The following is a 57,399-nucleotide window of genomic DNA, read 5'->3' as shown; positions in this document are numbered from 1 at the left end:
TGGTCCGCCCGCACGATCTGGGCTCAGCGGAACGGCTCGAGCAGATCGTGGCAGCGGCCCTGGGGGCCGGCTAGCGGGATTTCGCGTCGACCACCGTGAGAGCGGTGGTCGACGTGTCGTCGGCACCGCCCGCCCGGTCTGCGGTGTCCACTGCGGCTGCATCACCGGCCCGCACCGGGCCGTCTGCCTGAACCGCGGCAATTGACTGCGTCGAGGTGTCTTCCCCGGAGGTTCCGCCCGCGGCCGGCTCGTCGTCGGGAATGGCCGTCACTGAGACGCTGGAGACCTTGTGGCCCGCCGTTCCGGCCGCGCCCGTGCCGTCTGCGGTGCCGGCGTTGTCCACGGCACCCTCGTTTTCGGCGGCAGCATCGTTTTGCGCGGCACCGCCGTTCTCCAACGCACTGGCGTTCTCCAACGCGCTGCCGGCCGCGCCGTCAGTGTCAGGGGAATCGACGGGGATCGGCGTCACCTGGACGGCAGGCATCGCACTGCTCGGGGGAACAGCGGCAATCCCGGAGACCGAATCCGGGGCCAGCAGGGTGACCTTGCTGACGGCGGGGACCGGGCCATCGTCCTGCCCCACTGCCTGGCCAACGTCCGGGGCGGGCGCCGGCTGGAGGAGCGGTTCAACGCTGATCGGCTGCCCGCCGTGTTCCGCGACGTCCTCGGCGAGCACGGTCAGCATGGACTCGGCCTCGTCGATCATGTCCTGGTTCCCGGCGGCAATGCCCTTGACGAGGTATTGCGCCAAGGCGAATTCCGCGGAGAGCGCTGCACGGCGCAGCAGGTGGGCATCGGGCACGTCGCGACGGGAGGAGGTGTAGTGCTCCAGCACGGCGTCCACGAAGTCCTGGTCGTTGGATGCAACGAGCCACGCCATGTCGTCGGCCGGGTCGCCGATGCGCAGATCAGTCCAGCCGGTCACGGCGGTGACCCGGTCGCCGTCGACCATCAGGTTGTCCTCGTGGAGGTCGCCGTGGACCACGCACGGGTTGAAGCGCCACAGGGACACGTCTTCGAGGGCGTGCTCCCAGCGGCGGAGCAGCAGCGGCGGAATCTTGCCGGTGGTCGCGGCCTGGTCCAGTTCGTTGAGGCGGCGCTGGCGGAACTCGTTGGGCGTATAGCTGGGCAGATCGGCGTTGCTGACCAGCGAGTGCGGCAAGTCATGGATGGCGGCCAGGGCCGCGCCGATTTCGCGGGCAACGGCGGGAGACGCGTTGCCGAGGTCCTCAACGGACCGCGTGGAGCCGGCCAGATGCGAGTAAACGAAAGTGCTCAGCGGTCCCTGCCGCACGGTGCCGGCAATGGTGGGCATCAGGAACGGGAGTTCGGCCCGGATGCCGGGGACGAACGCGCGCAGCACGAGAAATTCCGTTTCCAGCCGGGCGCTTGCCTCGGCGTGGCGCGGCGAGCGAACGCGCCAGCGCTTGCCCTCGGAATCCAGGAGGAGAGCCGAATCGAAGTCTGCCGGATCGTCGGGCGCAGAGCTAACGGCGGTTGGCGTCAGTCCGGGGACTGCCGCGGTTGCCACAGCTGCCAGTTCGATTGGTTTTCTTCTCACTCTTCCACGGTAGATTGAGCGGCGCCCAAGACGGCGATGCACCACGGCGAGTCTGAAAGATCAGGAATAAATTGCGCCTTGGGATTCCGTTGCCGCCCGGCTCCGGGGCGGCCGCCCGGCGGGCACGTGCGGATGCCCACATACGCCGCGGAAAAATGTCATTTGCCAGCGGGAGTCAGTACGGTGGGTACATGAGTCTTGCGGAGCCACCGGCGCCTAATAACCAAGCCCAGTCGGGCACATTAGTCTCCCCGCACGCCGGCCTCGCCGCCAACCACCTCCTGGACACCGTCCTTCCGGTGCGCCCGGCGCTGATTGACCGCGGTTCCGCGGCCCGGCTGAAGCCCGGAATGCTTGAGGAGCTCATGAACTCCGGCGGCGCACGGGCGATGGTCCTGTCCGGCCGGCAGGCACTCATCAACGGCAACAGCCTGGTGCTGCTGGACGCGGCCGAACTCGCCCTGCACCTGCAGGACACTGCCTACGCCCCGGAGCAGCTGATCTACCTCGGGTCGGCCCTGCCCGGCTCGGATCTCCCGGCAGGCACCGAACTAATCCTGTTTCTCCTGCCGCAGCAGTTCGAAGTCCAGGCTGAGGAATTCGAAGCCCACATTGCCGGCATCCCCGAGGGCGCGCAGTGGGCAGGGTTCCGTGACGTCGCAGCGGCGCTGAACCCGACGGACACCGCCATCTTCGTCGAAGCCAGCGCCATCGCCAACTGGCACGGCACTCACACCCACTGCCCCCGCTGCGGGACCGCAACCGTTCCGGAAGCCGGAGGCTGGGTACGCCGTTGCCCCTCGGACGGCTCCGAGCATTACCCGCGAACCGATCCCGCCATCATTGTCACGGTCGTCGGCGCAGACGGCCGGCTTCTGCTCGGCGGAGGTGGCCCGCTCGATGCCCGCAACTATTCCACCCTCGCCGGCTTCGTCGAGCCTGGGGAGTCGCTGGAACAAGCCGTCGTCCGGGAGATCGGCGAGGAAGTCGGCGTGCGGGTCACGGCCTGCCAGTACCTCGGTTCCCAGTCGTGGCCCTTCCCCGCCTCGCTGATGCTCGGTTTCACGGCCACCACCGAGGACACCGAAGCCGCGCCCGACGGCGTCGAGGTCACCCGGGCACGCTGGTTCAGCCGGAGCGAACTGCAGGAAGCGGTGCTCAGCGGCGATATTGTCATCTCCAGCAGGCTGTCCATCGCCCGGTCCCTGATCGAGCACTGGTACGGCGGTGTCATCCAGGACCGCGTGGACACCGCATGAGGCCCTCGCGACAACACTCATCGGCACCCATGCGCCGCAGGTCTTCCCCTGCGGCGCATCCACAGGACACCCTCGAACGGCTGAGCAACAAAAGTGAACACTGATATCTTCCAGTCCAGCGACTTCCCGTCCGGCCCGTCCGGCGACGGCGTGCCGGAAGCCGAATCCCTGGCGCCGGACAACCGCTCCCTCGAAGAGCGCATCCTTGGCGGCCTCGACGCCGAACAGCGTGAAGTCGCCAGCACCCTGCAGGGGCCCATGTGCGTCCTCGCGGGGGCCGGTACCGGCAAGACCCGCGCCATCACGCACCGGATCGCCTACGGTGTGCACTCCGGCGTGTACAGCCCGCAGCGGCTCCTGGCTGTCACCTTCACTGCCCGGGCGGCGGCCGAGATGCGCAGCCGCCTCCGCGACCTCGGCGTCGGGAACGTCCAGGCCCGCACCTTCCACGCGGCTGCGCTGCGCCAGCTCCAGTTCTTCTGGCCGCAGGCCGTCGGCGGAGTCCTGCCCAACCTGCTGGACCACAAGGCCCAGATGATCGCCGAGGCCGCCCGGCGGCTGCGCCTCAGCACCGACCGCGCCTCGATCCGGGATCTGGCTTCTGAAATCGAATGGGCCAAAGTTTCCATGCTGACGCCCGCCAACTACCTGGAAAAAGCCCAGGGCCGCGGCACCCCGGGCGGTTTTGACCTGACGGCCGTCGCCCGTGTCTTCCAGTCCTACGAGGACGTCAAGACAGACCGGAACGTCATCGACTTCGAGGACGTGCTGCTGATCACCGTGGGCATCCTGCAGGAGGACCCCAAGGTCGCCGCCACCGTCCGCGAGCAGTACCGGCACTTCGTCGTCGACGAGTACCAGGACGTTTCGCCGCTGCAGCAGCGGCTGCTGGAACTGTGGCTGGGCGGCCGTGACGAGCTGTGCGTCGTCGGCGACGCCAGTCAGACCATCTACTCGTTCACCGGCGCCTCGCCGAAGCACCTGCTGGGCTTCAAGGCGCAGTATCCCGAGGCCTCCGTGGTCAAGCTGATCCGCGACTACCGCTCCACCCCGCAGGTGGTGAAACTGGCCAACGAGCTGCTGGGCGGCAGGCGCAGCGGCGGCCCGGCGGCGGACGCAGCCTGGGCAACGCCCCTGCAACTCGTGGCGCAGCGCCCCGCAGGGCCGGCCCCGCAATTCACGGAATGCTCCGACGACGAGGCGGAGGCCGCCACCGTGGCGGTCAAGGTCCGCGGGCTCCTCGATGCCGGCACGCCCGCCAGCCAGATCGCCGTGCTGTTCCGCACCAACGGCCAGTCCGAGGCCTACGAACAGGCCCTGGCCTCGGCGGGGATCGGCTACCAGCTGCGCGGCGGCGAACGGTTTTTCGCGCGCAAGGAAGTCCGCGACGCCATCCTGCAGCTGCGGGCAGCCACCCGGGCCGTCGCGGAGACGGCCAGCCCCGAACCGCTGGGCCAGCTCGTCCGCGACATCGTCGCCTCGCTGGGCTACACGGACGCCGCCCCGCACAGCGGCGGAGCGCTCCGGGAACGCTGGGAGTCCCTCGCGGCACTCGTGGCGCTGGCCGACGAGCTCGTGGTCAGCCGCGGTGCCCAGTTCACCCTCTCCGACTTCGTCAATGAACTCCAGGAACGCTCCCTCGCCCAGCACGCACCGACGGTCCAGGGCGTCACCCTCGCGTCGCTGCACGCCGCCAAGGGACTCGAATGGGACGCCGTGTTCCTTGTCGGGCTCAGCGAGGGCCTCATGCCGATCTCCTTCGCCGACACCCCCGAGTCCGTGGACGAGGAACGCCGCCTGCTGTACGTCGGGATCACCCGGGCACGGGAACACCTGTTCCTGTCCTGGTCCACGGCGCGTACCCCGGGCGGGCGCGCCAACCGGAAGCCGTCGCGCTTCCTGGACGGTCTGCGTCCAGACTCCGTGGCCAGCTCCTCGGCCCGCGGCAAGGGACCTGCACCACGCCGCAAGGCCGCCGTGCCGGCCACCTGCCGGGTCTGCGGGACCATGCTCTCCTCCGGCGCCGAACGCAAGGTGGGCCGCTGCAACCAGTGCCCGCCCAGCTATGAGGAGCAGACGTTCGATGCGCTCCGGCAATGGCGCAAGGACACAGCGCTCGACGCCGATGTCCCCGCCTTCGTGGTCTTCACCGACGCCACCTTGACCGCCATTGCCGAGGCCCGGCCCGAATCCCTCGAACAACTCGCCAAGCTGCCCGGGGTGGGACCGTCCAAGCTGGAGAAATACGGCGAGGCAGTACTGGCAGTGCTGGTCGAAAGCACCACCGTCTGATGGCGGGCCGCAGCATCACACGTTCCCGCAACGAGGCTGGCGGCCCGGCGGCACCCCCCGGCACGCCGCTGACCACCGCAGACGGCGCGCCTGTGGAAGTGCGGCGCTCGGCACGCCGCCGGCGGACTGTGGCCGCTTTCTGGGAGAACGGCACGGCGGTGGTGGCCATACCGGCCTCCTTCAGCCGCGCCCAGGAACGCGAATGGGTGGACAGAATGCTGGAGAAGCTGCGGCTGCAGGGGGAGCGGGGGACCCGCGGCGCGGGACGGCGGCGTCCGCGGAGCGACGCCGCCCTGGCGGCGCACGCCAGCGAACTCTCTGCCAGGTACTTCGGCGGCCGGGCGGTGCCGTCCTCGGTCCGCTGGGTGGGCAACCAGAACTCCCGCTGGGGGTCCGCGACGCCGTCGGACGGGACCATCCGGCTCTCTGACAAGCTTCAGCCCATGCCGCAGTGGGTCATCGACTACGTGCTTCTCCATGAACTGGCGCACCTGCTGGTGGCCGGCCACAACGCCGCGTTCTGGCGGCTGCTCGAGGCCTACCCTGATACCGACCGGGCCAAGGCATTCCTCGAGGGAGTCTCGTTCGCCACGTCCCGCGGCCTCGCGCCGGCCGGCGACAGCGAAGACGACGGCGACGACGACGTGGACGTGGACGTCGAAAGCCCCGGCTGGAACTGAAGTTCCGGCCGGGGCTTTTCCCGTTCAGCCGCTACGGCTTAGGGCCTTCGCCCTCTCCGGGAACATCATCGGTTCCCGGTTCACCCTTTTGCCCGGTTTGTCCGGGTTGTTCGGTTTGGTCGGCTACGCCTGGTTCGCCTGGTTCGTCGGCTTCGCTGGGTTCGCCGGTGCCGTCCGTGGGCTCACCGGATTCCTCGGGCTCGTCGAATCCGCCGTTCAGCAGTTTCTGCAGCGCGTCGTCCACCTCGGAGTCGCTGGCTTCGGCAAGCTTCCTGCGCTCGCTGAAACCCTTCGGGTCCTCCAGGTCTTCGGCGGTGGGCAACAGATCCGGGTGGTGCCAGATTGCGTCGCGGCCGTCAACACCGCGTTCGTCCTTCAGCGAGGCCCACAGCGCGGCGGCCTCCCGAAGCCGGCGCGGCCGCAGTTCCAGTCCCACGAGGGAGGAGAACGCGTGCTCGGCCGGTCCTCCGGTGGCGCGGCGGCGCCGCACCGTCTCGCGCAGCGCCGCAGCCGAGGGCAGCATTTTTTCGGTGGCGGCCCAGCTCAGTTCATCAACCCAGCCCTCCACCAGGGCAAGGGCGGTCTCCAGCTTCTCGAGGGCCTGCTCCTGCGCCGGGGTCCGCTGCGGCATGAAGACACCCTGCGACAGGGCATCCTGGATGCCTTCCGGGTTGCCCGGATCCAGTTCGCGGGCGAGTTCCTCGATTTTCGACGTGTCGATGTGGATGCCGCGGGCATACGCCTCGATCGCGCCAAGGAGGTGCCCCCGCAGCCAGGGAACCTGGACGAACAGCCGGGCGTGGGCTGCTTCGCGGACGGCCAGGAACAGCCGGATGTCGTTCTCCGGCAGGCTGAGGCCCTCGCCGAACTTGGCCACGTTGGAGGGCAGCAACGCCATTTCGAGGTCGGCGAGCGGAACGCCGATATCCGTGGAGCTGACCACCTCGGCCGAGAGAGCGCCGATGGCCTGGCCCAACTGCATGCCGAAGATCGCCCCGCCCATGTTCTGCAGCATGGAGGAGGCGCCGCCCATCATGGACTTCATCTCTTCCGGCATCTGCTCGGTCATGGCGGTGGAGAGTGCATTCGCGATGCTGTTGGCTACCGGCTCGGTCAGGCGCTTCCAGGTTCCGAGCGTTTCTTCAACCCACTCGGCCCGGGACCAGGCCCGGCCGATCAGCCCGGTGGCCGGCAACCCGGTGACCTGGTCAAGCCACATCTCGGCGAGCCTCAGGGCCTCATCGACTTCCCGCGTCTGCTGCGCCGTGACGGAGGGGTCGGATCCGCTGGCGGCCACGCGCCGGGCGTTCTCGTGAGCAAGCTGCCAGTTGACGGGGCCTTCCGAGGGGGCGCTCATCATGGCCTGGACCTGGGAGAACATCTGGGCGAGGAGGTTCGGATCGTCCGGAAGCCCCGCGGCCTTCGCCAGTTCCGCAGGGTCGATGTTCCCCATGCCCTGGCCGCCCATCAGGTTCTTCAGCATTTCTGCCAGCGGATCCTGGGGCTCCTCGTCGCCATTGGACGGATTAAGTGGGTTGGAGGTCATGATCCCGCCGATCGTCGGTGTGGCTGCTTCTCACGTTCACGGTACCCCGCTGCCAGCGGGCTGTCTGCTGAAACCCCGCCACGTTCGCTGTAGGCAAAGAGCCGGCCAAGCAGCCGAGCGCGTAGTGTTAGAGACTGGAATATTTGCAGGCGGCAGCCGCGGCGCAGGTTGCGGTCGCGGTGCGCTGACCAGGGGTCCGACGGGTCCCCGGGCGCCGGCACGGAGAGGTCCTTCTTTGACGATTACGCAGGGCGAGCAGCCCGCCAGCGAGCCGGCGGCCGGCCAGTCCCGGGGCAGACGGTCCCTCCTCCCCGGACCACGTTCCGCGGGGAAGCCGGACAAGCGCGCATCAGCCATGCTCGTGTCGGGACTGCTCACCCTGGCGCTGGGTATCACCGCGTTGAGCCTGCCCGTCCCTTACGTCGTGGAATCACCCGGCCCGACGTTCAACACGTTGGGCAGTGACAACGGAAAACCGGTCATCAGCGTTACCGGCCATGAGTCGTTCCCGGCGGAAGGCAACCTGGACCTCACTACCGTCTACGTTGACGGGGGCCCCAACGGGCCGGTGACTGTCGTGGAAGCGCTGTCGGCCTGGCTCAACGGCGCCAAGGCCGTCTACCCCGAGGAACTCGTCTTCCCCACCGGCGTCACGAAAGAACAGTCCCAGCAGGAGAGCGCTGTGGCGATGACTACCTCGCAGGAGAACGCAGTGGCCGCCGCCCTCAAGGAATTGGGCACGCCGTTCGAGCAGAAAATGCTGGTCGCGGGTATCCCCGAGGGCTCCGCCTCCGCCGGCAAACTCCAGGAAAACGACGTGCTGGTGTCCGTCAACGGCAAGCCGGCGACCGCGCTGAGCGTCGTCCAGGCCGAACTGGCCGCCGGAAACGGCGCCCCGGTGGACGTCGTGGTCGACCGTGACGGCAACAATGTGACGGCCAATATCACGCCGTCCAAGACCCCGGCCGGGCGGTTCATCCTCGGCGTCATGCTGCAGTACCAGTTCAAGTTCCCCTTCGACGTCAAGATCTCCCTCGAAAAGGTGGGAGGTCCCAGCGCCGGGATGATGTTTGCCCTTGGCATCGTGGACACCGTCACCCCCGGCGACATGACCGGAGGCAAGCATGTCGCGGGAACCGGAACCATCACCCCCGACGGAGCCGTTGGCCCGATCGGTGGCATCAGCCAGAAGATGCACGGCGCGCGGTCCGGCGGCGCCACCCTGTTCCTGGCCCCGGCCGCAAACTGCGACGACGTCGTCGGCCATATCCCGGACGGACTGCAGGTGGTTCGGGTCGAAACCCTGGCCGAAGCGCGGAAAGCTGTCGAACTGGCCGCGTCAGGGGCCGACACATCTGGTCTTCCGGTTTGCTCCACCAACTAGACTGGCCGCGGAACTAAGATCCGCTGCCACTCGTGGCACATATGACGGCTCCGCCGCCCCCTCCGGGCGGTGCCGGCGGCAGGCACGGCGCGGCAACTTGGGTTGCCGCATCGAAGCACCGCACTGATAACTAAAAACCAGTAACTGACGACCAGCTATGAGGTACCGAGTTTGTCCCGTCCCGCCAGCACTGTCCCGCCCGGAAGACCCCAGCAACGACGAGGCGCACTGACGCCGACGTTGATCGTGGTGGCCTTGATCGTGGTCGGCTTCATCTTCTTCGCCAATGTCTGGACGGACGTCCTCTGGTACCAGCAGTTGGGCTTCTTCGAAGTCTTCCTGACCGAGAACCTGGCACGCATCGTCATCTTCCTGACCGGCTTCGCCATCATGTTCGCCGCCGTGTTCTTCGCCATCCGGATCGCCTACCATGCGCGTCCGGTCTACGCGCCGGACTCGGACATCCGGGACAACCTGAACCGCTACCAGGTCCAGCTTGAACCGGTCCGCCGCGTCGTTATGATCGGCCTGCCCATCCTCTTCGGGCTGTTCGCCGGCAGCGCCGCCGCCAGCCAATGGCAGCGGGTGCTTCTGTTCCTGAACCAGGAACCCTTCAACCAGAACGATCCGCAGTTCGGGCTCGACATCAGCTTCTACCTGATGACCCTTCCGTTCCTGGGCTTCGTCACCGGCTTCCTGATCAGCGTCACCATCGTCGCCGGTGTTGCCGGCATCCTGACGCACTACCTCTACGGCAGCATCCGGATCATGGAACGCGGCATCTTCACCAGCCGTGCGGCGCAGATCCATCTCGCCGTCACCGGTGCGGCCTTCCTGCTCCTGCTGGGCGCCAACTTCTGGCTGGACCGCTACGCCTCCGTCCAGAACAGCGGAGGCCGCTGGGCCGGTGCGCTGTACACAGACGTCAACGCCGTCATCCCCACGAAGTCCATCCTGGCCGTGGCTGCGGTCCTCGTCGCCGTGTTGTTCGTCATCGCCGCCGTGATCGGCAAGTGGCGGCTGCCCGTCATCGGCACCGCCATGCTGGTGATCACGTCCATCCTGGCCGGCGGCGTCTACCCCTGGGTGATCCAGCAGTTCCAGGTACGCCCTTCGGAGCAGACGCTCGAGAAGCAGTACATCGAGCGGAACATCAACATGACCCGCTCGGCCTACGGCCTGGATAAGATCCAGGAGTCGGTGTACAACGCCACCACCAACGCCACCACGGGCGCCCTGGCCCCCGACGCGCAGACCACGGCCAACATCCGGCTGCTGGATCCCAACCTGATCTCGGACGCGTTCTCCCAGCTCGAGCAGTACCGCCCCTATTACCAGTTCCCCAGCGCACTGAACGTGGACCGCTACGAGATTGACGGGAAGATCCAAGACACCGTCATCGCGGTCCGCGAACTCAACCCGGACGGGCTGAGCGCCAACCAGCAGTCCTGGCTTAACCGCCATGTTGTCTACACCCACGGCTACGGCGTCGTCGCCGCCAAGGGTAACAAGTTCACCGTCGACGGCAAGCCGGAATTCCTGCAGGCCGGAATCCCGTCCACCGGCGTTCTCGGCAATGACTCGACCTACCAGCCGCGGGTCTACTTCGGCGAAAACTCGCCCGACTACTCCATCGTCGGAGCCCCCGACGGCGCCCCGAACCGCGAGCAGGACCGGCCCGCCGCCAAGGAAGGCGGCGGCGAAACGCAGTACACGTTCACCGGCGACGGCGGCCCGAACGTGGGCAGCTTCTTCAACAAGGTCCTCTACTCAATCAAGTTCCAGTCCTCGGACCTGCTGCTCTCTGACGGTGTGAACGCCGAGTCGCAGATCCTGTACGACCGCAACCCCCGGGAACGCGTCGAAAAGGTGGCCCCGTACCTCACCGTGGACGGCAACGCCTACCCCGCCGTCGTCGACGGCAGGGTGAAGTGGATCGTGGACGGCTACACCACCAGCCAGCACTACCCGTACTCCCAGCAGGAGCAGCTCTCCGAGGCTACCGCCGATTCGCAGACGACGGCGGGGCGGACAGCCTCCCTGCCGAACACCTCCGTCAACTACATCCGCAACTCGGTCAAGGCCACTGTGGACGCCTACGACGGAAAAGTGACCCTCTACGCCTGGGACGATCAGGACCCGGTACTGAAGGCGTGGCAGAACATCTTCCCGAGCTCGCTCAAGCCGTTCTCGGAAATGTCCGGGGCGCTCATGAGCCACGTCCGCTACCCGGAGGACCTGTTCAAGGTCCAGCGGGAACTCCTGGGCCGCTACCACGTCACCCAGGCGGACAACTTCTACACGAACAACGACGCCTGGAGCGTGCCGAACGATCCGACCGTCCAGAGCGACGTCAAGCAGCCCCCGTACTACATGTCCCTGAAGATGCCTGATCAGGACAAGCCGGCGTTCCAGCTGACCTCATCCTTCATCCCGCAGGTGGTCAACGGAAACGCACGCAACGTGCTCTACGGCTTCCTGGCCGCGGACTCCGATGCCGGCAAGGAGAAGGGCGTGAAGGCTGAGAGCTACGGCCAGCTCAGGCTTCTGCAGATCCCGCCGGAAACCAATGTGCCCGGCCCCGGCCAGGCGCAGAACAAGTTCAACTCCGACCCCACGGTCTCGCAGGCGCTGAACCTGCTGCGCCAGGGTGCCTCGGCCGTGCTCAACGGCAACCTGCTGACACTGCCGGTCGGTGGCGGCATGGCCTACGTCCAGCCGGTCTACCTGCGGTCCACGGGTGAAACCTCGTACCCCACGCTGCAGCGCGTCCTCGTGGCCTTTGGTGACAAGATCGGGTTCGCGCCGACCCTGGATGAGGCCCTGAACCAGTTGTTCGGCGGTGCATCGGGAGCCAGTGCCGGTGACTCTGCCAACAATGGGCGGACGCCCGCCACGCCCACGCCGGGTGGCACCCCGTCCACTCCGGGCAGTACGGACGCCAAGGCAGAGCTGAAGGCGGCCCTGGAGGAGGCGAACGCCGCCATCAAGGCCGGCCAGGAGGCCCTCGCGAGGGGCGACTTCGCCGCCTACGGCGAGGAGCAGCGGAAGCTCTCGGCGGCCCTGCAGCGTGCCATCGACGCCGAAGCCAAGATCGCGGCGGCGGCACCGGCTCCGGCCCCGGCGGCCACCACCCCGGCGCCCACGCCGGCCCCGACACCGAGCAGCTGACACACGGCTGACGGGGAACATTGTTGAAGGCCGGGTTCGCGCTCCACTGGAGCGGGAACCCGGCCTTCACCTTTACCGCCGGGAACGGACCGCAGTCCGGCGAAGCCGGCAGCGCCGGGAGACGCACATCACGCCACCTCGATTTGGCCTCAAGTTCACCGGCAGGTAGAGTTGATCTTGCGACGCGGGGTGGAGCAGTTCGGTAGCTCGCTGGGCTCATAACCCAGAGGTCACAGGTTCAAATCCTGTCCCCGCAACTGAAAAGAAGGTCCGGACCACTGGAAACACTGGTCCGGACCTTCTGCTTTAAGCCGGGAACGCGTGTCGTGAGCCGCCGGCAGATTGGGAGTTCGGCAAGTGGCTCGGGCGGTCCCAAAAGTAGGGTAGTGTTGATCAAGCGACGCGGGGTGGAGCAGTTCGGTAGCTCGCTGGGCTCATAACCCAGAGGTCACAGGTTCAAATCCTGTCCCCGCAACTGAAGAAGAAGAGAAAGGCCCGGATCTGTTGATCCGGGCCTTTTTTGTTGCCACAGATTCGTGTCCGCAGCCGCAGCCTTCATCCTTCGGCGCGCGGGCGCCTCAGCCGTCCTTGAGACGCTGGTAGGTCTCCAGCGCCCGGGCCCGGGACTCAGGCAGCCCGACCACAGGGTCCGGGTAGCCGGCAGCCGAACCATCGGCCTTCCACGGTTCGTGGATCGTCTTGTCATCCAGCCCGGACAGCTCCGGGAGGTACTCGCGCAGGTAGCGGGCACCGGCGTCGAACTTCTTGCTTTGGGTCACAGGGTTGAAGATGCGGAAGTAGGGCGAGGCGTCGGCGCCGGATCCGGCCACCCACTGCCAGTTCGCCGGGTTGCTCGCGGCGTCGGCGTCCACCAGGGTGTCCCAGAACCACGCCTCGCCGAGCCGCCAGTCGGCCAGGAGGTTCTTGACCAGGAAACTCGCGGCGGCCATCCGCACCCGGTTGTGCATCCAGCCGGTCTGCCAGAGCTGTCGCATGCCGGCGTCGACCAGGGGATAGCCGGTGCGGCCCTGCTGCCAGGCACCGAGTTCGGCGTCCGACGGCGTCTGCCAGGCGAAGCGGTCAAACTCGGGCCGGTAGTTGCGGGTGGCCAGCTCCGGGTTCTCGTACAGCAGCTGCCAGCAGAACTCCCGCCAGCCGAGTTCAGACCGGAAGATCCCGACGTCGGACGGCGCCGCGGGCCCGAAGCGTTCGCGCAGTGCGTGCCAGATCCGGAAGGGGCTGATTTCGCCGAACCGCAGATGGGCGGAGAGCCGGCTGGTCCCTTCGACGCCCGGCGTGTCCCGGCCGGTGCCGTACTCCTCTGCCGGGCCGTCGAGGAAATCCTCAAGCCGTTCGTGGGCACCGGCTTCTCCGGGCTGCCACGTGGCCGCGAGGCCGGCGCTCCAGTCCGGAGTATGGGGGAGCAGCCCCCAGCTGTCGAGTTGGGCGCCGGACGGGAGATTTCCGTCCGCGTCCGCAGCCGGGGCAGGGAGGCGCTCCGGGACGTCCAGGGGGAGCCGGGGCTCCGGCGCCTCCAGGCAGGCCCGCCAGAAAGGCGTGAAGACCTTGTACGGGCCGCCCGCCCCGGTCCGCACCGTCCACGGTTCAAACATCAGGTTCGCCTGGAAGCTGGAAGCAGTGAGGCCCTGTTCGGCGGCCCAGGCCTTGACGCCGGCGTCCACCTCGCGTTCGGGGCCCCCGTAGCGGCGGTTCCACAGCAGGGTCGAGGCCCCGGTTTCCTCCGCAAGGTCCCGGATGATGCCCGCGGCCGGACCGCGGCGCAGCAGCAGGCGGGAGCCCTTGGCCTCCAAACCGGCGGCGAGGTCCGCCAGGGAGTGGTGCAGCCACCATTTCGTGGCGCCGCCGAGGGGACGCACACCGGGGGAGGTTTCGTCGAGGACATACACCACGGTCAGCGGCTGTCCCAGTGAGGCCGCTTCACTCAGGGCCGGGTTGTCATCCAGCCGGAGATCGTCGCGGAGCCAGACAAGGGTCGAGGACAGGTTTCCCGAAGACATGGATCAACGGTACACGCGCGGCCGGTGTGGACGGGACGGCGCTGCCGTGGCACAGCAAGGCACAGCCGGGCACCGCACGGCGAAGGCATGGCAGGAGACAACAGAGGCCGGGCCCCGTGGCGTCTGTCGACCGTCCGGGGCCCGGCCTCTGCAGATCCGGTGCCAAGCGTCCGGCGGAAGCCCGCCGGGGGAGTGTTTAGAGCTTGTCGAAGTCGGCTTCGTCAACCGTCGAGCCGGCCTTGTTGCCCTCGCCGGCGCCGATGGCAGCGGGCGAGCCGCCGGACTTCAGCGCGGCGAGCCGAGCCTCGATCTCGGTCTGCTCACCGAGGTCCTCCAGCGAGTTGAACTGGGCGTCCAGGCTGGACGCGGCAAGTTCCTGCTGGCCGCGGACTTTCGCCTCCTCGCGGCGGATCTTCTCTTCGAAACGGCCCACCTCGGACGTGGGGTCCATGAAGTCGATGCTCTTGAGGGCGTCGTGCACTTGGGACTGGGCAGCCGCGGTCTTGGACCGCGCCACCAGTTCGTTGCGCTTGCTGGTGAGCTCGTTGAGCTTGCCCTTCATCTGGTCCAGGCCGTGCTTGAGCTTGTCCACGACCTCGGACTGGGAGGCGATGCTCGGCTCGGCGGACTTCGCCTCGTTCTCCGCGGACATCTGGCGCTGAAGGGCCACCTTGGCCAGGTTGTCGAACTTCTCGGCGTCGGTGATGTCGCCCTTGGCGCGGTACTCGTCGGCCTTGCGGGACGCTGCGAGGGCCTTGTTGCCCCAGTCCTTCGCGTTCCGGATGTCCTCGTTGTAATCATCCTGGAGCATGCGCAGGTTGCCGATGGTCTGGGCCACCGCAGCCTCGGCCTCGGCGATGTTGTTGGTGTAGTCCCGGACCATCTGGTCCAGCATCTTCTGCGGGTCCTCGGCCTGGTCCAGCAGGGAGTTGATGTTGGCCTTCGCCAGCTGCGCCATGCGGCCGAAAATGGACTGCTTCATGGTGATACCTTTCGTCCTGCTCAGTGGTTCCCACTGAATTCGGTGGTGAACTATGTACGTACTGCTTCTATCCGCCGTTCGGAGCGTTCCCCCTGGCGCCTAGCCTGTAACTGCCTCGTGTGCGGCCCGTGGCGGCTAGAAGCTGCCTGCGTCTCCTCCGCCGAAGTCTCCTCCGCCGCCAAAGTCTCCGCCGCCCCAGCCCCCGCCGGAATCGCCGCCGCCGCCCCAGCCGCCGCCACCACCGCCGCCGTGCAGGATGGAGTTGATCAGGATGCCGCCCAGAATGGCGCCACCCAGGCCGCCGCCGCCCCCGCCGCCGAACATCCCGCCCCGGCCGTAGCCCTGATTGGCGTAGCCGCCGAAGTGGTCGACGTCGGACTGGGCCAGCTGCGCTGCCTGTGCCGCGAGTGCGTGCGCCTGCTGGGCGTACTGCAGGGCGGTGACGGGGTCGTTGCGCGAGATGGACAGCGCGTAGTCGAGGTTCCGCTGGGCCTCAGCCAGGCGGGTCCGGGCTTCGGTGCCCACACCACCGCGGCGGGCGGTGATGTAGTCCGAGGTCGCGCTGATCTGCGCCTGCGCGGACATGATGCTCTGCTGCAGCGAGGCCTGCGCACGGCGGGCCTGCTCCTGCTGGTCGCGGATGCCCGAGAGGGCAGCATCCAGGGACTGGTGTGCCGTCTCGACCCGTTCCAGGGTGGCGATCGGATCGATCTTTCCGCCGTGGATGTCAGCCTTGACCCGTGCCAGCGAGGCTTCCACCGCGGCGACCGGGCCGGCAAGTTCAGGGTGCGCTCCGGACTGGAGCAGGGCTTTGGCCTGGGCCAGGTCCTGGGAGGTGTCGACGACGGCGGACTCAAGGCCGCTGCGCGCCTCGTCGAGGCTTCCCGCGACCTTGGTGATGGCCCCGATCAGCACGTTCGTCTGGTGCAAGCTTTCTTCCGCAGCCCGGACGGCGACGGCGGCGAGGCTGCCTTCACCGGCGCTGAGCTTCTCCTGTGCCGTGACGGAGGCGTTCTGCACGAAGGCCAGCCGTTCCTTGGCCTGGTTGATGTTGTCGCCCACCTGCACCAAGGCGCTTTCGGCATACTTGGCCCGCAGCTCGGCGAGCGACTGCTCGGCGCTGGCGATCTTGGCTTCCGCCTCGCTCGCGCCGGCGCTGACCGCGGCAAGAGCCTGCGGAGCATTCTTTTCGAGCTCGCGGAGTGAATCGAAGTCCGCCTTCTGCTCCTGGAGGGAGGCAAGGGCTGCCTCGGAACGGCGGATGATCTCCCCGAGCCAGGTCCGCTGCTGCTCCTCGGTATCGGGGATGTGGTCATCGAGCTGCTGCTGCAGTTTGAAGGACTCGGACATGTGGCCCTTGGCGTCCTCCAAAGCCTTCGTGAAGTTTCCGACCGCGGCGTCGCCGTACTGTGCCTGCGCGAAGCCAAGTTCCTGCTCGCTGGACTTGATGGCGTCGTCGGCCTCGATCAGCAGCGACCCGCTCTTGCGGCGCAATTCTTCGACGGTGAGCCCGGCGAGCGGATCCAACTCGGCGCCCTGCGCTCCGGAGCCTGCACCGGCGCCCGCGGCAGCCTTCTTCCTGCGGTTGCGGAGGTAGAGGTAGGCGCCCGCCCCGCCCGCTGCAACAACGCCCACGCCGACGAGCACGGCGCTGCCGGCGCCGTCACCCGAGGAAACCGAGCCGCTCCCGCCACCGGCTGCGTCGCCGACGGCAGTCGCAGTGTCGATGGCCGCCTGGGCAAAGTCCCGCTTCCCGCCTGCGAGGTTAGGCACGATGGCGTTCTGGGTAATGTTGGTCTTCTTGGGATAAATGGCGCTGGCCTTGTTTGGCGAGAAGTAGTAGTTGCCGTCGGACATCGTGAGGATCACATCGGCCTTGCCCATGCCTTTGTTGGTGGCTACGGCCTGGGCCCAGGCTTCCGCGTCCGCAGGGTTCTCAAATGTCTTTGCCGTGATCACGTAGAGGTTGTATTTGTGCTCCTTGAGGAGCTTCTGGATGGCTTCCTGGACTTCGCCCTTGCGGCTTCCTAGAAAGTTGCCGCTGTCAACGATGTTTTGACCGGACGGTATGGTCACCGGATCTTCGGCGAGGGCCGGAGCGGCGGGAAGCGCCAGCAGTCCGACGACGCCAAGAACGGCGAGGAGACGTTTATAGGTAGACCGCATGTGCAACCCTTCAGCACTTCTGCGACCAGTTCGGGCCGAACCGGTCGTCACAGAATGCAGCAGCGCCCCCACGCAGATGTAAAGCCGCAGGTCGCTGTGGCGATTCCATTTGATTCTATGGTGCACCCAATAGGCCGTCCACCGGCGGGAATATGCCACCAGCGAAAAGCGCTGAACCGGTCGCTGAACCCGTCACGGCGCCGTCGGGCAGGCCCCCGAAAAGGGGCCCCTTTCCGATGCTCAGCAACCTCCCAGCAAACGTGTGCCCTAGTCTCAGTGAAATCGTCCATAGTTAATGGAGACGATGATGAAAGGAAGTCTTATGACTGAGAACCCAGCGCAGGGCGCTTCACCAGAGGACCGGGAGCCGGCCACGCCGAACGAGGGCCCTTCAGGGCACCCGCAGGCTGCCCCCGCGCCGGACTCAGCGCACGAGAATCCGACCCTCCGGCTGGACCGGGCCGCGGACAACCCCCCGCAGCCGGTCTACCCGCAGCACCAGCCGTCCTACGGCCGACCCCCGGCACCGGAAACCCAGCAGTTCGGAGCGCCGCAGGCACACGGCCAGCAGGGACCCACGGGCCAGCAGAACCCGCAGCACACGGCCGGTTACGGCCAGGCAGCCGGCAACTCCGCCTTTGGCCAGTCCCAGCAGCAGCACAACCAGGGTTCTTTCGGCCCGCCGCAGCACGGCGGCTATGGCGGCAACCAGCCCGGTTCCCCCTACGCCTCCAACCCCGCCCACGCCCCGAAGCGCAAGGCCGCCTTCGGTGTTCCCACCCTTGTGGCCAGCATCCTTGCCGCTGGCCTCGTCGGCGGCGGAGTCGTCGCGGGGACCACGCAACTGCTGGGGGGCCGGGCCCTCCCGTCTGTGGCATCCAGCAACAGCAGCCAGGCCGGCCCCGTCATCGTAAACAACAGGGAAGACGTCAACGCCATCACCGCGGCCGCAGTCAAGGCCACGCCCAGCGTTGTGACCATCAAGGCAACCAACGGCAGCCAGGGCGGCACCGGCTCCGGCATCATCCTCGACGCCGAAGGCCACGTCCTCACCAACACCCATGTCGTCACCCTCGATGGCACAGCGGCCAACGCCGCGATCGAAGTCCGCATGAGTGACGGCAAGGTCTACAGTGCCAAGATCGTCGGCACGGATCCGCTCTCCGACCTCGCTGTAGTGAAGATCCAGAACGGCTCCGGACTGGTTCCGGCGGTCCTGGGCGATTCCGGCAAACTGAACGTCGGCGACACCGCCGTCGCGATCGGCTCGCCCCTCGGCCTCACCGGGACCGTCACCGACGGCATCGTGTCGACCCTGAACCGCACCATCAGCGTTGCCTCCTCGGCCGCTCCCAAGGAGGGTGCCGACAACTCACAAGGTGGCGACCAGGGCTTCCAGTTCGCGCCGCCGGACGGCGGACAGGGCCAGGCCACCGCCGACCAGGGCAGCATCTCCATCAACGTGATCCAGACGGACGCCGCCATCAACCCCGGCAACTCCGGCGGGGCCCTCGTCAACACCAAGGGTGAGATCATCGGCGTCAACGTCGCCATCGCCTCGGCCGGCGGTGACTCCGCCAGCAGCGGCAACATCGGCGTCGGCTTCAGCATCCCGATCAACCACGCCAAACGCGTCGCCCAGGAGATCATCAGCACCGGCAAGGCCACCCACGGCCAGTTCGGTGTGAGCGTGAAGCAGAAGACCGCTAGTTCCTCGGCTTCCGGTTTCTCCGTCGGGGCGGAAGTCGCCACGGTCGAGTCCGGCTCCGCCGCCGACAAGGCCGGCGTCAAGGTAGGCGATGTCGTGACGAAGTTCCAGGACCTCACCATCAGCGATCCGAACCAGCTGACGGCCGCCGTGCGCGAGCAGCCCGCCGGAGCCTCGGTGAAGGTCACTGTCCTTCGCGACGGCAAGGAACAGCAGCTCAATGTGACCCTTGGCACGGCCGCCGAGCAGTAGCAGCGGCGCACAGGGTTCATGCGAAGGCCGGGCGGCTCCACCAGGGGCGGTCCGGCCTTCGCCGTGCAATGTCGGGGCGGCCCTGACACAGGCCTTAACCCAAGCCGCGTCGGCAGCTCCCGATATGGTTAGCTAGGAGCAGCCCGGCGCCCCGGGCGTTCCGTGGCCACGCCCCCGCCCGGCTGGCTGCCCACCCGCATGGAAGGCTGCTGTAAACACAGTGGAAGAGACATTGAAGATCATCGTGCTGGTCAAGCACGTCCCGGACGCGCAGTTTGACCGGCACCTCACCGGCCCGGGCAACACGACGGACCGCTCCGAGAGCATCCTCTCCGAACTGGACGAGTACGCCCTCGAGGCCGCACTCCAGCTGATCGAAGCCCGCGGCGGCGAGGCTGCCGGCAACAAGGTCATCGCGCTGAGCATGGGCCCCGCCGGCGCCGTCAACGCCGTGAAGAAGTCCCTGCAGATCGGCGCCAGCGAAGGCGTCCACCTCACCGATGAAGCACTGGCCGGATCAGACGCCGCCGCCACGTCCCTGGCGCTGGCCGCTGCCATCCGCCACCTCGGCGCGGACACCCCGGCAGACCTCGTCCTCACCGGCATGGCCTCCACCGACGGCGAGACCTCCCTGGTGCCCGCCCAGCTCGCCGAGCGGCTGGACCTGCCGCAGGTCACGTTCGCGTCTTCACTGGAGCTCGACGGCGCCCGGCTCACCGCCCGCCGCGACGGCGACACCCACGCCGACACCTTGGAGGCGACGCTGCCCGCGCTCGTCTCGGTCACAGACCAGATCAACGACCCCCGGTACCCGAACTTCAAGGGCATCATGGCGGCCAAGAAGAAGACCATCACCACGCTGACCCTGGCCGACATCGGCGTGGATCCGGCGCAGGTCGGACGGTCAGGCTCCTGGACCGCCGTCGACTCCGCAGACGTGCGCCCGGCGCGCACCGCCGGCACCATCATCACCGACGAGGGCGACGCCGGCATCAAGCTGGTTGAGTTCCTGGCCGCCCAGAAGCTGCTCTAAGGGGATTCTCAGACAATGGCAAAAGTACTGGTATTCATTGACAACCCCGGCCAGGTCCTGAAGAAGGCCAGCCTGGAGCTGCTCACCATGGCCCGTTCCCTGGGCGAGCCTGCGGTCGCGTTCAACGGCGAACTGCACGACGACGTCGCGGCTGCCCTGGCCGCCTACGGCGCCCAAACGCTGTACCGGCCCTCCGCAACGGACCTCGACGACTACCTCGTGGGCCCCAAGGCGTCCTATCTCGCCGCCGCTGTGCAGACCGCAGGAGCCACCGTCGTCCTGACCGAGAACTCGGCGGAGGCCAAGGAAATCGCGGCGAGACTGGGCATCAAGCTCGGTGCCGGCGTCATCACCGACGTCGTTGCCGTGGACACGGACGGAACGGCGCACAAGTCCGTGCTGGCCGGTTCCTACACAACCACGGCGAAAGCCACGACTCCGGTAGCGGTTCTGACCGTCAAATCCAACAGCATCACGCCGGAACCCGCCGTCACCGGCACGGCGCCGGAATCCGTCACCGTCCAGGTGCCGGAGACTGCCACCGCGGCGTCAGCCAGGGTCACGGCCCGTACGGAGAAGGCCGCCAGCGGCCGCCCGGACCTCACCGAGGCGCGGATCGTTGTCGCCGGCGGACGCGGAGTCGACGGCAACTTCGGTCCGCTGGAAGACCTCGCCGACGCCCTCGGAGCAGCGATCGGCGCTTCCCGCGCCGCAACTGACGCCGGCTGGATCGGGCACGACGCGCAGATCGGGCAGACCGGGAAGACCGTGTCGCCCCAGCTGTACATTTCCGCAGGCATCTCGGGGGCCATCCAGCAGAAGGCCGGCATGCAGACCGCCAAAGTGATCGTGGCCGTGAACAAGGACGCCGAGTCGCCCGTTTTCGAGATCGCCGATTTCGGCATCGTGGGGGACCTCTTCCAGGTCCTGCCGCAAGCCACAGCTGAAATCAAGAAGCGCCGGGGCTGATTCCTTGAACACCACTGCCACGCAGGCGCAAAGCCCGTTCGATCCTGAGAAACACGGGATCGGGCGGGTGCTTTGTTTCACTGCCCACCCGGACGACATCGACTTCGGCGCCGCCGGCACGATCGCCGCCTGGACCGCCGCCGGGGTCGAGGTCAGCTACTGCATCATGACCGACGGCGACGCCGGGGGCTTCGACCCTGCGCAGCGGGACGAGATCGTCCGGCTGCGGAACGAGGAGCAGCGCCGTGCCGCGGCCCTCGTCGGTGTGACCGACATTCATTACCTGCACGAGCGTGACGGGTACCTCGAACCGTCGCACGGGGTGATCCGCGAAGTCGTGCGGCTGATCCGGCGGCTTCGGCCCGACGTCGTGCTCTCGATGCACCCCGAACGGAACTGGAACCGGATCCAAAAGAGCCATCCCGACCATCTCGCCGTGGGGGAGGCCGTGACCCGGGCCGTGTATCCGGCCCTGGAGAACCCCTTTGCGTACCCGGAGCTGGCCGAGGCGGGGCTGGAGGCGTACAGGCTGCCGTGGCTGTGGCTCTTCGCGGGACCGGAGGAACGCGAAAACCACTTCGTCGACGTCACGGACCACGTCGAGGGCAAACTCGCCGCAATCCACATCCACACCAGCCAACACCCCGACATCGACGCCATGGACCGCACCGTCCGCGGATTGATGGTCCGGACCGCGGAGCGCGGCGGGCTCCCGGCGGGCCGCAGCGCCGAGGCGTTCCACGTCGTACCGGTCAACGGTCCGGGGACCATCGCAGGCTTCTAGTGTTGCCCCCTGCGGGTCCTCTCCCATAAGCTGGAGTCTGTTTAAATCATATTTATTGAGGAAGGCAGACTTTAATGGCGAAGACTGCGCAGCACCCCGTACTCGTCATCATGGGCGTCTCGGGATCGGGAAAGTCAACCGTGGCCGGCCTGCTGGCCGGCCGGCTGGGCTGGGACTTCGCGGAAGGCGACGATCTGCACCCCGAATCGAACGTGGCGAAGATGCACGCCGGCCAGCCCCTGACAGACGAGGACCGCTGGCCCTGGCTGGACAGCATCGCCGGGTGGATCCGGCAACACACCGGGACCGGCACCCCCGGCATCGTCACCTGCTCGGCGCTCAAGAAGCGCTACCGGGATGTCCTGCGCGGCGAAGGCGTAGTGTTCGTCTTCCTCGACGGCAGCAAGGACCGGATCTCCGACCGGCTGGCGACCCGGCACGGGCACTTCATGCCCGCGGCACTGCTGGAATCGCAGTTCGAGGCACTCGAAGCCCCCACACCTGAGGAAAACTCCATCACCCTGAGCGCCAGCTCGGCACCGTCGGAGGAAGCCCAGGAGATCATCGACCGGCTTCACCTCACCACAGTTGGGGCGTAAGCCGCGTCAAACGGCAAAAGCCGCGCAGGCCCTGAATCCTTGGAGGGTTCAGGGCCTGCGCGGCTTGGTGGTCAGGGGCTTTGCTTGTGCGGATTCCGGACGCTACGCGCCCAGGGTGGCGGCCGCCACGGTGGGCATTGTCGGCGACGCCGAACCGCCGGTCGGTTCCACCGTGATGCCGAGGGCTGCCGCGGAGCTGATGCCCTTGACGACGGCCGGTTTGGACAGCGCTTCCGCGTCCATGAGTCCCTGGGACACTGGGGCGGAGCCGTCCTTGGGGATCAGCCACATCTGGTAGACCTTGCCGGGCGGAGGTGCCGGAACGTCGTTCATCTTGACGACGATGGCGTCCTTCGACGGCGAGACGGACACGGTGGCCGTGCCGCCGCCGGTGACGTTGACGGTCGCCTGCCGCACGTCGCCTGCCTGCAGCACCTGGTTCAGCGGATCGTTCTGGTTCGCCACGTAGGCGCCGACTCCGACTCCGCCCAGGGCGATGAAGGCTGCGGCAGCGATGCCGACGAGCCAGTTGCGCATTCCCTGCGGCCGGCGTCGTTCGTCCCGGCGCTTGCGGGCGGCGCCGAGTTCGTCGGTGACGGAGAGTTCCGTCGTCTCCCGGACGGGCCGGGCAACGACGGGCGGAACCGCCGTCGGCGCCTGACCCGTGTGCGCGCCGGCCGCGGAGGCCTGGTCCTGGGCAGGCAGGGAAGCCATGATCCGGTCCAGCAGGCCGGCGGGCGGCTCTGCTTCGGCGGTGAAGGTGGTGGCAAGCGTCTCGCGGGCCTGGCGGACGCGCTCGTCGAAGGCGGCGCGTTCTGCGGCCGGAGCCGAGGCGAGGTACCCCTCGATGGCGGCACGCTCGGCGTCGTCCACTGCGTTCAGGGCGTACAGCTCGGCGAGGTCAGCCGCGCGGCCCGAGGCGAGGTCGGTGGCGATATCGGCTGCGAAGCCGGCAGGGACGTGGCCTTTGTCATGTGCGTTCATGTCGGTCATCTCAACTCACCCCCAGACAGGTCTTCAGTCGGATTAGTCCGTCGCGGATGCGGGACTTGATGGTGGGCACCGCAGCATTGAGCTTCTCTGCGACTTCCCGGTAGGTGAGGCCGCCGTAGTAGGCGAGCCGCACGGACTCCTGTTGTGTGTCGGTCAGCGTCTCCAGGCAACGCACCACAGCCTCGGCTTCAAGCCGGCTGCCGACTTCGTCGGAGACGGAATCGTGGTCGATGTCCTGGCTGCTGGCGCCGTATTTCGCTTCCCGGTCGGTGGACGACTGGGAGGAACGGACCTTGTCCACGGCCCTGCGGTGCGAAATGGTCATCAGCCAGGCGAGCGGGCTCCCCGCCTCCGGGTTGAACTTGGCGGCGTTCTGCCAGACCTGGAGGAAGACTTCCTGGGTGGTGTCCTCGCTGAGTTCCACGTCGATCAGAACCCGCCGGGCCATGCCGAATACGCGCCGGGACGTGAGTTCGTAGAACTCCGCGAAGGCTGCTTGGTCACCGCGGGCAATCAATTCCAGCAAGGCACCGAGTCTCCGGTTTACTTCGGCTGGAGTGCCCGGGGTAGCGGTGGCCTCGGGGTTCGGGGCGTTGGGAGTGTCCATCACCTTCAAGCATAAGGTGCCCGCCGCCGATCGCGGGTCAGGATGGGCTTCCCGGGGGGCGAGGCCGCCGGCAAGCCGCCGGTCGGTAAACCTGTGCACGTGCGTTGTTGTCACCTGCCGCTCCTCGCTCCTTTCCCCGCTCCGGTTCCCGTTGGCCCAACTGGGCTTCACAGGTGATTCGACGCTGTGGCGGACCTGGATGGGCGGGGCGTAGGGAAAGTTGTGGGGGCTAGAGCTTGGCGCCGTCGAATCCGTTCTGGCGCCAGGCCTCGTAGACCGCGATCGAGGCTGCGTTGGCAAGGTTCAGCGAACGCAAGGAGGGCAGCATCGGCAGCCGGACGCGGGAGGTGACATGGGGGTCGTGTTTGAGGTCCTCGGGCAGGCCCACGGATTCCCGGCCGAACATGAGCACGTCACCGGGACGGTAACTGATGTCCGTGTAGGACGCTTCGCCGTCGGAGGTGAAGGCGTAGACGCGCTCCGGTGCGAGGGCTGCCCAGGCCGCGTCGATGTCCCGGTGGACGGTCACGACGGCGAGGTCGTGGTAGTCGAGGCCGGCCCGCCGCAGTTTCGCGTCGGAGAAATCGAAGCCCAGGGGCTCGACCAGGTGCAGTTCGGCGCCGGTGATGGCGGCCAGCCGGATCGCGTTGCCCGTATTGCCGGGGATTTCTGGGGTGTGGAAGAGGATGCGGAACACTGTCCCATCCTAGCGAGACTGTTAGTGCATCCCGCGCAGCAGCCGTGCCAGCACCGGAACGATCACCGTGTTGGGGGCCGGTCCGGAACTCAGGAACTGCTTGAGGCCGCGTGCCAGCCCGGCGGCGTTGACCACCTGGACGGTCTCGTGGGCGCCTGAGCGGCGGTGCCGGTCGATCACCGGTTCGTGCAGGTTTCCGTTGGTGCTGTGGACCACGGTCCAGCCGGTGACGTTGAGTTCCGGAAAGATGTCCTGCATCCGGCGCACCACGTGGGCCAGCTGGGGCGGGGCGATGGACCGGCCGCCGTGGGTCAGGGCGCTGCCGTTCCAGGCGTAGGCGCCGGGCGGGAGCAGCATGGAGCCGATGACCGCCATGCGGTAGCCGGAAAGCACCACGTGGTCGATGTGGCTGTTGTCGGCCGGCGACTGCAGCCCGTTGATGAGCCGGGCGGCCGGGATGGCGGGGAGGACCTGCCGGCTGATGAGCTGCACCGTCCGCATTTCCCGCTGGATCCGTGCCTCCGCACCGAAGATGCCGCGTTTGCGGGGCAGCCCGTGGACCTGCTGTGCGGCCAGGTCCTGCGGGATCAGCGGCACCTCACCGGTCCCGGCGTACTGCTCGAAGGGCGGGAGGTAGACCGGCGGGTCGGCGGCTGTGTTCCGGGGCGTGTTGGGGCGGCGGACGTTGGCCGACGCTCGGCTGCCGGCTGCCGGGGCGTCAAAGTGGGCGCCCTCGTCGGCCGGCGGGGACGCGAAGGCGCCGCGGCCGCTGCCGTAGGACCGGTCGTAGTCGGCGCGGCTCTTGGCATCGATCAATGTCTCGTAAGCGAGGGTGACACGCCGGAACGCAGCCGGGTCGCCGCCGTGATCCGGGTGCGCGGTCCGAGCAGCCTTGCGGTAGGCCACCTTGATCTCCTTATCCGTCGCCGTCACGGGGATCCGAAGGACCTGGTAATGCGAGCTGTTGCCCTGCGTCAAGCAAAAATCCTTTGCCTCGATGGTGCCAGCCCGGCCTGGACGTCCGGCCCGGCCAGTTTAACCGGCTAGGGGAAGAACGCGCGTACCGGCACGGAAGGTTCCCCGGCGGCTGGCATAATTCAGCGCATGTTTATCGCCGTTGCCGTCAACCCTCGGGCGTCCTTTGGCCGGGGCCTGCATGCCGGCAACGAGGCGGCCGCCTTCTTCGAGGCGGCCGGGGCCGACGTCGCGCTCCTGTGCGAGGACAGCTATGCCGCGCTCGCCGCGTCGGTGGACAAGGCGCTGGCCTCAGGGGCGGATGCCCTCGTTGTGGTGGGCGGTGACGGAATGGTCCATCTCGGCGTGAATGCGCTCGCCGGGTCGGGCATGCCCTTTGGGACGGTCCCGCTGGGGATTGTCCCGACCGGCACCGGGAACGACATGGCGCGGACGCTCGGCGTGCCGGCCCACGACATTCCCGCAGCCTGCGCGACGGTGCTGGCAGCCCTGGAATCCGGCGGGCGGCTGATCGACGCCGGCCGAGCCTCCTCCGAAGGGACGTCCCGCTGGTTCGCCGGTGTGGTGTCCGCCGGGTTCGACGCGGCCGTCAACGAACGGGCCAACGCCTGGCGCTGGCCCCGCGGCCAGGCACGCTACCACCTGGCGATGCTCCGTGAACTCGCCTCGTTCCGGGCCATCGACTACACCGTGACAGCCGACGGCGAGACCTGGCGGCAGGGTGCGATGCTGATTTCCGTCGCCAACGGCCAGTCGATCGGCGGCGGAATGAAGGTGACGCCTAACGCCGTGCTCGACGACGGCCTCCTGGACCTGTTCATCGTCAGCCCGCTTTCCCGCACAGGCCTGCTGAAGGTCTTTCCCAGGGTCTTTTCCGGTGGCCACCTCGGCCATCCGGCAGTGCACATCCGGCGGGTCCGCAAAGTGGAGCTGTCGGCCGACAACGTGGTGGCCTACGCCGACGGGGAACGGATCGGTCCCTTGCCGCTCACGATCGAGGTGGTCCCTGGGGCGGTACGTGTCCTGGCGTAGCCCGTTTTCCGCGATACGTGAATCGGCGCAGGGGACGGGCGCCGTCGTGGAGAGAGTCTAGAATCGTGCGGAGGCACGGGCGGAAAAACGAACCGGCATGGCGACATTGGGGCGGGAGCATGGGCAGCAAGCTGGAATCCGGGGCTGGCCGGGGGAGTCGCGGGAGCCGCGGGTTCCTGGCGCTCGCCGTGGCGGCGACGCTTGCGGGCTGCAGCGTCGGCGTCCCGGACCCCTCCGCCCCCAAAGCCGCTCCGGCGCCTCCGACGCTCGCCACCCCCACCATCACTCCCGGTCACGACGCAGCCGCCGTCGCAGCGAAGGATATGCCCTTCACCGCCGGGGAGACCCTGGCCGCCGGGGTGCCCATCCAGCTTTCCGACGGGCTGCGCGACGCCCCGGGATGGAAACCGGTCAAGGAGAACGTAGCCGGCGCGAGTGAGTACGTGAAGGAAGACGGCTGTATGGTCGCGGCAAAGGTCCGGACCAGCCAATCAGCCCTTGCCGTCTCCGGGGACGACAGGGCGTCCACGGAGGCCCTCTTCCAGTACCTTGACGCCAGCATTCTTCCCGCCTACCTGGAGCCGGCGGCCCTGCGCTGGGGCGGGGAACCCGGCGGGCCCGCCCCGGCGGTCGAAGTGCTGGTGTTCGAGGGCGGCGAACGGTCCGGCACCAGGGCCACCGCCATCTACGCCCGGCTGTTCAGCAAGTCGGGCTCCTCGGTGTACGTTTCCGTTTCCTGCCCCGACGCCGCGGCCCTGGCTGTGGCACGGTCCGAGACCGAAACGCGGATCGACGTCGTTCCTCCGTCCGCATAGGGCCGTCCGGAACCGTTTACCCCTGCTTTGGCTGCGCGAGCCGGTTCAGGGCCAGCGCCCCGACCAGCAGGCCGAAGTCACGCAGGGCCACGTCGTAGAAGCTGCCAAGGATGATCAGGTTGACGATGATTCCGAGGAGCCAGACCGCCACGAGCAGCGAGCCGAACCGCGGCTTCAGCGCCACCGCCAGGCCGGCGGCGATCTCCACCACGCCCACGACGTACATGATGGTCTGCGCCGGCAGCGGCACAACATCTGTGACCACCGGAGCCAGGTACATGGTCCAGTCGGTGAGCAGGTTCGTGAACTTGTCCAGGCCGAAGACCACCGGTGCGACGGTGAAGACTGTCCGCAGCAGCAGGAAGGCCTGGCGCTCTGGAGCCGCGGCCAGGGGCCGGGCGGGCGACGTAAGGGATGCAGAGGATTTCATCACTACTCCTTCTAAAATTGGATAGTTTGATTTTAGAATGGAACGAGTAGTAAAGCAATGAATCTTGATTTTAGAGCTAGGCTGATTTCATGATCCGAACCCCGTGGAACCGCAGGATTGCGGCCGTCGCCTCCCTAGGGGACGAGAACCGCCGGAAGCTGTTCGACTTCGTCGCCTCGGCCGGGTGCCCCGTCAGCCGCGACGACGCCGCCGGAGCTCTGGGTTTGCCCCGGAGCACGGCGTCCTTCCAGCTGGACCGCCTGGTGCAGGACGGGCTCCTGGCCGTGGAATTCCGGAAGCTTGGCGGCAGGGGCGGGCCCGGGTCCGGCCGCCCGGCAAAGCTCTACCTGGCTGCCGTCCGGGAGGTCGCTGCGTCGGTGCCGGACCGGAACTACGATTTGGCCGCGGAGTTGCTGGTGTCGGCCATCGAGGAGTCAACCGCGCGCCTCGGTTCGGCGCGCGAAGCGCTGGTGCGCACGGCCCATGCGCGGGGGCTTGCGGCAGCCCGTGCCACGGCCGCCCCGGCCGGGCAGCCGGACGCCCAGGCAGGGGCAGGGGGAGCCGACTTTGCCGCGTTCCTTGCCTCGGAGGGCTACCGTCCCGAGGACGACGGCGAGGGCGGCCTGGTGCTGCTCAACTGTCCGTTCCACAGGATCGCCGAGGGGCACACCGATGTGGTCTGCGCCATGAACGGCGCCTTTCTGGGCGGCGCCGCGGAAGGCTGCGGCATCGACCCGGACCGGGTGCAGGCCCTCGCCATCGACGAGCTCCGCGCGCAGGGAGCCGCGCTGCCGGCGCAGTGCTGCGCCCGGATCAGGCCTTAGGGGCGAGGTCCTTCGACGCGGGGCCGGACGTGAGGTGCTGCGCGGCGGCCGCCGGGGGTTTGGCCTGCCCCTTCATTCCGGTCAGCAGCACCCCGGCGATCACCAGCACGCCCCCCGCGATCTGGACCAGCGTGAGCGGTGTCCCCAGCGCCACGGTGATGACCGCCGTGAAGACGACAATGAGGTTGAGATAATTCCCGGCGGTGCCGGACGGGGTGGTCTTCAGGGCAAGGTTCCACAGCAGGTAGGCGCCCAGGGACGGGAAGACCACGATGTAGGCCAGCGACCAGGCCTCGGCCGCAGTCTCCGGGAGCCTCACGTTCATGGCGAGGGCAAAAGGTGCCAGCGACACGGCCGCAATCACCACCTGAACAGCCGTGGCCGCGATGGCGGGGACCTCCAGCCTGCGGGCGATGATCGTGTAGCAGCCCCAGACGAAGATCGCGCCGATCATCAGGAGTTCACCGATATTCAGGGACAGGCTGATCAAACGCTGCAGCTCGCCGCGGGTCAGAACCAGCAGAACGCCGAGAAGGCCGAGGCAGATGCCGAACCAGCCCAGGCGTGTGGTCCTTTCCCCGGTCAGGACCATCGCCAGTACAACGATCAGGGCCGGGTTGGCCGCCGTGATCAGCGAAGCGTTCATCGCGGACGTGTGGCCGAGGGCTCCGTACAGCAGGAGCGTGTAGCCGCTCATGCCCAGCACGCTCAGCAGCAGCAGCACGGGCCAGCGGCGCAACACCGCGCGCCAGTCCGGCTTCTCCACGAAGTGGGCCAACAGCAGCAGAGGCACGGCGGCCAGCGCCCAGCGCCAGAACGTCAGATCAAGGGGCGTCATTGAGGCGACGGCGGCCTGGGCGACGATGAAATTCCCGGACCAGAAGAGGGTGGCCAGGACGAGGTACAGGGACGCTTTCACCGCTCGAATGTACACCAGTGCGGCGCCCGGCCCGCAGGTAGAATTGCCCTGTGTCCGTATACCTCGATCATGCCGCAACCACTACCCTGGCCCCGGAGGCCCTGGCCGCGCTGACGCGTGAGCTGGCCCGGACCGGCAACCCTTCCTCGCTGCATGGATCGGGCCGGCGCGCCCGCCGCGCCGTCGAGGACGCCCGCGAAGTGCTGGCGGCAGCTGCCGGAGCGCACCCCTCCGAAGTCATCTTCACCTCGGGCGGAACCGAGGCCGACAACCTTGCCGTGAAGGGCCTGTACTGGGCCCGGCACGCCGAGAACCCTGCCCGGACGCGGATCCTGTGCTCCGCCGTCGAACACCATGCCGTGCTGGATACCGTCGAATGGCTCGAGCGGCACGAGGGCGCCGAAGTGTCGTGGCTGCCGGTGGACGCCGACGGCGTCGTCGACCTTGACGTGCTCGCCGCGGAACTCTCCCGGGACCCGGCCTCGATCGCCCTGGTCACGGTGATGTGGGCCAACAACGAGGTCGGTAGCATCCAGCCCGTCGCGGAGATCGTCGAACTGGCGCACCGCGCCGGAGTGCCGGTCCACTCCGATGCCGTCCAGGCCTTCGGCTCGGTACCCGTGGATTTCCGGGCCGTCGGGCTGGACGCCATGTCCATCTCCGGGCACAAGATCGGTGGCCCGGTCGGCGTCGGGGCGCTGATGCTCGGCCGCGCCGTGAAGCTCACCCCGGTCCAGCACGGCGGGGGACAGGAGCGCGACGTCCGCTCCGGAACCCTGGACACCGCGTCCATTGCCGCCTTTGCCGCGGCGGCCGAGGCGGTCACAACCAAACTTCCGGAGGAGCGGGAACGCATTGCCGCGCTCCGGGACCGGCTGATCGACGGCGTCCTGGCAGCTGTGCCGGACGCCGTGCTGCGCGGGGCCCCAGGTCCCGGACGGCTGCCGGGCAACGCGCACTTCACGTTCCCCGGCTGCGAAGGGGACTCCCTGCTGTTCCTGCTCGATCTGGCAGGGGTCGAATCCTCCACCGGGTCGGCCTGCACAGCGGGCGTACCCCGGCCGTCCCACGTGCTGCTGGCCATGGGACTGGACGAGGACACAGCCCGAGGGGCCCAGAGGTTCAGCCTGGGGCACTCTTCCACCGCAGCCGACGTCGATGCGCTGCTGGCCGCCCTGCCCGGCGCCTACACCCGCGCACGCCAGGCCGGCATGGCCGGCCACGAGTCCAGCATCCAGACCGCCGGAACCGTCGCCCGCCACGCTGCCGCGAAAGGCTAGTACAGCTGAGACTCCGGCAGCAGGCTGTCGAGCGGGACGCCCGGATCGGTGAGGTCAGCCGGGCTCACCGCGGTTCGTGCCGCGATCAGCTGCTTGATCATCTTTTGCGGCTTGCCCGAGCGCGGCCAGTTCACACTCATTCCCGCGACCACCCGGCCGTCGCGCTGCCAGAACGCGAGGAACTCCTTGCCCTCGATGGAGCCGCGGATCGCCGGCGGCCCCGCGACGAGCGCCGGGAAGCCGGAGTACTCCATGCTGACATCGAACTGGTCGGTGTAGAAGTACGGGACCGTGTCCAGGACAGCGTCCTGGCCGAGCATCGCCCTGGCCGCCACTTTGCCGCCGTTGAGGGCATTGGACCAGTGCTCGCTGCGGTGGTGCTCACCGGTGAAGGGATGCAGGGCGTTGGCGACGTCCCCGGCGGCAAAGATTCCGGGCGCTGAGGTGCGCAGCGAGGCATCCGTGAGGATGCCGTTCTGCAGGGCGATCCCCGCCGCTTCGGCCAGCGAGACTTCGGGGGCCACCCCCACGGCGATGATCACCAGATCCGCGGGCAGGATCTCCCCGGCATCCGTTACCACGCCGGTGACCCGGCCCGACTGCTCCCTGATTTCCGCAGCAGAGGCGGGGAGCCGGAACCGGACGCCGTTCGCCTCGTGCAGCGAACGGAAAAACCCGCCCAGCTCCGGCCCGATCGCCGCGCCCAGGGGCACCTCTTCGAGCCCCAGCAGGGTGACCGAATTTCCATACGCGCACGCCGCCGCGGCGAGCTCCATCCCGATCCAGCCCGAACCGATCATCACGACATTCCGTCCGCCGTCGGCCAGTCCGGCGCGCAGGCGGCGGCAGTCGTCAACGGTGCGGAACGTGCTGACCCCCTCCGCGCCGCTTCCGGGCAGCGGAAGGCGCCGGGGGCGGGCGCCGGTGGCCAGCAGCAGGGAGGCGTAGCCCAGGCTCTGGCCGTCCCGGAGGGTCACGCTGCGGGCGGCCGGATCAATCCGCGTGACGGCCGCGCCCAACCGCAGTTCAACGCCGTTCTGCGCGTACCAGCCGGCCGGGACCACGGGCAGGGCGTCGTCTTCGGCCTTGCCCAGTAGGAATTCCTTGGACAGCGGCGGGCGCAGGTAGGGATGGTGCCCCTCCTCCGCCAGCAGGATCACGGGCCCGCCGTAGCCTTCCGCGCGGAGGGTCTTGGCGGCGGTGGCGCCGGCCAGTCCGCCGCCCACGATCACAAAGTTGTCGGAGGCCATGACGTGCTCGATTCCTGCGGCCGCCGGCGCAACCGGGGCCGCATGTCGCAGGAACTGCATCTAAAACCGTTATTTTTGACTTTAGAATCGCCACCGGCGGACGTCAAGGTCTTTTGGGTCAGGATTCGGCGTGGCGATAGAATAGGGCGGCGGGCATTGTGCTACTTCTGCCTCCAGCAGCCGCCAATGCCGGCAACAACCCCCGAACCCCAAAGAAAGTCAGTATGCGAGTTCTTGCAGCCATGAGCGGCGGCGTCGATTCCGCCGTCGCAGCAGCCCGCGCCGTCGAGGCGGGACACGACGTCGTCGGCGTCCACCTTGCGCTGTCCAGGATGCCGGGTACCCTGCGCACCGGCAGCCGCGGCTGCTGCACCATCGAGGACTCCCGCGACGCCTGGCGGGCGTGCGACGTGCTCGGGATCCCGTACTACGTGTGGGACTTCTCGGAGCGTTTCAAGGAAGACGTGGTCCAGGACTTCATCGACGAATACGCCGCCGGACGCACACCGAACCCCTGCATGCGCTGCAACGAGCGGATCAAGTTCGCCGCGCTGCTGGAGAAGGCGATCGCCCTGGGATTCGACGCCGTCTGCACCGGCCACTACGCCAAGGTGATCAACGACGCCGACGGCAACCCCGAGCTGCACCGCGCCGCGGACTGGGCCAAAGACCAGAGCTACGTCCTGGGCGTGCTCACGCACGAACAGCTGAAGCACTCCATGTTCCCGCTCGCTGACACGCCGTCCAAGGCCGAGGTCCGCGCCGAGGCGGAGCGCCGCGGCCTGTCCGTGGCCAACAAGCCGGACAGCCATGACATCTGCTTCATCCCCGACGGCGACACCGCCGGCTGGCTGGCAGAGAAGATCGAGATGACCACCGGCGACATCGTCGACGAATCCGGCGCGAAGGTCGGCGAGCACCCCGGTGCGAATGCGTTCACGGTCGGCCAGCGCCGCGGACTGAAGCTGGGCACCCCGGCCACCGACGGCAAGCCGCGCTTCGTGCTGGAGATCCGGCCGAAGGAAAACAAAGTGGTGGTGGGGCCCGAGGCGCTTCTCGCCATCGACGAGATCCGCGGCATCAAGGTCTCCTGGGCCGGCCTGCCGATCGCGGAGATCGCCACTGGCGAGGAGTTCGACTGCTACGCCCAGGTCCGCGCCCACGGCGACCCCGTGCCCGCCACCGCGCGCATGGAACGCGCGACCGACGCCGGCGACCTGGTCGTCACCCTGACGGAGCCCCTGCGCGGTGTGGCCCCCGGCCAGACCGTGGTGCTGTACCAGGGCAGCCGCGTGCTGGGCCAGGCCACCATCGACGCGGCGCGTTCGCTGCAGCGGGCCGCACTCTAGGCAGCCCGATATCCGGCGGCCGTACACGGCCGGCGACCTAGCCGCACACCGCTGGTGTGCGGCTTTTTCGTTGGCTTCGCGGTTCCGGGGCTGCGCCGCGGGGCGCGCACGGCGGCATCGCGCCCTGCCGAAATTCACGAGTGATTCCTGAAGATAATGACGAGTTCTGCCCGTTCGTGTAAATTTTGTGTCTCATCTCACAAGATGTAACGATTCACCTACTGGTCGTCTGGTTGAATCGAGGGATCAGGACAGCGTGCCGCCCTCCGAGTCGTCTCCGTACTTCGGGGCTGCGCACCAGTACTCATCGAACAGAAAGTTCACAGATGGCAATGAACAAAAAGGCCCTCCAGAGCGCCATCGCGCTCGTCGGGGTATCAGCCTTTGCGCTGACCGCGTGCACCGGCCCGTCCGGTGGCGGTGGCGGGTCAACGGCTGCGGCCGCCGGCCCGATCGCTTACGGCACCACCGACAAGGTCACGGCCCTGGATCCCGCGGGCGCGTACGACAACGGTTCCTTCATGGTGATGAACCAGATCTACTCCTTCCTGCTCAACTCGAAGCCGGGCAGCGCCGAGCCCGTGCCGGACCTGGCCGAGTCCAGCTCCTTCACGACGCCCACCGAATACACGGTCAAGCTCAAGCCCGGACTGAAGTGGGCCAACGGCCACACCCTGGACTCGAAGGACGTCAAGTTCTCCTTCGACCGCCAGACCAAGATCAACGATCCCGCCGGCCCCGCAAGCCTGCTGGTGAACGTGGACAGCATTACGACTCCGGATGCGAACACCGTTGTGTTCAAGCTGAAGCTGGCCAATGACCAGACCTTCGCCCAGATCCTCAGCAGCCCTGCCGCGCCGATCGTGGACGACGAAGTCTTCCCGGCCGACAAACTGCTCGACGACGACGCGATCGCCAAGGCGAAGGCCTTCTACGGCCAGTACACGATCGAAACGTACAAGAAGAACGAGCTGATCAGCTTCAAGGCGTGGCCCGACTACAAGGGCGTGCTGGGCAAGCCGGCCAACGATGGCGCCACGATCAAGTACTACGCGGATCCCACGAACATGAAGCTGGACATCCAGCAGGGCAACATCGACGTGGCCAACCGCAGCTTGAGCGCCACCGACATCGATGACCTGAAGAAGGACTCCAAGGTCAAGGTGAACGTCGGCCCCGGCGGCGAAATCCGCTACATCACGTTCAACTTTGACACCATGCCGTTCGGCGCGAAGGCTGCGGACGCGGATCCGGCCAAGGCTCTGGCTGTCCGCCAGGCCATCGCCAACCTCGTGGACCGCCAGGCGATCGCGGACCAGGTCTACAAGGGCACCTACCTGCCGCTGTACTCCAACGTCCCCAGCGGCTTCCTCGGCGCCAACGAATCGTTCAAGGACGCTTACGGCGACGCCGGCAAGCCCAGCCTCGACAAGGCCAAGAAGGTCCTGGCCGACGCGGGCGTGACCAGCGCCGTGTCGCTGAACCTGCAGTACAACCCGGACCACTACGGCAAGTCCTCGGGCGACGAGTACGCCATGGTGAAGGACCAGCTGGAGAAGTCCGGTCTGTTCAAGGTCAACCTGCAGTCCACGGAATGGGTAACCTACAGCAAGGCAAGCCGTGCCGACGAGTACCCGCTGTTCCAGTTTGGCTGGTTCCCGGACTTCAGCGACGCCGACAACTACCTGACCCCGTTCTTCCCGGACGGCGGCTTCCTGAAGAACCACTACAACAACCCCGCGGTCACTGATCTGATCAACAAGCAGCTCACCACCGTGGACAAGAGTGCACGCGAGTCCGCGATCAAGGATGCCCAGAATGCCCTGGCCAAGGACATTTCCACGCTTCCGTTGCTCCAGGGCGCACAGGTTGCCGTTTCCGGCAGCAGCGTCAAGGGTGTCGACACGACCCTCGACGCCTCATTCAAGTTCCGTTTGGGAACTGTTTCCAAGTAAGGCTGCAACCCTGCGGTCCTGACCAGCCTGTGAGGCGGGGCGCCCTCGAGGCGCCCCGCCTTTGCTGGTAATTACCGTACTTGCAGTCCCCGCCGGCCGGTCCATGGCCGCGAAAGCACAACCTTAGGTACCAATGACAACATTGATAGAGGCGCCGCCAGCCGACGCCGACGGACTCCTTCCGTCCAAGAAAAAATCCTCGGGTGGGGGCCTGGGGACCTACATCCTAGTGCGCTTCTTCCTGATCATTCCGACCGTGATCATTCTGGTGACACTGGTCTTCTTCCTGATGCGGGTCATCGGCGATCCCATCACCGCAGCCCAGGGCGGCCGGCTCCCGCCAGAAGTTCTGGCACAGCGCATCCACGAGGCCGGCTACGACCGTCCGATCCTCGTGCAGTACTTTGAGTACGTCGGCCAGCTGGCGACCGGCAACTTTGGCACTACCATCACCGACCGGCGGCCCGTGGTCCAAATGGTCATGACCTTTGGTATAGCCACGCTGGAACTGGCCATCAACGCCCTCATCGTGGCCCTGCTGGTCGGCATCCCGCTCGGGCTCGTCTCCGCCTACAAGCGCGACAAGGCGCCCGACGCCGTCCTGCGGTTCTTCGCCATTCTCTGCTACGCCACCCCCGTGTTCTTCGCGGGCCTGCTGATGAAACTGACGTTCTCCGTCTGGCTCGGCTGGCTTCCCGTCGCAGGCCGGGCCTCCACGCGCACCGAGCTCTCCATGGGAGCCCTGGCCGCACCGACCGGGATCTACTGGCTGGATGCGCTGCGCAGCGGCAACATGGCGGCATTCGGCGACGTCGCAGCCCATTCAGTCCTCCCCGCGTTGACGCTGGGGCTGCTGACGGCAGGCGTGTTTCTCCGGCTGGTCCGGACCAACGTCATCGGTACTTTGGGCAAGGACTATGTTGAGGCCGGCAGGTCCCGCGGCGTCAGCAATTTCCGGCTGGTGACCAAGCACGCCTACAAGCCTGCCCTGATTCCGATCATCACCGTCATGGGGCTCCAGATTGCCCTCCTGTTGGGCGGCGCCGTCCTCACGGAGTCCACGTTTGAGTGGAAGGGCCTCGGCTACCAGCTGGTGCAATACCTGAACGCCCGCGACTTCGTCGCCGTCCAGGGCATTGTTGTGCTGCTGGCGGTCATCGTCGCCGTCACGAACTTCATCGTGGACGTCGCCGCAGCCCTGATCGACCCGCGAGTGAGGTACTAGCCATGAATGCAACCACAGTAAGCGGGCGCAAACAGCCCCTCGTCTACCGGCTGCCGGTGATCTCGCACTTCCGGACCAGCGTCGGGCTGCAGCGCGGCATGCTCGTCACCGGCCTGGTGCTGACCGTCATCTTCCTGCTGACGGCAGTGTTTGCGCCATTTATCGCGCCCTACGGCTTCGCCCAGATCAGCGACGCGGCGGGTACCTTCCCGGCCCAGCAGCCCCCCAGCCCGGCCCACATCTGGGGCACCACGGTGAGCGGCTACGACGTCTTTTCCCGCGTGATCTGGGGCGCCCAGACCGCCGCAATCATCATCATCGTCGCTGTGGCCATGTCGATCTTCCTCGGCGTAGCCCTCGGCCTCGTCAGCGGCTACTTCGGCGGCTGGCTGGACCGGGTGCTGGTGGTGATCGCCGATGCGATCTACGCTTTCCCGTCGCTCCTCCTGGCCATCGTGATGTCCATCGTCATCAGCCACGGCCAGTCCAGTTTCTGGGGCGGCATTGTTGCCTGCTCCATCGCCATCTCGGTGGTGTTCGTCCCGCAGTACTTCCGCGTGATCCGTGCCGAGACGATCCGACTCAAGGCCGAGCCCTACGTCGAATCGGCCAAGGTGGTGGGCGCCTCAAGCTTCCGCATCATGGGCCGCCACATCTTCAAGAATGCAACCCGCACGCTGCCGCTGATTTTCACGCTGAACGCCTCCGAAGCGATCCTGACCCTGGCAGGCCTCGGCTTCCTGGGGTTCGGCATCGAACCGACCTCCGCCGCCGAGTGGGGCTTCGACCTGAACAAGGCCATTAATGACGCCTCCTCGGGCATCTGGTGGACCGGTATCTACCCCGGTACGGCAATCGTCCTCACCGTGCTTGGGCTGACACTCGTCGGCGAGAGCATCAACGACCTCAACGATCCACGGCTCAGGGGCCGCAGGAAGTCCGGCGGTAAGAGCCCCGCCGGAGGCCCGGACTCGACCGCCGGCGCGCAGGCCGCCCTTGAATCAGAATCGAGAATGCCATGACCACGAACATCGACCGGCCGGGCCGCGGCTCCGGCCCCGTCCTGGACATCGAGAACCTCAAGGTCACCTTCGCGACCGATGCCGGCGATGTCTACGCCGTCAAGGACGTCAGCCTCGAAGTCAATCCCGGCGAGGTTGTCGCCATCGTTGGCGAATCCGGATCCGGCAAGACCGTGACCGCCAAGACCATCCTGGGGCTGCTGCCGGAAACGGCAACCAGCCAGGGCGCCGTCCTGATCAACGGCAACAACGTCATCAGCGTCAGCGCCGCCAAGCTGCGGCAGATCCGCGGCCGCGACGTCGCCATGGTGTTCCAGGAACCGTCCACGGCCCTCAACCCCGTGTACACCGTTGGCTGGCAGATAGCCGAGGGCATCCGCGCGCATGCGGACACCGGCAGCGGCAAGAAGATCTCGGCCAAGGAGGCCAAGGCACGGGCCATCGAAGCCCTCCGGAAGGTGGGCATCCCGGACCCGGACACCCGGGTCAACTACTACCCGCACCAGTTCTCGGGCGGGCAGAAGCAGCGCGTCGTCATTGCCGCCGCGCTGGCCCTGAACCCGGGCCTGATCGTGGCCGACGAGCCGACCACCGCCCTGGACGTCACCGTCCAGGCGGAAATCCTGGAGCTGCTGCGGGACCTGCGGGACAAGTTCGGTACGTCCATCGTGCTGATCACGCACAACATGGGCGTTGTCGCCGACCTCGCTGACCGCGTGGTGGTCATGTACCAGGGCGACGTCGTGGAGGAAGCTCCATCACGGGTGCTGTTCGCCCAGCCCCGGGAGGAGTACACCAAGAAGCTCCTCGCCGCCGTCCCGCACCTCGGCCGCAACTCCGCGTCCGAAGGCATGACGGAGCGCGCGCACCAGGGCGGGAAGGTGCTGGTCGAGGCCAAGAACCTCACCATTGAGTACCCAGGACGGCTGGGTGCTCCGGCCTTCAAGGCGGTGGATGGCGTCAGCTTCACGGTTTCCGAAGGCGAAGTCTTCGGACTCGTGGGGGAGTCGGGTTCCGGCAAGACCACGATCGGCCGGGCCATCGCCGGCCTCAACCGGACCACGGGCGGCAGCCTCAAGGTGCTGGGCTACGAAATGCTGAACTTCAAGGAGCGCACGTTCAAACCGCTCCGCAAGGAGATCGGCTTCGTGTTCCAGGACCCGGCGGCATCCTTCAACCCGCAGTTGACCATCGGCGACTGCGTCGCCGAGCCGCTCATCATCCACGGCAACCCGACCCCGGCGGAGGCACGCAAGCGCGTTGGCGAGCTGCTTGAGTCAGTGCAGCTGCCGGCGTCGTACGCTGACCGGTTCCCGCACGAACTCTCCGGCGGCCAGCGGCAGCGCGCCTCCCTGGCGCGGGCGCTCATCCTGAACCCGAAGCTGCTCATCGCTGATGAGCCGACGTCGGCGCTGGATGTGTCCGTGCAGGCCGTGGTGCTGGAGCTCTTCAAGGAGATCCAGCGCGAGTTTGGGTTCGCGGCCCTGTTCATCAGCCATGACCTCGCCGTGGTGGACATCCTCTCGCCCTGGGTCGGTGTGCTCTACAAGGGCAAGATGGTCGAACAGGGAATGGGCACCCAGGTGATGGGCAACCCGCAGCACGCCTACACGAAGAAACTCATAGCGTCCCTGCCGGTCCCGGACCCGGACGAGCAGGCCCGCCGCCGCGAGGCCTTCCGCGAAGTGCTTCACAGCTAGCCTGATGAGGAGCACACGTTAGGGACATGCCCACCGTTCAGCCGAACGGTGGGCATGCCCATTCGTGCGGCGGAATGCGCCGGAATGGGGCAGCGCGGCGTCCTGCCGGCAGCGCTTAACAGCAGAAGTGATTAGCGCCGGTGCCCCTAGACTGGAGCAATGACCGAGCAGAACCAGACCCACCCAGACGCCGATGCCTATGACCCCGGGGCCAGCTCGCTGGCCGGTCAGGTGGACCCGGCGGTGATGGCGGAGCTGTTGTCGATCCGCTCAAGCATCGACAACATCGATGCCACCCTCGTCTTCCTGCTCGCCGAGCGCTTCAAGGCCACCCAGAAGGTCGGATTCCTGAAAGCAACCCACAAACTTCCCGCCGGGGACCCCGGCCGCGAAACGGCCCAGATCGCGCGGCTGCGACGCCTTGCCGCGGAGGCCCACCTGGATCCGGCCTTCGCCGAGAAGTTCCTCAACTTCATCATCGGCGAGGTCATCCGGCACCACGAGGCTATTGCCGAGGACCACGAAGCGGCGCTGGCCACAGATCCCCAGGCCACCAATTCCGTGCGCCCGCTGACCGCCGGCGAAGTACCCGGCGCCGCCGGCCCGACCGTCTCCGCCACCGCCTAGCCGTGGCCGGACCACATTCAGTACAGCCGGAACAGGTCACCGCCACCGCGCTGGGCACCTGGCCCGGCGAGGACCCCCTAGAGGCCGCGCGCATTATCCGTGGCGAGCTGGGCAGCCCGCACCTGCCTTTCCTGGCCGAATTGCCGGACCGGGGCGTCGGCTCCGACGCGCTCGGCCGGACAGCCTCCCTGTTGGTGGACCTTTCCGTGGACGTCCAGCCCTACGGCTGGCGGATCGTGGACCGCCCCGGCAAGGACTTCAGGCGGGCGCGTTCCGCCCTGTCCACCGACATCAACATCCTCGCCGACGTGATCGGCGCCGAGGACACGCCGGCGCAGGACATCAAGGTCCAGCTGCGCGGCCCGCTCAGCCTCGCCGCGGGCCTGCACCTGCACAACGGCGAGCGTGCCCTGATCGACCATGGTGCCCGCCGGGACCTCGCTGCCTCGCTGGCGGCCGGCGCCGGCGGCTACCTCAGCCGCGTTGCTGCAGCGGCCCCCGGGGCCCGGATCGTGGTCCAGATCGACGAGCCGGAGATCGCCTCGGTGCTGGCCGGGACCATTCCCACGTCCAGCGGGTACCGGACCCTTCGCTCGGTGCCGGGCAGGGAAGCCACCGACGCCTGGCAGCTGGTCATCGACGCCCTGCGGGCGGCCGGCGCCGTCGAGGTGGTGGTCTCCGTTCCGGAAGTCGAGGCGCCCTTCGACCGGATTTTGGCGGCCGGCGCAGACGGGATCGCCGTGCCCCTGCGTGCGCTTACGTCCAGGCAGTGGGAACAGCTCGCCGGCGCGGTGGAGGCGGGCAAACGGCTGTGGGCCGGCGCGCTCGACGTGGCCAACCCTGCCGCGGCGCTGCCCCGCGTGGCCGACGTCGTGGAGACGGTCTGGCGGCCGTGGCGCCAGCTGGGCCTGCCGGCGTCGACCCTCGGCGCCTTGCGGGTCACGCCGTCGGAGGGGCTGTCCAGGCATTCTCCGTCGTCCGCCACGGCGGTGCTGGGACGGCTGACCCAGGTCGCTGATGGCCTCAACCAGCTCGCGCTCGGCTAGCTCAGGGGCGGTGCCGCTGCGGGATTGCGCTCAGCTGCGGGCTTCCCAGCGGTCCGGCTGGGCACGGTCCGGAAGATACCCCGGAGCTGACAGGCCGCCGGGGTACGGTTCCAGCCGGTAGTCGAAGTGCCCGGCGTAGACGAGGACCAGCCCCAGCTGCGGCTGGATCACCTTCACCTGGATCCTGTGCTTTCCGGTGGTGCCCTCCTCCGGAGCCCACCACTGTTCGGCATAGGCCTTGGCATCAAGGGCGGCCGGCAACGGAATCCGGAGCGGTCCGAGGAACAGCCGCGAGGCCTCCGAAACCCCGCGCAGCCTGCCCCCGGCAGTGACCCCGAGGTTAAGGTCCGTTACGAGCCGCCTGTACCGCCCGACATAGTCCACCAGGCCGTGCCGGCTGCCGGAGCCATCGAAGCTGGTGGTGTCGTGGAACAACCGGGTGGTGTCCGGGAAGAAGATCTCACGCCGGGCGGTGAGGCTGGACCGCCCGAACGGGTCCAGGTGGGCATGGTTCTCGATCCGGAAGCGGATGCCTTCACCGTATTCCGGGAAGAAGGATTCCTCTCCCGCGGCGAGGCGCAGCAGCGGTCGCAGCCAGGCCTGCCGGCAGCCGACCACCTCGAACACGCCCTCGCCGACGCCGTAGTGGCCGGATCCGGGAGTGAGTGAGAAATACTCCTGCAGCTCAGGCTGCAGCCGCGCAAAGTCCGCGCCGAGTGCAAGCTCGTAGATAGGCGTGCTCACAAAGTCCTCCTAGGTTCCTGGCCTGTTGCGTGGTGTCCTGTCCATAGCCTGCGGCACGGACGGAGGTTTGTCACAACACCCCGACGGCGGTGTCGAAGCGTGGTCCGGGCGCCGGCGGCGCCATGCCCGGGCGCCGCCGAATACGACAAAGCCATTTCAATAGGGGAATATATACATATGAAGGCACGCATTCTGGTAGTGGACGATGACGAGGCTCTGGCCGAGATGATCGGTATTGTGCTGCGCAATGACGGGTTTGAGCCTGTTTTCTGCGCTGACGGCGGGAAGGCACTGGAAGTGTTCCGCTCCGCCAAGCCAGACCTCGTGCTGCTCGATCTTATGCTCCCGGGCATCGACGGCATTGAAGTCTGCCGCCAGATCCGCGCCGAATCCGACGTGCCAATCGTGATGCTCACCGCCAAAGCGGACACCTCCGACGTGGTCCGTGGCCTTGAGTCCGGCGCCGATGACTACGTCCCGAAGCCGTTTAAACCGGCCGAGCTCGTCGCCCGGGTCCGGGCCAGGCTCCGGCCCGGCGACCAGAAGGCCCCGGAGACGCTGCGCATCGCGGACGTCACGATCGACGTTGCCGGACACCTTGTCAGCCGCGGCACCGAGCGCATCTCGCTGACTCCGCTGGAATTCGACCTGCTGGTGGCACTGGCCCGCAAACCCTGGCAGGTCTTCACCCGGGAGCTCCTCCTGGAGCAGGTCTGGGGCTACCGGCACGCCGCCGACACGCGGCTGGTCAACGTCCACGTCCAGCGGCTGAGGTCAAAAATCGAACGTGACCCGGAAGCCCCCGAAGTTGTATTGACGGTCCGTGGTGTCGGCTACAAAGCAGGTTCCTGAACCGTCGGACGGCCGCCCCGGAACCGGTCCGGTGGGCGCCCCCGCTGAAGGGGCCGCCCCGAAAAATGCTGCCCGCACATCAGTTGATCTCCGCGAGCCGGGCCTGACCGCTCCCGCCTCCGACGCGCCTGCTTCTGATTCGCCTGCTTCTGACACGCCTGCTTCGGACACACCTGCTTCGGACACGCCTGGTGCCGGCAGCCCTGCGGCGGCCCCGCCGAAGCGGCCCGCCGTCGAACCCGGCATGGTAGAACCCGGCCTGGCCGAACCCGGCCTGGCCGAACACGATGCAGCCGGCACCGGAACGTTCGAACCCGGTACCGCCCGCCACCACGGCGGTCCGGCCGCCGGCTGGCATGCCGTCGGTTTCCGGACCAGGATCTGGGTGAAGCGCGCCCGGATTGTGGGTGTGCGTGTGGCGAGGCTGGTCCGGATGGGGGCCACCCGCCTGCTTCCCGGCATCCGCTACCTGCTCCGCTTGCTGCACAGCAAATGGCGGCGGTCGATGCAGTTCCGGACCGTGCTGACGACGCTCATGCTGGCCATCATGTCCTTCGCTGCCGTTGGCGCGTACCTGTCGAACCAGATCGCCAACAACCTCTTCCAGGAACGGCTCGCCCAGGCCGAGTCGGAGACGCGCTACAACGTCAAACAGGTCCAGGACACGTTCGACGGCGCCCAGGTCACCGATCAGTCGAGCGTCATTACGCTCGTCTACGACACCCTGAACGCGGTCGAGGGCCGTGGTTCGGTGATTCAGCGGCGCTATGTGTTTGAGGCGATGCCGGAACAGACCAAACCCCGCAACCGCTGGGTGGAATCACGCGCCTCGGACCAGCTCACCATCAGCGTCATTCCTCCCGAACTGCGCAAGGCCGTGCAGGATTCCGGCAAGGACCAGTTCTGGGCTTCCACGGAGTTCCCGGTGGGTACCGAGGACCGGCCCGGAATTGCCGTCGGCAACAAGGTCACCTTCAATGGCACGGTCTACGAGCTCTACCTGATCTATGACCTCAATACAGCACAAAAGACCCTCGACGAGATCCAGAACGTGCTGCTGGCCGGCGGCGCGGTGCTGGCGCTGCTGATCGGCGCAGTGGCCTGGTACGTGACCCGGAATGTCGTCAGTCCCGTCAGCCACGCCGCGCTCGTCTCCGAGAAGCTCGCCGCGGGGCAGTTGCAGGAACGCATGGTGGTCAAGGGCGAGGACGAGGTGGCCCGGCTCGGGGCCTCGTTCAACCATATGGCCGCCAGCCTCCAGGAACAGATCACCCAGCTCGCCACCCTGTCCCAGATGCAGCAGCGGTTCGTCTCCGACGTCTCCCATGAGCTGCGTACTCCGCTCACGACCGTGCGGATGGCCGCCGAAGTCCTCTACGACGCGCGCGAGGACTTCGACCCGATCAACAAACGCTCCGCGGAGTTGCTCTACAACCAGGTGGAGCGTTTCCAGTCCCTGCTGGCCGACCTGCTGGAGATCTCCCGCTTCGACGCCGGTGTTGCCACGCTCGACGCCGAACCGGGCGACGTCGTGCAGCTCGTTTCGCATGTGATGGAAGGTGTTGCCCCGGTGGCCGCCGAGTACGGCTCCGCCGTCACCCTCAACGCGCCGCAGGACAGCATCATCGTGGATATGGACGACCGCCGGATCGACCGGATCCTGCGTAATCTCATCCTGAACGCCCTGGAACACGGCGAGGGCCGCCCGGTGAACATTTCCGTGGCCGCCAACGGCAATGCCGTGGCCGTCGCAGTCCGCGACCACGGCATCGGCATGACCCCCGCGGAAGCAGCACGGGTGTTCGACCGGTTCTGGCGCGCCGATCCGGCCCGGGCGCGCACTACGGGCGGCAGCGGCCTAGGACTGTCCATCGCCGCCGAGGACACAAAGCTGCACAACGGCTGGCTCCAGGCGTGGGGCAGGAAGGGCAGCGGCGCCAACTTCCGCCTCACCCTCCCGCTGCGCCAGGGGGACGCCATCACGAAGTCGCCCCTCCAGCTGGAACCGGTCGACGTCGGACTTCACGGCGCGGGAAGCGAACGGACCATGCTGCTGCTGGACCCCTCGCCGGCCCCGCGCGCCGAAGCCGCCGGCGACGGCGCAGGCAGGGCAGGTACCGGAACCAATAACCCCGGAACGGCGCGAACCGGCACAACTGGAACCGGAACGAAGGAGGGGTCATGAGCGGTGCCACCGGGAAGGCCACCCGTGCCGCAGCAGCGCTGCTGGCTGTGCTGCTGTTCCTGCTGACGTCCTGCGCGCAGATCCCGCGCTCGGGGCCGGTGGGAAAGAGTACTGACGAGAGCGCCGGGAACCCCAACAATGCCCCCGTGTTTTTCCCGTCCGCGCCCCGTGAGGGCGCCGGGCCGGAAGCGGTGATCGAAGACTTCTACCTCGCCGGCAGCGGCTACGAGGACGACTACGCGGTGGCACGCCAGTACCTGACCCAGGCGTCGTCCGTGACCTGGAAACCTGACCAGCGCGTGCTCGTCTTCCGTGCCGCGCGCGTGGTGCCGACCGGCGTCGAAAACGTCTTCAACTACGAACTTGACCTGTCGTACTCCGTCGACGCGGACGGGGTAGCGACCCAGCTACCGGAGGGAACCAAGGAGAACATTCCCGCCACACTGACCCAGGTGGACGGTGAATGGCGGATTGCGGAGCTCCCGGACGGCACGGCGATCCCGGAGGAGACGTTCAAGGTCATTTACGGCGCCTATCCGATCTATTTCTATGACCCCACGTTCACCTACGCCGTGCCCGACGTCCGCTGGTTCATCAAGAAAAAGACCGTCAAGGCCATGACCAGCGCACTGCTCGGAGGCCCGGCGCCGTATCTCAAGGGCGCCGTCGTCAGCGCCTTCCCCTCCGGCATCAAGCTTGCCCGCGAGTCGGTCCCGGTGGTCTCCGGCGCAGCGCAGGTGGACCTCACGGCGAAGGATCTTGTCGAGGCTTCCAACGAGGACCGGCTGCGGATGCAGACCCAGCTTGCCCTCACCTTCCGCAGCCAGCCCGATGTCATCAACGTCGAGCTGCGGGCCAACCAGGACCTGGTGCGGGTGGAAGACAACGGTTCGGTCCTCCCGCCGATCCGGGACAAGAACGTCCCGGCCCGCCAGATCGCCGTGAGCAACAACGATCTGGTCCGGTATGAGAACAACAGGATCTCGCCGCTTCCGGACATCCAGTCCGTCTCGGCACTGTCGCCGCGGGCACCGGCGGAGTCTCCCGTCTCGCAATCGGCGGCCTTCCTCAACGCCGCACGCGGCACGCTGTACTCCATCGTGCCCGGCCAGCCCGCCAGGTCCCTGACCACCCGCGCCACCCTGACCAGGCCCTCCTTCGACCGGTACGACTGGGTCTGGACGGCCGGTCCGGGCGCCAACGGCGCGACGGAAATGATCGCGCACCGGCCCGCAGGGGTGGCCGAAGGCGCCAGCGTGCCCAGCGTGACGTTGTCGCCGGCGTGGCTTTCCGGAAGGACGGTCAAGGAATTCAAGGTCTCACGCGAAGGCACCCGCGCCCTCGTCATCACGGAGCAGAACGGCAAAACGAAGGTCCAGGTGAGCGGCATCGTCCGGGCAGCGGACGGAACGCCCAAGGACCTGACCGTGCCGATGACCCTGCTCGCGACGAACGACCCGGACCAGGGCGTGTGGGTGGACGACTCTACGGTGGCCGTGATGAAGGGCTCGCCAAGCGACGCCGTCACTCCCGAGCTGCTCTTCCTCACCGCATCCCAGCCGCAGAAGCTGGCGCCCTGGCCCGGACTGACGGCGCTCAGCGCGGGCAACGGCGGGGAGGAAATCTTCGCCCAGTCAACGGAAGGGATCTTCCAGCGGATCGGCAACGGATGGTCCCCGCAGCTCAAGGGACCGATCGATCCGTCCTACCCGGGCTAGCGGCAGCGGCTTTCCACATGGCGCCCTAAGGGCCTCCCGCAGGGAGCCGCACTGACGGAGGCTTGCCACGTGGCGATCTTCAGCGAACTCCGTGACCGCGACCGTGGCGGCAGGGGCACGGCCGCTGACCCTGACCTGTCTCCGGCAGCAACTGCTGCGGCGAGACACCGCGGCGCCTACCGGCGGCCGCTGTCGCGGCTGGCGGACGGGGCGGCGGCTGCTGCGGCCGAAGTGCTGGCACTCGCCGCCCCGGTGGACTGCGTCTGCTGCGGCGCTGAAGACCTGGCGCTCTGCGGCGGCTGCGAACGGCAGGTCCGGCTCCTGATGCGCACACCGTTCCGGGCGGAAGCGCAGGCCCCGGCCCTCATGGACGTCAATGGCTCGGTGCTCCTGCCGGTCGTGGCTGCCGGCGCCTACCGCGCGGAGTTGGCCCAGGCGCTGCTGTCCTTCAAGAAGCACGGCCAGGGACAGCTTGCGGGGGTATTGTCGACGGGCCTGGGCAGGGCCATTCGGGCGGCCGCCGGAGAAGCTTCGGGGGTGTTGCTCGTCCCCGTGCCAACGAGCGGCAGTGCGTACCGGAGGAGGGGCTTCAGCCCCGTCCATGTGCTGCTTGGCAGGCTCGGACCACACCGTGCGCCGGGGACCGGCCGGCAATCCGGCCTGTCCACTGCCCACGCCCTGCGCAGGACGGGCCGGCGGGCCGGCTGGGGGACCGCCGGGCAGGGAGCCGCGGCTCCGGTGCCGCCGGGGTCCCCGTACGGTCTCCCGGGGCTTCCGGGGCTTCCGGGGCAGCCCGGCGGACAAAAGGGGCTGGGCCGCGGGGACCGTGCGCAGCGCGTGCGGGGAACCATGCGGGTGCGTCGCGGGCCCTTCGCTCCGGACGTGAACAGCCGGCCGTGCATCATCGTTGACGACGTGCTGACGACGGGGGCCACATTGGCCGAGGCGGCCCGGGCGTTGCAGGCGGCTGGTGCGCTGGTGACCGGCGCCGTCGTCCTCGCCGCGACACGCCCGCCCGCAACGCGCGACTTCGGCGCGGCCGGCCCCGCGCTGGCAGGGAAGCGGCCCGTCAAGGAAAAAAATAAACCAAAAAAGGATGAATAAGGGTTGGCTATGAACTAACGTCGAAGATGGGTACCAAGAACAGATGTACCTGTCGATAGCGGCTCGGAAAGGGGCTCGACTGTCAGTCAGAACAGCCCCGGGAAGTGCCGCCGTCGTGTCACCGAAGTCATTTGGAGGGCACCATGGAGTTCATGATCAGCGGACGCAATTTGACGGTCTCGGACCGGTTCCGCGAGTACGCCGACGAGAAGATCTCGAAGATCGCGTCGCTGGGGGACAAGGTCCAGAGGGTGGACGCGAAGGTTTCCAAGGAGACCAAAGCCCGGCAGACCGACGAGATGCTCACGGTTGAGCTGACCGTCCTGGGCCGTGGCCCCGTCATTCGTGCCGAAGCCAGCGCCGCCGACAAGTTCGCCGCATTCGATCTTGCCTATAACAAGCTTCTTGAACGCCTGCGCCGGGCGAAGGACCGCAAGAAGGTCCATCACGGCAGGCATACCCCCAAGTCCGTCACTGAAGCGACGGCAACCCTCGAACCTGCGAGCACCAGCGAGCCCATTTACGAAGAGGCGAACCACTGGCTTGAGCCCAAGGAAGCCCCCGCCGAAAAGTCGCCGTATGAGGTCGAGAACGATATCCCGGCCGGAGACTCGCCCGTGCTCATCCGCCGGAAAGTCTTTCCCGCAGCATCCATCACGCTCGACGACGCCGTCGACAACATGGAGCTCGTGGGGCACGACTTCTACCTCTTCGTGGACAAGGAGACCAAGGCACCGTCCGTCGTGTACCGCCGGGACGGGTGGACATACGGAGTGATCTCCCTTGACCAGACCTGCGAGCCGGGTGCCGCTGCGCTGGAAGAGAAGATCCTCGCCTACCGTTCCGAGGATGAGCCCGCAACCGCATAAGCTGGTGCTGACCAACCGACGAAGGGACTGACGTGCAGGAATTGCTGAGCCTCAAGCAGGCCCGGCGGATCGCACTGGCAGCCCAGGGATTGGACAAGGTACGGCCCGCCGGACCCGTGACTGCACGGGCGGTGGGCCGTACCTTTGCCCGCCTCCAGCTGGTCCAGATCGACTCCGTCAATGTGTTGTCGCGAAGCCACTACCTGCCGTTCTTTTCCCGGCTTGGGAACTACGACCGCGCCATCCTTCAACGGATGGCCGGCAGCCACCCGCGCCGCATGATGGAGTACTGGGCCCACGAGGCCAGCTTCATCCGGCCCGACCACTTCCAGGACCTGCTGCTGTGGCAGAGCCGGAAATGGGTGGGGGCGCATGCCATGGACCCCGAGCTGCGGAGCGCTGTCGCCGAGCGGGTGCTCGAGGCATTGGCCGCCGGCCGGCCCATGACCGCCGCCGAACTGACAGCCCGACTGGGCCACGTGGAGGACAAACTGCAGGACAACTGGGGGTGGAACTGGAACGCCGTAAAGCGGGTCCTGGAGCACCTCTTCGAAGCCGGCCTCATTTCGGCCGCGTCCCGCACGGAATCCTTTGAACGGCGATACACCCTGACCGCAAAGGTCCTGCCGGACAGGCCGGACCCGGAACGCCACGCCGCGGACGCCGGGCAGGAGCCGGCGGCTGCGCTGGTCCGCCTGATCGATGCCGCCGCCCAGGCCCACGGAATCGGCACGCTGCGGTGTTTCGCCGATTACTTCCGGACGCCCATGCGTGCCTCCGCCATTGCCGTGGAACACCTCGTCGACGCAGGCCGGCTGCTGCCCGTCACCGTGACCGGCTGGAACAAGCCCGTCTACCGGCACATCGAGGCAAGACTCCCGCGCACGGCCACGGGCCGCGCACTGCTGAGCCCCTTCGACTCGCTGGTCTTCGAGCGGCGTCGGCTCGAGGACCTGTTCGGTTTTCATTACCGCATCGAGATCTACACGCCGGAGCCGAAGCGCCGCTTTGGCTACTACGTGCTGCCGTTCCTCCTGCGCGACGGAATCGTGGCCCGAGTCGACCTCAAGGCGGACCGGGCCAACGGCCTCCTGCTGGCCAGGGCCGCCCACGCGGAGCCCGGCGCTCCCGCCGACACCGCCGTCGAACTCGCCGCGGAACTGCAGCTCATGGCAGAGTGGCTGGAACTGGACCGAATTGTTGTTTCCCCGAGAGGGGATCTGGCGCCGTCACTCGCTGACGCCGTGTCCGGCGCGGGAAGCGGTGTATCCGCTCTGAGGGAACAGGCGTAACCGGCGTCGCGTCTCTCCCGTAGACTAAACACGCCAGAATTCGGCAGCTTGAGACTGGGAGCAACTTCACGTGGCATCACTTATCGAAAAACTTCTCCGCACGGGTGATAAGAAGACCCTGAGGCAACTGCGGAACTATGCCGATTCCATCAATGCCCTGGAAAGCTCCCTCCAGACGTTCACCGACGCCGAACTGCGCGAGGAGACCGACCGTCTCCGTGCGCGCCACGCTGACGGCGAGAAGCTCGACGACCTCCTGCCTGAGGCGTTCGCCGCCGTCCGCGAAGCCTCCTCGCGCACGCTTGGCATGCGCCACTTCGACGTCCAGCTGATGGGTGGCGCTGCCCTGCACCTGGGCAACATCTCGGAGATGAAGACCGGCGAGGGCAAGACGCTCGTGGCCACCGCTCCGGCTTACCTCAACGCCCTGGGCGGCAACGGCGTGCACGTCATCACCGTGAACGACTACCTGGCGGAGTACCAGTCGGACCTCATGGGCCGTGTCTACCGGTTCCTCGGACTGACCAGCGGCTGCATTCTGTCCAACCAGGACCCCGCCGTGCGCCGCGAGCAGTACGCCGCTGACATCACGTACGGCACCAACAACGAATTCGGCTTCGATTACCTGCGCGACAACATGGCCTGGGACAAGTCGGAGCTGGTCCAGCGCGGCCACCACTTCGCCATCGTCGATGAGGTCGACTCGATCCTCATCGATGAGGCACGAACCCCGCTCATCATCTCCGGCCCCGCGCAGGGCGACACCAACCGCTGGTACAGCGAGTTCGCTAAGGTCGTCACCCGGCTCAAGCCCGAGGTCGACTATGAAGTCGACGAAAAGAAGCGCACCGTCGGTGTGCTCGAGGCCGGCATCGAAAAGGTCGAGGACTACCTCGGCATTCACAATCTCTACGAGTCCGCCAACACCCCCCTGATCGGCTTCCTCAACAACGCCATCAAGGCCAAGGAACTCTTCAAGCGGGACAAGGACTACGTCATCCTCGACGGCGAGGTGCTCATCGTTGACGAGCACACCGGCCGCATCCTCGCGGGCCGGCGCTACAACGAAGGCATGCACCAGGCGATCGAGGCCAAAGAAGGCGTCGAGATCAAGGCCGAGAACCAGACCCTGGCCACGGTCACGCTGCAGAACTACTTCCGTATGTACGACAAGCTGGCCGGCATGACCGGTACCGCCGAGACCGAAGCCGCCGAGTTCATGAGCACCTACACGCTCGGCGTCGTCGCCATCCCCACCAACCGGGACATGCAGCGCATCGACCAGCCGGACCTCGTGTATAAGAACGAGGCCGTCAAGTTCGACGCCGTCGTCAAGGACATCGCCGAACGGCACGAAAAGGGCCAGCCGATCCTGGTCGGCACCACCAGCGTCGAGAAGAGCGAATACCTCTCCCGGCTGCTGGCCAAGGAGGGTGTCCGGCACGAGGTCCTCAACGCCAAGAACCACGCCCGGGAAGCCGCGATCGTGGCCCAGGCCGGGCGCAAGGGCGCCGTGACCGTGGCCACCAACATGGCCGGCCGCGGCACCGACATCATGCTCGGCGGCAACGCCGAGTTCACCGCCGTCGCCGAACTTGCCAAGCGGGGGCTGGACCCGGAAGAGAACTCCGAAGAATACGAGGCGGCCTGGCCGGCGGCCTTCGAGGCCGCCAAGCAGTCCGTGAAGGACGAGCACGAGGAGGTCCTCAACCTCGGCGGCCTGTACGTGCTGGGCACCGAACGGCACGAATCGCGCCGGATCGACAACCAGTTGCGCGGCCGCTCCGGCCGCCAGGGCGACCCCGGCGAGTCCCGTTTCTACTTGTCCCTGACTGACGACCTGATGCGCCTGTTCAATTCCGGCGCGGCAGAACGGCTGATGAACAGCTCGGTGCCGGACGACGTCGCGCTCGAATCCAAGCTCGTCTCGCGTGCCATCGCCTCGGCCCAGGGCCAGGTGGAAGGCCGCAATGCCGAACAGCGCAAAAACGTCCTGAAGTACGATGATGTCTTGAACCGCCAGCGCGAAGCCATCTACGGCGACCGCCGCCGCATCCTCGAAGGCGACGACCTGCACGAGAAGGTCCAGTACTTCCTGGAAGACACGATCACCGCGTTCATCGACGGGGCCACCGCCGAGGGTACCGGGGACGACTGGGACTTCAACCTGCTGTGGTCCAACCTCAAGACCCTCTACCCGGTCAGTGTCTCACCGCGTGACCTCATTGACGAGGCCGGCGGCAAGTCGCGGATCACCGTGGACTTCCTCAAGGAAGAGATCCTCTCCGACGCGCGGCTGGTCTACCAGGCCCGTGAAGAGGCCATCGGCCACGAGAGCATGCGCGAGCTCGAGCGCCGCGTCGTCCTGTCAGTGATCGGCCGCAAGTGGCAGGAACACCTCTATGAGATGGACTACCTGAAGGAAGGCATCGGCCTCCGGGCGATGGCCCAGCGCGATCCCCTGGTGGAATACCAGCGCGAGGGCTTCATCATGTTCCAGGCCATGATGGAGGCCATCCGGGAGGAAAGTGTCGGCTTCCTGTTCAATCTTGAAGTTGAGGTGACCCCCGCCGAGGACGTGGTCGTGGCGGACGCGGCGGGCCAGCACACCGAACACCACGAGCCGCAGATCCGCGCCGCAGGGCTGGAAGCCCCCGAAAAGCCGGCCCAGCTGCAGTACACCGCCCCCGGGGAGGACGGATCGGCCCAGACGCGTGTCGAGGCCAAGTCTTCCGGCCGCTCCGGCAACCCGGCCAAGGCCGCGGCGCAGGAAGCCCCGCGCCGCGTGAACAGGAAGAAGCGGCGCTAGCTGATCGGCTAACTGCCTGGCCCGCTTCAGCCGGGGCTGACGGCACCGCCCTGAGAGCAGCAAGGAAAGAGGACCGGAACATGATCCGGTCCTCTTTCCTTGCTGCTCTCTCCTCCTTCCATTTCTGCCTTCAGTGAGCCCCAGCATGCTCCGGCGACAGCGCGCGGCGGCGGTCAGCCGATTTCCAGGACCGTGACGCGCCAGGCAAGCCTGCTGCGCTCCAGCCTCAAAGCGACGGCCCGGACCCGCAACTCCTCGACCACGACGGCGCTGGCCTCATAGACATCCGCCGACACCCTGCAGGCGTGGACCGAGCGGACGGAGGGGTTGCGGTGCAGCCGTCCGGCGGTTGGCGACGCCCCGCACGGGACCCTGCGCGTCAGCGCCGCGCGGTGCTGCAGGGCAGCGAGGCAGCGCTCGTCGAGCCTCCGGGCGAGCTGCTGCGCGGGCCGGATGCCGGCCAGCACCTCGATGGCGGCCTGAACCGTGCTGCGGGAAATCGCACAGATCTCCCGGGTTTCATCGGCGGCCCGCATTGGCGGCGCTTGTGGTCCCACTGGACCGGAAGGAGTGTCCTCGAAGGCTGCAGGTGCCGCGCCGCCTGGAACCAGGCGCAGGGGCGAAGCGGGGGATACGTGGGCTTCTGCGGCGGCGCGGGGGCTGGTCATGGTGCTTCCTTTGCTGGTGGGTTGGCTGTTGAAAGTTCGCGGTGGTTCGTGTCGATCCGACTGGGTTCCGACGGTTTGTCAGGGGCCGGGTGGAATCCTGAGGATCTGGCCCGGGCGCAGGAAGTGGGGGTTGGCGCCGATGACGTCCCTGTTGGCCTGGTAGATCCGGGGCCAGTCCAGGGCGATGTCGACGTCGGAGGCGAAGGGCCCCAGCCTGGCCGCGGACAGGCTCCACAGCGAATCCCCCGTGTGCACTGTCACCTCTGCTCCCTGGCCGGCGGGTTGCGGAAGGCGAAGCGGGGGGCCCGTCAACGGGCCGGGTTCGATGACCGGGCTGAGCGGCCGCCATTGCGGATGGGCGGCCACGGAGGTGCCGGGTGGCACGGCGGGCGGAACTGCGGGCGGCGCAGGTGCCGCCGTCGGGGTCCACGCTGCGGATGCTTCGACGGGCGCGGAGGCCGCCGCGCCGGGCGCCGATGGCAAGGTGGACGCAGTGGCGAGCGGTGCGGTGAGCAGTTGGAGTCCGACGGCGGCAAAGGCGAGACGGCGCATGAAGGCGGGTGCGAACTTTCCCGCAGCAGACGCGGCGCGGTCCTTCCCGGACCGTTCCAGGAGCGCCGCCGCGACGGCAATGGCAAGGGACATGACCCACCAGACGGTCACGATGAGTCCTGCAGTGTTCGCCACGATGCCGAGCTGATCCTCGAACCCGAGGGACTCGTGGTGTGCCGAGGATGACCGCCACCGCTCGACAATGCGGCCTCCCGTTACGGCGAGAAACAGTCCCAGCACCAGGATGACGGCCGCCATGGCCGCGTCGGCGGGAAGCACACGGCGGCGCCGGGACTTGAGGAGTTCTGCTGCTCTCATGTTCTGTCCGCCTCATCGTGTAGTGGTCCAGTGCGATGTTGTTTGATGCTGTTTAATGCGATTAAACACAGTTTGATCCCGATGTGGCCGTTTTGTCTATAGTTGATTGGAAAGTGGGACGGTTGACCGCGCGGAGGGGCTCGCCTACGCTGGCGCCATGCGCTGGGATGCCCTCTTTGACGATCTGGAAACCCAGATGGCCGCCGGGGAGCGCCTGGATCTCGACGCGGAAATCACGGAGCGGACGCGGACAGAGGAGGCCGCCGTGGAGCTCGCGGATCGGCTTCGCGGCTCGCTGGGACGGCTGATTGTGGTCCAGCTCGCGTCCGGATCGACGATCGAGGGGACCTTGAGCCACGCGGGAAGCCAAGCGCTGGTGCTGGATGAAGCTCGGCACCAGGTGCTTGTTCCCTATGCCTCGGCGGTCCGCTACCTCGGGCTCTCCCGGCTGGCCATAGCCGAGCCTTCCAAGGTCCGGCAGAGGCTTGGCCTGGCCAACGCCCTGCGCGGCCTTTCCAGGGACCGCGCCGGACTGGCCGTCCTGCTGTCGGGAGGCTTAGAGGGGGAAACGACGCTCTTCGGCGTGATTGACCGCGTCGGCCGCGACTACTTTGACCTGGCGGTAACCGGGGACGCTGAGGAGCGCCGGGCGGCCAAGGTCCGGCAGCTGGCGACCATTCCCTTCTCAGCGCTGGCCGGAATCAGGTCGGCCCGGACTCCTGGCTATCCAGCGTCCGGGAAGTAGGCGGCTGCCAGATGCGGCACCGCGGCCGGCCGCGGCATGTCCGGCTCAGCGGGACTTGGACTTGGCCTCTTCGATCATCCGGCTGGCTTCCGCATACCGCTCTTCGATGTACTGCTCGAGCATCTTCTCCTCGACACGCCACTGGCCGCGTCCGCCCACTTGAATGGCCTTGAGCTCGCCGCTGCGCACCAGCGCGTAGGCGGCCGGGGCATTGATCTGAAGCTGTTCTGCGACGTCGGCGAGGGTCAGGAATCGGGGCATGACTCCATTTTGCCACCGATGGCTCCGTCTGGGGCTGTTATCCACAGTTTGCACGTCTTTGTTCCGGAGGCTTCCCGCCGGGCCACGAAGACGTAACAATGATCTTGCCCGGCCAGTTTCGGGCGGCGACTACAGGGGGAGCGGGCGCATGAGTGTGAGCACAGTGGCTGGCGGGGCGAGGCTGAAGAAACCGTCCTGGAAAGATCCCAAGCTCATTGTTGGCATTCTGCTCGTCCTGGCCTCCGTCGTGGGGGTCCTTTCCCTGGTTGGGGCCGCGGATCAAACAGCCGAGGCGTACACCGCGCGGGAAGCGATCGCAGTGGGCGAAACGCTGACCGTGGAAAAACTGAACCGGGTCAAGGTCCGTCTTGGCGACCTTGAGCAGCACTATCTGACGCCCGCGACCGGTGTGGCTGACGGTCTCGTGGCCGCCCAGAGAATCGGCAAGGACCAGCTGGTGCCGCGCGAGAGCCTCGGGCAGCCGGACGGACTGGGCCGAAAGCCGGTCGCAGTCACGATTGATGAGGCCCTTCCGGCCCAGGCGGTTGCGGGCTCCCGGGTGGACGTCTGGGTGGCGCTGCCCGATACCCGGAACGGGTTCAGCCAGCCAACGCTGCTGCTTCCGGGCGCGGAAATCGCCCAGATCACTGCGGGAAGCACTGCCCTGGGCTCCGCGCGGTCCACTGTCGTCATGGTGCTTGTTGCGGACGGGCGGATGCCGGATCTGCTGGGAGCGCAGGCCAACAAGGCAAAGATCTCGGTGGTCTGGAACCCCGGTGGGGCAGGCCAGTGAGCATACCCGTCGTCACGGTCGGAGACTCGCGCGAAGACCTCGTCGGCCGGCTGGAGCGCCTCCACGGGCCGGTATCGGTTGTTCGGCGGTGCAGCGAACTGGCGGAGCTGCTGGCGGCGTGCCAAGGCGGACTGGCCCGTGCAGCCGTCGTTGCGGACGGCAGTGAGGACTTGACGGCATCGCTGGTGGACCGGCTGTCCGCCGTCGGGGTTGCAGTCCTGGCCCTGACGGATGATGCGGAGGAAATCATCCGGCTCCGGGGGATCGGTGTGGCAGCCGAGGCGACCGGAGTCGATGCTGCGGCCCTTGCCAACCGCATCGCGGAGGCTGTGGCAATGCTGGCCGGGACTGATCGGCCGCAGGTTGACACCCCCAGCGGCGCCGGTCCCGCGCCCGGACAGCCCGGCGGCAGAGCCGGGGAATGGCCGGAGCGATCTGCCGAGGGGCAGATCATTGCGGTGTGGGGACCGGCAGGTTCGCCGGGCCGGACCCTGCTCGCGGCCAATATGGCGGCTGAGCTCGCAGCCGCGGGAAAATCGGTGCTCTTGGTGGACGCCGACAGCTATGGTGCCAGCGTCGCCGCCATGCTTGGACTGCTGGACGAGGCGGCCGGGCTGGCGCAGGCCTGCCGGCTGGCGGACCAGGGCCTCCTCGACGCGGACGCCCTGCTCAGGATTGCGGCACCGGTGGTCACCAGAAAGGGAACCTTCCGGGTGCTCACCGGAATCACCCGGGCGGACCGCTGGACGGAACTCCGCGCCGCGGCGCTCTCACTGGTGCTGGACCGGGCAAGGGAAATCGCTGAAGTCACTGTCATTGACACCGGGTTTTGCCTTGAATCCGACGAAGAGCTGAGCTTCGACTCCATGGCGCCGCGCCGGAACGCCGCGACGCTGAGGAGTCTTGAACTGGCTGACACAGTGTTCGCAGTCGGGGCGGCGGACTCGATCGGAGTCCCGAGGCTGGTTCGTGCCCTGGCCGAACTTGAGTCGGCTGTTCCGCAGGCGGCCCCGCGGGTGGTCCTGAACAAGGTGCGGCAGTCCGCGGTGGGCCGTTCCCCGGAGCGGCAGCTCCGCGAAGCCTGGGAGCGGTACGGCCCCGGCGTTCCGGTCTCTGCCTTCCTCCCGGCCGATCCTGTCTCGAGCGATGCGGCACTCCTCACGGGGTCCCTCCTGCTGGAGGCCGCGCCGGATTCCCCGCTCCGGATGGGCATCGCCGCACTGGTTTGTGCACCCGTCCAGCGAAATCGCAGATCCTCTGTATTTTCTTCCACAGCGAAGCGTCCGCCAAAGGGCTAGGCTCGCCATGAGGGCCGCAACGAAGCGGCCATGAACTTTTT

Annotated in this window: 47 protein-coding genes, 2 tRNA genes and 1 pseudogene (1 of these 50 running past the window's edge); 34 read left to right on the top strand and 16 right to left on the bottom strand. The window is 67.4% G+C overall.

Annotated elements, in window-relative coordinates:
• On the top strand, nucleotides 1-74 hold the end of the coding sequence (locus LDO13_RS12725; protein ID WP_224047090.1) for an ATP-dependent DNA helicase. 3,475 nt of this gene lie to the left of the window's left edge; only the last 74 of its 3,549 coding nucleotides appear in the window; its start codon lies beyond the left edge, outside the window; the stop codon is at nucleotides 72-74.
• 353 nt (nucleotides 75-427) lie between these two features.
• On the opposite strand, the pseudogene LDO13_RS12720 reads toward LDO13_RS12725, so the two are convergent.
• A pseudogene (locus LDO13_RS12720) lies at nucleotides 428-1,561 on the bottom strand (macrolide 2'-phosphotransferase); the annotation flags it as partial.
• Between the two features lie 191 nt (nucleotides 1,562-1,752).
• Between LDO13_RS12720 and nudC the strand changes: the two are divergent.
• The 3 genes from nudC (at nucleotide 1,753) to LDO13_RS12705 (ending at nucleotide 5,792) form a co-directional block, all read left to right on the top strand.
• The gene (gene nudC / locus LDO13_RS12715) at nucleotides 1,753-2,820 is read left to right on the top strand and encodes an NAD(+) diphosphatase (RefSeq protein ID WP_224047089.1); all 1,068 of its coding nucleotides are present in this window, start codon (nucleotides 1,753-1,755) and stop codon (nucleotides 2,818-2,820) included.
• 150 nt (nucleotides 2,821-2,970) lie between these two features.
• Nucleotides 2,971-5,112: an ATP-dependent DNA helicase UvrD2 gene (locus tag LDO13_RS12710; RefSeq protein ID WP_275960876.1), complete on the top strand. Its 2,142-nt coding sequence runs from the start codon at nucleotides 2,971-2,973 to the stop codon at nucleotides 5,110-5,112.
• On the top strand, nucleotides 5,112-5,792 hold the full coding sequence (locus LDO13_RS12705) for a M48 family metallopeptidase (RefSeq protein WP_224047088.1): 681 nt from the start codon (nucleotides 5,112-5,114) through the stop codon (nucleotides 5,790-5,792). Before LDO13_RS12710 ends, LDO13_RS12705 begins: the two co-directional genes overlap by 1 nt.
• Nucleotides 5,793-5,823: 31 nt before the next feature.
• On the opposite strand, the gene LDO13_RS12700 is transcribed toward LDO13_RS12705, so the two are convergent.
• Entirely contained in the window at nucleotides 5,824-7,338 is a 1,515-nt protein-coding gene (locus LDO13_RS12700; protein WP_224047087.1) for a zinc-dependent metalloprotease, read from the bottom strand.
• A gap of 235 nt (nucleotides 7,339-7,573) precedes the next feature.
• Here LDO13_RS12700 and LDO13_RS12695 point away from each other — a divergent pair, with 235 nt between their 5' ends.
• The 4 genes from LDO13_RS12695 to LDO13_RS12680 all read left to right on the top strand — a co-directional run bounded on the left by LDO13_RS12695 (nucleotide 7,574) and on the right by LDO13_RS12680 (nucleotide 12,368).
• Nucleotides 7,574-8,722: a S16 family serine protease gene (locus tag LDO13_RS12695; protein WP_224047086.1), complete on the top strand. Its 1,149-nt coding sequence runs from the start codon at nucleotides 7,574-7,576 to the stop codon at nucleotides 8,720-8,722.
• 171 nt (nucleotides 8,723-8,893) lie between these two features.
• Nucleotides 8,894-11,893, top strand: coding sequence for a UPF0182 family protein (locus LDO13_RS12690; protein ID WP_224047085.1), 3,000 nt, complete (start codon nucleotides 8,894-8,896; stop codon nucleotides 11,891-11,893).
• A 183-nt stretch (nucleotides 11,894-12,076) separates the two neighbouring features.
• Nucleotides 12,077-12,150 (top strand) — tRNA-Met (locus tag LDO13_RS12685).
• 144 nt (nucleotides 12,151-12,294) lie between these two features.
• Nucleotides 12,295-12,368: transfer RNA gene (locus LDO13_RS12680), tRNA-Met, on the top strand.
• A gap of 103 nt (nucleotides 12,369-12,471) precedes the next feature.
• On the opposite strand, the gene LDO13_RS12675 is transcribed toward LDO13_RS12680, so the two are convergent.
• The 3 genes from LDO13_RS12675 to LDO13_RS12665 form a co-directional block, all read right to left on the bottom strand.
• Nucleotides 12,472-13,911 (bottom strand): deoxyribodipyrimidine photo-lyase, encoded by a 1,440-nt coding sequence (locus tag LDO13_RS12675; protein WP_224047084.1) that lies wholly within the window; start codon nucleotides 13,909-13,911, stop codon nucleotides 12,472-12,474.
• A gap of 196 nt (nucleotides 13,912-14,107) precedes the next feature.
• Entirely contained in the window at nucleotides 14,108-14,893 is a 786-nt protein-coding gene (locus LDO13_RS12670; RefSeq protein WP_224047083.1) for a PspA/IM30 family protein, read from the bottom strand.
• Between the two features lie 135 nt (nucleotides 14,894-15,028).
• Complete coding sequence (locus LDO13_RS12665) at nucleotides 15,029-17,059, bottom strand: TPM domain-containing protein (RefSeq protein WP_224047082.1); 2,031 nt, start codon at nucleotides 17,057-17,059, stop codon at nucleotides 15,029-15,031.
• A 322-nt stretch (nucleotides 17,060-17,381) separates the two neighbouring features.
• Between LDO13_RS12665 and LDO13_RS12660 the strand changes: the two genes are divergently transcribed.
• The 5 genes from LDO13_RS12660 (at nucleotide 17,382) to LDO13_RS12640 (ending at nucleotide 22,404) form a co-directional block, all read left to right on the top strand.
• Nucleotides 17,382-19,019: a trypsin-like peptidase domain-containing protein gene (locus LDO13_RS12660; RefSeq protein WP_224047081.1), complete on the top strand. Its 1,638-nt coding sequence runs from the start codon at nucleotides 17,382-17,384 to the stop codon at nucleotides 19,017-19,019.
• A 232-nt stretch (nucleotides 19,020-19,251) separates the two neighbouring features.
• The gene (locus LDO13_RS12655; RefSeq protein ID WP_224049777.1) at nucleotides 19,252-20,052 is read left to right on the top strand and encodes an electron transfer flavoprotein subunit beta/FixA family protein; all 801 of its coding nucleotides are present in this window, start codon (nucleotides 19,252-19,254) and stop codon (nucleotides 20,050-20,052) included.
• Between the two features lie 15 nt (nucleotides 20,053-20,067).
• Nucleotides 20,068-21,021 carry an electron transfer flavoprotein subunit alpha/FixB family protein gene (locus LDO13_RS12650; RefSeq protein WP_224047080.1) on the top strand — a complete coding sequence of 318 codons (954 nt, stop codon included), beginning with the start codon at nucleotides 20,068-20,070 and terminating at the stop codon, nucleotides 21,019-21,021.
• Nucleotides 21,022-21,025: 4 nt separating this feature from the next.
• Nucleotides 21,026-21,805: a PIG-L deacetylase family protein gene (locus LDO13_RS12645; protein ID WP_224047079.1), complete on the top strand. Its 780-nt coding sequence runs from the start codon at nucleotides 21,026-21,028 to the stop codon at nucleotides 21,803-21,805.
• 74 nt (nucleotides 21,806-21,879) lie between these two features.
• Nucleotides 21,880-22,404 (top strand): gluconokinase, encoded by a 525-nt coding sequence (locus tag LDO13_RS12640; RefSeq protein WP_224047078.1) that lies wholly within the window; start codon nucleotides 21,880-21,882, stop codon nucleotides 22,402-22,404.
• Between the two features lie 102 nt (nucleotides 22,405-22,506).
• Here the strand turns inward: LDO13_RS12640 and LDO13_RS12635 are convergent, their stop codons facing one another.
• The 4 genes from LDO13_RS12635 to LDO13_RS12620 form a co-directional block, all read right to left on the bottom strand.
• The gene (locus LDO13_RS12635) at nucleotides 22,507-23,397 is read right to left on the bottom strand and encodes an anti-sigma factor (RefSeq protein ID WP_224047077.1); all 891 of its coding nucleotides are present in this window, start codon (nucleotides 23,395-23,397) and stop codon (nucleotides 22,507-22,509) included.
• Between the two features lies 1 nt (nucleotide 23,398).
• Complete coding sequence (gene sigK, locus LDO13_RS12630) at nucleotides 23,399-24,004, bottom strand: ECF RNA polymerase sigma factor SigK (protein WP_224047076.1); 606 nt, start codon at nucleotides 24,002-24,004, stop codon at nucleotides 23,399-23,401.
• 229 nt (nucleotides 24,005-24,233) lie between these two features.
• Nucleotides 24,234-24,701, bottom strand: a complete 468-nt coding sequence (locus tag LDO13_RS12625; protein WP_224047075.1) for a tRNA (cytidine(34)-2'-O)-methyltransferase — start codon at nucleotides 24,699-24,701, stop codon at nucleotides 24,234-24,236.
• A gap of 21 nt (nucleotides 24,702-24,722) precedes the next feature.
• Complete coding sequence (locus tag LDO13_RS12620; RefSeq protein WP_224047074.1) at nucleotides 24,723-25,679, bottom strand: DnaJ domain-containing protein; 957 nt, start codon at nucleotides 25,677-25,679, stop codon at nucleotides 24,723-24,725.
• Nucleotides 25,680-25,805: 126 nt separating this feature from the next.
• On the opposite strand from LDO13_RS12620, the gene LDO13_RS12615 reads away from it, so the two are divergent.
• Complete coding sequence (locus LDO13_RS12615) at nucleotides 25,806-26,708, top strand: YegS/Rv2252/BmrU family lipid kinase (protein WP_224047073.1); 903 nt, start codon at nucleotides 25,806-25,808, stop codon at nucleotides 26,706-26,708.
• Between the two features lie 119 nt (nucleotides 26,709-26,827).
• The gene (locus LDO13_RS12610) at nucleotides 26,828-27,523 is read left to right on the top strand and encodes a hypothetical protein (RefSeq protein ID WP_224047072.1); all 696 of its coding nucleotides are present in this window, start codon (nucleotides 26,828-26,830) and stop codon (nucleotides 27,521-27,523) included.
• Between the two features lie 16 nt (nucleotides 27,524-27,539).
• Here LDO13_RS12610 and LDO13_RS12605 read toward each other — a convergent pair whose 3' ends face one another.
• Complete coding sequence (locus LDO13_RS12605) at nucleotides 27,540-27,953, bottom strand: hypothetical protein (protein WP_224047071.1); 414 nt, start codon at nucleotides 27,951-27,953, stop codon at nucleotides 27,540-27,542.
• 89 nt (nucleotides 27,954-28,042) lie between these two features.
• Between LDO13_RS12605 and LDO13_RS18605 the strand changes: the two genes are divergently transcribed.
• Complete coding sequence (locus LDO13_RS18605; RefSeq protein WP_263422132.1) at nucleotides 28,043-28,777, top strand: transcriptional regulator; 735 nt, start codon at nucleotides 28,043-28,045, stop codon at nucleotides 28,775-28,777.
• Here LDO13_RS18605 and LDO13_RS12595 read toward each other — a convergent pair.
• Complete coding sequence (locus tag LDO13_RS12595; RefSeq protein WP_224047070.1) at nucleotides 28,767-29,696, bottom strand: DMT family transporter; 930 nt, start codon at nucleotides 29,694-29,696, stop codon at nucleotides 28,767-28,769. The two genes, LDO13_RS18605 and LDO13_RS12595, sit on opposite strands and share 11 nt — an antisense overlap.
• A gap of 50 nt (nucleotides 29,697-29,746) precedes the next feature.
• Here LDO13_RS12595 and LDO13_RS12590 point away from each other — a divergent pair, with 50 nt between their 5' ends.
• Complete coding sequence (locus LDO13_RS12590; RefSeq protein WP_224047069.1) at nucleotides 29,747-30,976, top strand: cysteine desulfurase family protein; 1,230 nt, start codon at nucleotides 29,747-29,749, stop codon at nucleotides 30,974-30,976.
• On the opposite strand, the gene LDO13_RS12585 is transcribed toward LDO13_RS12590, so the two are convergent.
• The gene (locus LDO13_RS12585) at nucleotides 30,973-32,226 is read right to left on the bottom strand and encodes an FAD-dependent oxidoreductase (protein ID WP_224049776.1); all 1,254 of its coding nucleotides are present in this window, start codon (nucleotides 32,224-32,226) and stop codon (nucleotides 30,973-30,975) included. The two genes, LDO13_RS12590 and LDO13_RS12585, sit on opposite strands and share 4 nt — an antisense overlap.
• 224 nt (nucleotides 32,227-32,450) lie before the next feature.
• Here LDO13_RS12585 and mnmA point away from each other — a divergent pair, with 224 nt between their 5' ends.
• From mnmA to LDO13_RS12550, 7 genes are all read left to right on the top strand, one after another.
• Entirely contained in the window at nucleotides 32,451-33,575 is a 1,125-nt protein-coding gene (mnmA, locus tag LDO13_RS12580; RefSeq protein WP_224047068.1) for a tRNA 2-thiouridine(34) synthase MnmA, read from the top strand.
• Nucleotides 33,576-33,901: 326 nt separating this feature from the next.
• On the top strand, nucleotides 33,902-35,530 hold the full coding sequence (locus LDO13_RS12575) for an ABC transporter substrate-binding protein (RefSeq protein ID WP_224047067.1): 1,629 nt from the start codon (nucleotides 33,902-33,904) through the stop codon (nucleotides 35,528-35,530).
• A 133-nt stretch (nucleotides 35,531-35,663) separates the two neighbouring features.
• Nucleotides 35,664-36,755 (top strand): ABC transporter permease, encoded by a 1,092-nt coding sequence (locus LDO13_RS12570; RefSeq protein ID WP_224047066.1) that lies wholly within the window; start codon nucleotides 35,664-35,666, stop codon nucleotides 36,753-36,755.
• Between the two features lie 2 nt (nucleotides 36,756-36,757).
• Nucleotides 36,758-37,777 (top strand): ABC transporter permease, encoded by a 1,020-nt coding sequence (locus LDO13_RS12565; protein ID WP_224047065.1) that lies wholly within the window; start codon nucleotides 36,758-36,760, stop codon nucleotides 37,775-37,777.
• Nucleotides 37,774-39,477 carry an ABC transporter ATP-binding protein gene (locus tag LDO13_RS12560; protein WP_224047064.1) on the top strand — a complete coding sequence of 568 codons (1,704 nt, stop codon included), beginning with the start codon at nucleotides 37,774-37,776 and terminating at the stop codon, nucleotides 39,475-39,477. The genes LDO13_RS12565 and LDO13_RS12560 overlap by 4 nt, the downstream gene beginning before the upstream one ends.
• Before the next feature lie 159 nt (nucleotides 39,478-39,636).
• Complete coding sequence (locus tag LDO13_RS12555; protein WP_224047063.1) at nucleotides 39,637-40,104, top strand: chorismate mutase; 468 nt, start codon at nucleotides 39,637-39,639, stop codon at nucleotides 40,102-40,104.
• A 2-nt stretch (nucleotides 40,105-40,106) separates the two neighbouring features.
• On the top strand, nucleotides 40,107-41,150 hold the full coding sequence (locus LDO13_RS12550; protein WP_224047062.1) for a hypothetical protein: 1,044 nt from the start codon (nucleotides 40,107-40,109) through the stop codon (nucleotides 41,148-41,150).
• Nucleotides 41,151-41,180: 30 nt separating this feature from the next.
• Here the strand turns inward: LDO13_RS12550 and LDO13_RS12545 are convergent, their stop codons facing one another.
• The gene (locus tag LDO13_RS12545) at nucleotides 41,181-41,894 is read right to left on the bottom strand and encodes a DUF4166 domain-containing protein (protein WP_224047061.1); all 714 of its coding nucleotides are present in this window, start codon (nucleotides 41,892-41,894) and stop codon (nucleotides 41,181-41,183) included.
• A 177-nt stretch (nucleotides 41,895-42,071) separates the two neighbouring features.
• On the opposite strand from LDO13_RS12545, the gene mtrA reads away from it, so the two are divergent.
• From mtrA to secA, 7 genes are all read left to right on the top strand, one after another.
• Nucleotides 42,072-42,746, top strand: coding sequence for an MtrAB system response regulator MtrA (mtrA, locus tag LDO13_RS12540; RefSeq protein WP_224047060.1), 675 nt, complete (start codon nucleotides 42,072-42,074; stop codon nucleotides 42,744-42,746).
• A 244-nt stretch (nucleotides 42,747-42,990) separates the two neighbouring features.
• Nucleotides 42,991-44,931 carry an MtrAB system histidine kinase MtrB gene (gene mtrB / locus LDO13_RS12535; protein ID WP_224047059.1) on the top strand — a complete coding sequence of 647 codons (1,941 nt, stop codon included), beginning with the start codon at nucleotides 42,991-42,993 and terminating at the stop codon, nucleotides 44,929-44,931.
• A complete protein-coding gene (locus LDO13_RS12530) occupies nucleotides 44,928-46,649 on the top strand; it encodes an LpqB family beta-propeller domain-containing protein (RefSeq protein ID WP_224047058.1) in 1,722 nt (573 codons plus the stop codon). Before mtrB ends, LDO13_RS12530 begins: the two co-directional genes overlap by 4 nt.
• 69 nt (nucleotides 46,650-46,718) lie before the next feature.
• Entirely contained in the window at nucleotides 46,719-47,753 is a 1,035-nt protein-coding gene (locus LDO13_RS12525; RefSeq protein WP_224047057.1) for a phosphoribosyltransferase family protein, read from the top strand.
• Nucleotides 47,754-47,896: 143 nt separating this feature from the next.
• Entirely contained in the window at nucleotides 47,897-48,622 is a 726-nt protein-coding gene (raiA, locus tag LDO13_RS12520) for a ribosome-associated translation inhibitor RaiA (protein ID WP_224047056.1), read from the top strand.
• Nucleotides 48,623-48,654: 32 nt separating this feature from the next.
• Nucleotides 48,655-49,914 carry a crosslink repair DNA glycosylase YcaQ family protein gene (locus LDO13_RS12515; protein ID WP_224047055.1) on the top strand — a complete coding sequence of 420 codons (1,260 nt, stop codon included), beginning with the start codon at nucleotides 48,655-48,657 and terminating at the stop codon, nucleotides 49,912-49,914.
• A gap of 70 nt (nucleotides 49,915-49,984) precedes the next feature.
• Nucleotides 49,985-52,723, top strand: a complete 2,739-nt coding sequence (secA, locus tag LDO13_RS12510; protein ID WP_224047054.1) for a preprotein translocase subunit SecA — start codon at nucleotides 49,985-49,987, stop codon at nucleotides 52,721-52,723.
• Between the two features lie 173 nt (nucleotides 52,724-52,896).
• Here secA and LDO13_RS12505 read toward each other — a convergent pair whose 3' ends face one another.
• Both LDO13_RS12505 and LDO13_RS12500 read right to left on the bottom strand, forming a co-directional pair.
• Nucleotides 52,897-53,391: an Rv3235 family protein gene (locus tag LDO13_RS12505; protein WP_224047053.1), complete on the bottom strand. Its 495-nt coding sequence runs from the start codon at nucleotides 53,389-53,391 to the stop codon at nucleotides 52,897-52,899.
• A 78-nt stretch (nucleotides 53,392-53,469) separates the two neighbouring features.
• Nucleotides 53,470-54,261 (bottom strand): LysM domain-containing protein, encoded by a 792-nt coding sequence (locus LDO13_RS12500; RefSeq protein WP_224047052.1) that lies wholly within the window; start codon nucleotides 54,259-54,261, stop codon nucleotides 53,470-53,472.
• A 157-nt stretch (nucleotides 54,262-54,418) separates the two neighbouring features.
• On the opposite strand from LDO13_RS12500, the gene LDO13_RS12495 reads away from it, so the two are divergent.
• A complete protein-coding gene (locus tag LDO13_RS12495) occupies nucleotides 54,419-55,006 on the top strand; it encodes a hypothetical protein (protein ID WP_224047051.1) in 588 nt (195 codons plus the stop codon).
• 45 nt (nucleotides 55,007-55,051) lie between these two features.
• Here the strand turns inward: LDO13_RS12495 and LDO13_RS12490 are convergent, their stop codons facing one another.
• A complete protein-coding gene (locus LDO13_RS12490; RefSeq protein WP_224047050.1) occupies nucleotides 55,052-55,267 on the bottom strand; it encodes a helix-turn-helix domain-containing protein in 216 nt (71 codons plus the stop codon).
• Nucleotides 55,268-55,415: 148 nt separating this feature from the next.
• Here LDO13_RS12490 and LDO13_RS12485 point away from each other — a divergent pair, with 148 nt between their 5' ends.
• Nucleotides 55,416-56,060: a hypothetical protein gene (locus LDO13_RS12485; protein WP_224047049.1), complete on the top strand. Its 645-nt coding sequence runs from the start codon at nucleotides 55,416-55,418 to the stop codon at nucleotides 56,058-56,060.
• A complete protein-coding gene (locus LDO13_RS12480; protein WP_224047048.1) occupies nucleotides 56,057-57,358 on the top strand; it encodes a P-loop NTPase in 1,302 nt (433 codons plus the stop codon). Before LDO13_RS12485 ends, LDO13_RS12480 begins: the two co-directional genes overlap by 4 nt.
• Nucleotides 57,359-57,399 lie beyond the last annotated feature (41 nt).

Origin of the sequence: Arthrobacter sp. NicSoilB4, from assembly GCF_019977335.1 — a bacterium.
In the GTDB taxonomy this organism is placed as follows: Bacteria; Actinomycetota; Actinomycetes; order Actinomycetales; family Micrococcaceae; genus Arthrobacter.
Note: the sequence above shows the minus strand (reverse complement) of the source record. Positions and strands in the feature narration are given on the sequence as shown.

What these genes read in the sequence shown, in the direction of transcription:
- nudC (WP_224047089.1), top strand. Translation starts at nt 1,753, where the DNA reads ATGAGTCTTGCGGAGCCACCGGCGCCTAATAACCAAGCCCAGTCGGGC.
- LDO13_RS12705 (WP_224047088.1), top strand. Translation starts at nt 5,112, where the DNA reads ATGGCGGGCCGCAGCATCACACGTTCCCGCAACGAGGCTGGCGGCCCG.
- LDO13_RS12700 (WP_224047087.1), bottom strand. Translation starts at nt 7,338, where the DNA reads ATGACCTCCAACCCACTTAATCCGTCCAATGGCGACGAGGAGCCCCAG.
- LDO13_RS12675 (WP_224047084.1), bottom strand. Translation starts at nt 13,911, where the DNA reads ATGTCTTCGGGAAACCTGTCCTCGACCCTTGTCTGGCTCCGCGACGAT.
- LDO13_RS12670 (WP_224047083.1), bottom strand. Translation starts at nt 14,893, where the DNA reads ATGAAGCAGTCCATTTTCGGCCGCATGGCGCAGCTGGCGAAGGCCAAC.
- LDO13_RS12665 (WP_224047082.1), bottom strand. Translation starts at nt 17,059, where the DNA reads ATGCGGTCTACCTATAAACGTCTCCTCGCCGTTCTTGGCGTCGTCGGA.
- LDO13_RS12660 (WP_224047081.1), top strand. Translation starts at nt 17,382, where the DNA reads ATGACTGAGAACCCAGCGCAGGGCGCTTCACCAGAGGACCGGGAGCCG.
- LDO13_RS12650 (WP_224047080.1), top strand. Translation starts at nt 20,068, where the DNA reads ATGGCAAAAGTACTGGTATTCATTGACAACCCCGGCCAGGTCCTGAAG.
- LDO13_RS12640 (WP_224047078.1), top strand. Translation starts at nt 21,880, where the DNA reads ATGGCGAAGACTGCGCAGCACCCCGTACTCGTCATCATGGGCGTCTCG.
- LDO13_RS12635 (WP_224047077.1), bottom strand. Translation starts at nt 23,397, where the DNA reads ATGACCGACATGAACGCACATGACAAAGGCCACGTCCCTGCCGGCTTC.
- sigK (WP_224047076.1), bottom strand. Translation starts at nt 24,004, where the DNA reads ATGGACACTCCCAACGCCCCGAACCCCGAGGCCACCGCTACCCCGGGC.
- LDO13_RS12615 (WP_224047073.1), top strand. Translation starts at nt 25,806, where the DNA reads ATGTTTATCGCCGTTGCCGTCAACCCTCGGGCGTCCTTTGGCCGGGGC.
- LDO13_RS12610 (WP_224047072.1), top strand. Translation starts at nt 26,828, where the DNA reads ATGGGCAGCAAGCTGGAATCCGGGGCTGGCCGGGGGAGTCGCGGGAGC.
- LDO13_RS12605 (WP_224047071.1), bottom strand. Translation starts at nt 27,953, where the DNA reads ATGAAATCCTCTGCATCCCTTACGTCGCCCGCCCGGCCCCTGGCCGCG.
- LDO13_RS18605 (WP_263422132.1), top strand. Translation starts at nt 28,043, where the DNA reads ATGATCCGAACCCCGTGGAACCGCAGGATTGCGGCCGTCGCCTCCCTA.
- LDO13_RS12585 (WP_224049776.1), bottom strand. Translation starts at nt 32,226, where the DNA reads ATGGCCTCCGACAACTTTGTGATCGTGGGCGGCGGACTGGCCGGCGCC.
- mnmA (WP_224047068.1), top strand. Translation starts at nt 32,451, where the DNA reads ATGCGAGTTCTTGCAGCCATGAGCGGCGGCGTCGATTCCGCCGTCGCA.
- LDO13_RS12575 (WP_224047067.1), top strand. Translation starts at nt 33,902, where the DNA reads ATGGCAATGAACAAAAAGGCCCTCCAGAGCGCCATCGCGCTCGTCGGG.
- LDO13_RS12570 (WP_224047066.1), top strand. Translation starts at nt 35,664, where the DNA reads ATGACAACATTGATAGAGGCGCCGCCAGCCGACGCCGACGGACTCCTT.
- LDO13_RS12565 (WP_224047065.1), top strand. Translation starts at nt 36,758, where the DNA reads ATGAATGCAACCACAGTAAGCGGGCGCAAACAGCCCCTCGTCTACCGG.
- LDO13_RS12560 (WP_224047064.1), top strand. Translation starts at nt 37,774, where the DNA reads ATGACCACGAACATCGACCGGCCGGGCCGCGGCTCCGGCCCCGTCCTG.
- LDO13_RS12555 (WP_224047063.1), top strand. Translation starts at nt 39,637, where the DNA reads ATGACCGAGCAGAACCAGACCCACCCAGACGCCGATGCCTATGACCCC.
- mtrA (WP_224047060.1), top strand. Translation starts at nt 42,072, where the DNA reads ATGAAGGCACGCATTCTGGTAGTGGACGATGACGAGGCTCTGGCCGAG.
- mtrB (WP_224047059.1), top strand. Translation starts at nt 42,991, where the DNA reads ATGGTAGAACCCGGCCTGGCCGAACCCGGCCTGGCCGAACACGATGCA.
- LDO13_RS12530 (WP_224047058.1), top strand. Translation starts at nt 44,928, where the DNA reads ATGAGCGGTGCCACCGGGAAGGCCACCCGTGCCGCAGCAGCGCTGCTG.
- raiA (WP_224047056.1), top strand. Translation starts at nt 47,897, where the DNA reads ATGGAGTTCATGATCAGCGGACGCAATTTGACGGTCTCGGACCGGTTC.
- LDO13_RS12505 (WP_224047053.1), bottom strand. Translation starts at nt 53,391, where the DNA reads ATGACCAGCCCCCGCGCCGCCGCAGAAGCCCACGTATCCCCCGCTTCG.
- LDO13_RS12500 (WP_224047052.1), bottom strand. Translation starts at nt 54,261, where the DNA reads ATGAGAGCAGCAGAACTCCTCAAGTCCCGGCGCCGCCGTGTGCTTCCC.
- LDO13_RS12495 (WP_224047051.1), top strand. Translation starts at nt 54,419, where the DNA reads ATGCGCTGGGATGCCCTCTTTGACGATCTGGAAACCCAGATGGCCGCC.
- LDO13_RS12490 (WP_224047050.1), bottom strand. Translation starts at nt 55,267, where the DNA reads ATGCCCCGATTCCTGACCCTCGCCGACGTCGCAGAACAGCTTCAGATC.
- LDO13_RS12485 (WP_224047049.1), top strand. Translation starts at nt 55,416, where the DNA reads ATGAGTGTGAGCACAGTGGCTGGCGGGGCGAGGCTGAAGAAACCGTCC.